Annotated in this window: 54 protein-coding genes and 1 tRNA gene (2 of these 55 cut by a window edge); 27 read left to right on the forward strand and 28 right to left on the reverse strand. The window is 64.8% G+C overall.

The genetic code is table 11. The features are described 5' to 3' along the window. Both ACFOOR_RS13495 and ACFOOR_RS13500 read right to left on the reverse strand, forming a co-directional pair. Positions 1–1,331 carry the 5' portion of a DUF885 domain-containing protein gene (locus tag ACFOOR_RS13495; RefSeq protein WP_343163114.1) on the reverse strand. Its footprint begins 565 nt before the window's first position, so only the first 1,331 of its 1,896 coding nucleotides appear in the window; the start codon lies at positions 1,329–1,331; its stop codon lies off the left edge, out of view. A gap of 20 nt (positions 1,332–1,351) precedes the next feature. Next, positions 1,352–3,253 (reverse strand): DUF885 domain-containing protein, encoded by a 1,902-nt coding sequence (locus ACFOOR_RS13500; protein ID WP_343163115.1) that lies wholly within the window; start codon positions 3,251–3,253, stop codon positions 1,352–1,354. 197 nt (positions 3,254–3,450) lie between these two features. On the opposite strand from ACFOOR_RS13500, the gene fliQ reads away from it, so the two are divergent. The 7 genes from fliQ (at position 3,451) to ACFOOR_RS13535 (ending at position 12,588) form a co-directional block, all read left to right on the forward strand. Beyond that, positions 3,451–3,714 (forward strand): flagellar biosynthesis protein FliQ, encoded by a 264-nt coding sequence (gene fliQ / locus ACFOOR_RS13505; RefSeq protein WP_236954350.1) that lies wholly within the window; start codon positions 3,451–3,453, stop codon positions 3,712–3,714. 2 nt (positions 3,715–3,716) lie between these two features. After that, on the forward strand, positions 3,717–4,463 hold the full coding sequence (gene fliR / locus ACFOOR_RS13510) for a flagellar biosynthetic protein FliR (RefSeq protein WP_343163370.1): 747 nt from the start codon (positions 3,717–3,719) through the stop codon (positions 4,461–4,463). A 9-nt stretch (positions 4,464–4,472) separates the two neighbouring features. Beyond that, entirely contained in the window at positions 4,473–5,543 is a 1,071-nt protein-coding gene (flhB, locus tag ACFOOR_RS13515) for a flagellar biosynthesis protein FlhB (RefSeq protein ID WP_343163116.1), read from the forward strand. Between the two features lie 62 nt (positions 5,544–5,605). After that, complete coding sequence (locus ACFOOR_RS13520) at positions 5,606–8,143, forward strand: ATP-binding protein (protein WP_343163117.1); 2,538 nt, start codon at positions 5,606–5,608, stop codon at positions 8,141–8,143. Between the two features lie 111 nt (positions 8,144–8,254). Continuing rightward, positions 8,255–9,343, forward strand: coding sequence for a recombinase RecA (recA, locus tag ACFOOR_RS13525; protein WP_343163118.1), 1,089 nt, complete (start codon positions 8,255–8,257; stop codon positions 9,341–9,343). 153 nt (positions 9,344–9,496) lie between these two features. Further along, positions 9,497–12,148 carry an alanine--tRNA ligase gene (gene alaS, locus ACFOOR_RS13530; RefSeq protein WP_343163371.1) on the forward strand — a complete coding sequence of 884 codons (2,652 nt, stop codon included), beginning with the start codon at positions 9,497–9,499 and terminating at the stop codon, positions 12,146–12,148. Then, positions 12,148–12,588: a nuclear transport factor 2 family protein gene (locus ACFOOR_RS13535; protein ID WP_343163119.1), complete on the forward strand. Its 441-nt coding sequence runs from the start codon at positions 12,148–12,150 to the stop codon at positions 12,586–12,588. The genes alaS and ACFOOR_RS13535 overlap by 1 nt, the downstream gene beginning before the upstream one ends. A 60-nt stretch (positions 12,589–12,648) precedes the next feature. Here the strand turns inward: ACFOOR_RS13535 and ACFOOR_RS13540 are convergent, their stop codons facing one another. Next, positions 12,649–13,866, reverse strand: coding sequence for an NADP-dependent isocitrate dehydrogenase (locus tag ACFOOR_RS13540; protein WP_343163120.1), 1,218 nt, complete (start codon positions 13,864–13,866; stop codon positions 12,649–12,651). A 109-nt stretch (positions 13,867–13,975) separates the two neighbouring features. Here ACFOOR_RS13540 and ACFOOR_RS13545 point away from each other — a divergent pair, with 109 nt between their 5' ends. Both ACFOOR_RS13545 and ACFOOR_RS13550 read left to right on the forward strand, forming a co-directional pair. Beyond that, positions 13,976–14,713 (forward strand): RNA methyltransferase, encoded by a 738-nt coding sequence (locus ACFOOR_RS13545; RefSeq protein WP_343163121.1) that lies wholly within the window; start codon positions 13,976–13,978, stop codon positions 14,711–14,713. Positions 14,714–14,745: 32 nt separating this feature from the next. Beyond that, entirely contained in the window at positions 14,746–15,183 is a 438-nt protein-coding gene (locus tag ACFOOR_RS13550) for a 6-pyruvoyl trahydropterin synthase family protein (protein WP_343163122.1), read from the forward strand. Here the strand turns inward: ACFOOR_RS13550 and ACFOOR_RS13555 are convergent. Both ACFOOR_RS13555 and ACFOOR_RS13560 read right to left on the reverse strand, forming a co-directional pair. Then, a complete protein-coding gene (locus ACFOOR_RS13555; RefSeq protein WP_343163123.1) occupies positions 15,180–15,650 on the reverse strand; it encodes a DUF2269 family protein in 471 nt (156 codons plus the stop codon). The genes ACFOOR_RS13550 and ACFOOR_RS13555 overlap by 4 nt on opposite strands. Further along, the gene (locus ACFOOR_RS13560; RefSeq protein ID WP_343163124.1) at positions 15,647–16,945 is read right to left on the reverse strand and encodes an SDR family oxidoreductase; all 1,299 of its coding nucleotides are present in this window, start codon (positions 16,943–16,945) and stop codon (positions 15,647–15,649) included. The genes ACFOOR_RS13555 and ACFOOR_RS13560 overlap by 4 nt, the downstream gene beginning before the upstream one ends. 228 nt (positions 16,946–17,173) lie before the next feature. Here ACFOOR_RS13560 and rpsD point away from each other — a divergent pair, with 228 nt between their 5' ends. Together rpsD and ACFOOR_RS13570 are read left to right on the forward strand one after the other, a co-directional pair. Next, positions 17,174–17,791, forward strand: coding sequence for a 30S ribosomal protein S4 (rpsD, locus tag ACFOOR_RS13565; RefSeq protein WP_343163125.1), 618 nt, complete (start codon positions 17,174–17,176; stop codon positions 17,789–17,791). Positions 17,792–18,068: 277 nt separating this feature from the next. Then, positions 18,069–18,440 (forward strand): hypothetical protein, encoded by a 372-nt coding sequence (locus ACFOOR_RS13570; RefSeq protein WP_380214793.1) that lies wholly within the window; start codon positions 18,069–18,071, stop codon positions 18,438–18,440. Positions 18,441–18,446: 6 nt separating this feature from the next. On the opposite strand, the gene grxD is transcribed toward ACFOOR_RS13570, so the two are convergent. From grxD to ACFOOR_RS13585, 3 genes are read right to left on the reverse strand one after another with little or no spacing between them, the layout of a single operon-like run. Continuing rightward, positions 18,447–18,779 (reverse strand): Grx4 family monothiol glutaredoxin, encoded by a 333-nt coding sequence (grxD, locus tag ACFOOR_RS13575; RefSeq protein WP_343163127.1) that lies wholly within the window; start codon positions 18,777–18,779, stop codon positions 18,447–18,449. A gap of 54 nt (positions 18,780–18,833) precedes the next feature. Continuing rightward, a complete protein-coding gene (locus ACFOOR_RS13580) occupies positions 18,834–19,661 on the reverse strand; it encodes an aldo/keto reductase (RefSeq protein ID WP_343163128.1) in 828 nt (275 codons plus the stop codon). Then, a complete protein-coding gene (locus ACFOOR_RS13585) occupies positions 19,658–19,888 on the reverse strand; it encodes a BolA family protein (protein WP_343163129.1) in 231 nt (76 codons plus the stop codon). The genes ACFOOR_RS13580 and ACFOOR_RS13585 overlap by 4 nt, the downstream gene beginning before the upstream one ends. Positions 19,889–19,975: 87 nt before the next feature. Between ACFOOR_RS13585 and ACFOOR_RS13590 the strand changes: the two genes are divergently transcribed. Beyond that, positions 19,976–20,950 (forward strand): M28 family peptidase, encoded by a 975-nt coding sequence (locus ACFOOR_RS13590; RefSeq protein ID WP_343163372.1) that lies wholly within the window; start codon positions 19,976–19,978, stop codon positions 20,948–20,950. Positions 20,951–21,107: 157 nt separating this feature from the next. Here ACFOOR_RS13590 and purL read toward each other — a convergent pair whose 3' ends face one another. The 7 genes from purL to purC all read right to left on the reverse strand — a co-directional run bounded on the left by purL (position 21,108) and on the right by purC (position 26,186). Continuing rightward, complete coding sequence (gene purL, locus ACFOOR_RS13595; protein WP_343163130.1) at positions 21,108–23,312, reverse strand: phosphoribosylformylglycinamidine synthase subunit PurL; 2,205 nt, start codon at positions 23,310–23,312, stop codon at positions 21,108–21,110. Between the two features lie 97 nt (positions 23,313–23,409). Then, a complete protein-coding gene (locus tag ACFOOR_RS13600) occupies positions 23,410–23,778 on the reverse strand; it encodes a hypothetical protein (protein ID WP_343163131.1) in 369 nt (122 codons plus the stop codon). Between the two features lie 86 nt (positions 23,779–23,864). Next, complete coding sequence (purQ, locus tag ACFOOR_RS13605; protein ID WP_343163132.1) at positions 23,865–24,527, reverse strand: phosphoribosylformylglycinamidine synthase subunit PurQ; 663 nt, start codon at positions 24,525–24,527, stop codon at positions 23,865–23,867. Between the two features lie 61 nt (positions 24,528–24,588). Next, positions 24,589–24,876: a type II toxin-antitoxin system RelE/ParE family toxin gene (locus ACFOOR_RS13610; protein ID WP_343163133.1), complete on the reverse strand. Its 288-nt coding sequence runs from the start codon at positions 24,874–24,876 to the stop codon at positions 24,589–24,591. Beyond that, positions 24,866–25,120, reverse strand: a complete 255-nt coding sequence (locus ACFOOR_RS13615; RefSeq protein WP_343163134.1) for a type II toxin-antitoxin system ParD family antitoxin — start codon at positions 25,118–25,120, stop codon at positions 24,866–24,868. The genes ACFOOR_RS13610 and ACFOOR_RS13615 overlap by 11 nt, the downstream gene beginning before the upstream one ends. A 71-nt stretch (positions 25,121–25,191) precedes the next feature. After that, complete coding sequence (gene purS / locus ACFOOR_RS13620) at positions 25,192–25,431, reverse strand: phosphoribosylformylglycinamidine synthase subunit PurS (RefSeq protein WP_343163135.1); 240 nt, start codon at positions 25,429–25,431, stop codon at positions 25,192–25,194. Beyond that, positions 25,428–26,186: a phosphoribosylaminoimidazolesuccinocarboxamide synthase gene (gene purC, locus ACFOOR_RS13625; protein ID WP_343163136.1), complete on the reverse strand. Its 759-nt coding sequence runs from the start codon at positions 26,184–26,186 to the stop codon at positions 25,428–25,430. The genes purS and purC overlap by 4 nt, the downstream gene beginning before the upstream one ends. Before the next feature lie 191 nt (positions 26,187–26,377). Here purC and ACFOOR_RS13630 point away from each other — a divergent pair, with 191 nt between their 5' ends. Next, positions 26,378–26,701 (forward strand): DUF1476 domain-containing protein, encoded by a 324-nt coding sequence (locus ACFOOR_RS13630; RefSeq protein WP_343163137.1) that lies wholly within the window; start codon positions 26,378–26,380, stop codon positions 26,699–26,701. 2 nt (positions 26,702–26,703) lie between these two features. Here the strand turns inward: ACFOOR_RS13630 and ACFOOR_RS13635 are convergent, their stop codons facing one another. From ACFOOR_RS13635 to ACFOOR_RS13675, 9 genes are all read right to left on the reverse strand, one after another. Further along, positions 26,704–27,765 carry a D-Ala-D-Ala carboxypeptidase family metallohydrolase gene (locus ACFOOR_RS13635; protein WP_343163138.1) on the reverse strand — a complete coding sequence of 354 codons (1,062 nt, stop codon included), beginning with the start codon at positions 27,763–27,765 and terminating at the stop codon, positions 26,704–26,706. Between the two features lie 3 nt (positions 27,766–27,768). Further along, positions 27,769–29,577, reverse strand: coding sequence for a L,D-transpeptidase family protein (locus ACFOOR_RS13640; RefSeq protein ID WP_343163139.1), 1,809 nt, complete (start codon positions 29,575–29,577; stop codon positions 27,769–27,771). Positions 29,578–29,806: 229 nt separating this feature from the next. Further along, a complete protein-coding gene (locus ACFOOR_RS13645; protein ID WP_343163140.1) occupies positions 29,807–30,265 on the reverse strand; it encodes a YybH family protein in 459 nt (152 codons plus the stop codon). Beyond that, positions 30,258–31,562: an adenylosuccinate lyase gene (purB, locus tag ACFOOR_RS13650; protein WP_343163141.1), complete on the reverse strand. Its 1,305-nt coding sequence runs from the start codon at positions 31,560–31,562 to the stop codon at positions 30,258–30,260. The genes ACFOOR_RS13645 and purB overlap by 8 nt, the downstream gene beginning before the upstream one ends. A 190-nt stretch (positions 31,563–31,752) precedes the next feature. Next, a complete protein-coding gene (locus ACFOOR_RS13655) occupies positions 31,753–32,964 on the reverse strand; it encodes a threonine synthase (RefSeq protein WP_343163142.1) in 1,212 nt (403 codons plus the stop codon). A gap of 85 nt (positions 32,965–33,049) precedes the next feature. Further along, on the reverse strand, positions 33,050–33,733 hold the full coding sequence (gene radC, locus ACFOOR_RS13660) for a RadC family protein (protein ID WP_343163143.1): 684 nt from the start codon (positions 33,731–33,733) through the stop codon (positions 33,050–33,052). Between the two features lie 14 nt (positions 33,734–33,747). Continuing rightward, positions 33,748–34,581 (reverse strand): type I methionyl aminopeptidase, encoded by an 834-nt coding sequence (gene map / locus ACFOOR_RS13665; protein WP_343163373.1) that lies wholly within the window; start codon positions 34,579–34,581, stop codon positions 33,748–33,750. A gap of 98 nt (positions 34,582–34,679) precedes the next feature. Continuing rightward, positions 34,680–36,383 (reverse strand): M28 family metallopeptidase, encoded by a 1,704-nt coding sequence (locus ACFOOR_RS13670; RefSeq protein WP_343163144.1) that lies wholly within the window; start codon positions 36,381–36,383, stop codon positions 34,680–34,682. Between the two features lie 72 nt (positions 36,384–36,455). After that, a complete protein-coding gene (locus tag ACFOOR_RS13675) occupies positions 36,456–36,929 on the reverse strand; it encodes an acyl-CoA thioesterase (RefSeq protein WP_343163145.1) in 474 nt (157 codons plus the stop codon). 70 nt (positions 36,930–36,999) lie between these two features. Between ACFOOR_RS13675 and ACFOOR_RS13680 the strand changes: the two genes are divergently transcribed. The 3 genes from ACFOOR_RS13680 to ACFOOR_RS13690 all read left to right on the forward strand — a co-directional run bounded on the left by ACFOOR_RS13680 (position 37,000) and on the right by ACFOOR_RS13690 (position 40,154). Beyond that, positions 37,000–37,773, forward strand: a complete 774-nt coding sequence (locus ACFOOR_RS13680) for a competence/damage-inducible protein A (RefSeq protein ID WP_343163146.1) — start codon at positions 37,000–37,002, stop codon at positions 37,771–37,773. Positions 37,774–37,974: 201 nt separating this feature from the next. Next, positions 37,975–39,858 (forward strand): vWA domain-containing protein, encoded by a 1,884-nt coding sequence (locus ACFOOR_RS13685; protein ID WP_343163147.1) that lies wholly within the window; start codon positions 37,975–37,977, stop codon positions 39,856–39,858. Positions 39,859–40,067: 209 nt separating this feature from the next. Further along, positions 40,068–40,154: transfer RNA gene (locus tag ACFOOR_RS13690), tRNA-Leu, on the forward strand. 165 nt (positions 40,155–40,319) lie between these two features. Here the strand turns inward: ACFOOR_RS13690 and ACFOOR_RS13695 are convergent. Then, on the reverse strand, positions 40,320–42,410 hold the full coding sequence (locus ACFOOR_RS13695) for a TonB-dependent receptor (protein WP_343163148.1): 2,091 nt from the start codon (positions 42,408–42,410) through the stop codon (positions 40,320–40,322). Between the two features lie 67 nt (positions 42,411–42,477). Beyond that, on the reverse strand, positions 42,478–42,879 hold the full coding sequence (locus ACFOOR_RS13700) for a hypothetical protein (protein ID WP_343163149.1): 402 nt from the start codon (positions 42,877–42,879) through the stop codon (positions 42,478–42,480). A 95-nt stretch (positions 42,880–42,974) separates the two neighbouring features. On the opposite strand from ACFOOR_RS13700, the gene ACFOOR_RS13705 reads away from it, so the two are divergent. Genes ACFOOR_RS13705 through ACFOOR_RS13720 form a run of 4 tightly spaced genes read left to right on the forward strand, consistent with a single transcriptional unit; the run spans position 42,975 to position 46,256 of the window. After that, positions 42,975–43,586 (forward strand): DNA-3-methyladenine glycosylase family protein, encoded by a 612-nt coding sequence (locus ACFOOR_RS13705; RefSeq protein WP_343163150.1) that lies wholly within the window; start codon positions 42,975–42,977, stop codon positions 43,584–43,586. 57 nt (positions 43,587–43,643) lie between these two features. Beyond that, on the forward strand, positions 43,644–44,420 hold the full coding sequence (locus ACFOOR_RS13710) for a hypothetical protein (RefSeq protein ID WP_343163151.1): 777 nt from the start codon (positions 43,644–43,646) through the stop codon (positions 44,418–44,420). Next, positions 44,407–45,243: a pentapeptide repeat-containing protein gene (locus ACFOOR_RS13715; RefSeq protein ID WP_343163152.1), complete on the forward strand. Its 837-nt coding sequence runs from the start codon at positions 44,407–44,409 to the stop codon at positions 45,241–45,243. The genes ACFOOR_RS13710 and ACFOOR_RS13715 overlap by 14 nt, the downstream gene beginning before the upstream one ends. A gap of 59 nt (positions 45,244–45,302) precedes the next feature. Beyond that, entirely contained in the window at positions 45,303–46,256 is a 954-nt protein-coding gene (locus ACFOOR_RS13720; RefSeq protein ID WP_343163153.1) for an NAD(P)H-dependent flavin oxidoreductase, read from the forward strand. A 56-nt stretch (positions 46,257–46,312) separates the two neighbouring features. On the opposite strand, the gene ald is transcribed toward ACFOOR_RS13720, so the two are convergent. Beyond that, on the reverse strand, positions 46,313–47,431 hold the full coding sequence (gene ald, locus ACFOOR_RS13725) for an alanine dehydrogenase (RefSeq protein ID WP_343163154.1): 1,119 nt from the start codon (positions 47,429–47,431) through the stop codon (positions 46,313–46,315). A gap of 178 nt (positions 47,432–47,609) precedes the next feature. On the opposite strand from ald, the gene ACFOOR_RS13730 reads away from it, so the two are divergent. Next, positions 47,610–48,113 (forward strand): Lrp/AsnC family transcriptional regulator, encoded by a 504-nt coding sequence (locus tag ACFOOR_RS13730; RefSeq protein ID WP_343163155.1) that lies wholly within the window; start codon positions 47,610–47,612, stop codon positions 48,111–48,113. A 37-nt stretch (positions 48,114–48,150) separates the two neighbouring features. Then, positions 48,151–48,612: a preQ(1) synthase gene (queF, locus tag ACFOOR_RS13735; protein ID WP_343163156.1), complete on the forward strand. Its 462-nt coding sequence runs from the start codon at positions 48,151–48,153 to the stop codon at positions 48,610–48,612. Between the two features lie 2 nt (positions 48,613–48,614). On the opposite strand, the gene ACFOOR_RS13740 is transcribed toward queF, so the two are convergent. Then, positions 48,615–49,250 carry a nitroreductase family protein gene (locus ACFOOR_RS13740; protein WP_343163157.1) on the reverse strand — a complete coding sequence of 212 codons (636 nt, stop codon included), beginning with the start codon at positions 49,248–49,250 and terminating at the stop codon, positions 48,615–48,617. Between the two features lie 100 nt (positions 49,251–49,350). Here ACFOOR_RS13740 and ACFOOR_RS13745 point away from each other — a divergent pair, with 100 nt between their 5' ends. The 5 genes from ACFOOR_RS13745 to cysE all read left to right on the forward strand — a co-directional run. Then, positions 49,351–50,001, forward strand: a complete 651-nt coding sequence (locus ACFOOR_RS13745; RefSeq protein ID WP_343163158.1) for a TetR/AcrR family transcriptional regulator — start codon at positions 49,351–49,353, stop codon at positions 49,999–50,001. A gap of 91 nt (positions 50,002–50,092) precedes the next feature. Further along, on the forward strand, positions 50,093–51,217 hold the full coding sequence (locus ACFOOR_RS13750; protein WP_343163159.1) for an efflux RND transporter periplasmic adaptor subunit: 1,125 nt from the start codon (positions 50,093–50,095) through the stop codon (positions 51,215–51,217). Next, the gene (locus ACFOOR_RS13755) at positions 51,214–54,348 is read left to right on the forward strand and encodes an efflux RND transporter permease subunit (protein WP_343163160.1); all 3,135 of its coding nucleotides are present in this window, start codon (positions 51,214–51,216) and stop codon (positions 54,346–54,348) included. The genes ACFOOR_RS13750 and ACFOOR_RS13755 overlap by 4 nt, the downstream gene beginning before the upstream one ends. 34 nt (positions 54,349–54,382) lie before the next feature. Further along, positions 54,383–54,976 (forward strand): NUDIX hydrolase, encoded by a 594-nt coding sequence (locus ACFOOR_RS13760; RefSeq protein ID WP_343163161.1) that lies wholly within the window; start codon positions 54,383–54,385, stop codon positions 54,974–54,976. A gap of 5 nt (positions 54,977–54,981) precedes the next feature. After that, positions 54,982–55,765 carry the 5' portion of a serine O-acetyltransferase gene (cysE, locus tag ACFOOR_RS13765; RefSeq protein WP_343163163.1) on the forward strand. Its footprint extends 26 nt past the window's final position, so the window shows 784 of its 810 coding nt (coding positions 1–784); its start codon is at positions 54,982–54,984; the stop codon falls past the right edge of the window.

Raw genomic sequence — 55,765 nt, forward strand, 5'->3', positions numbered from 1 at the left:
TCGGCCATGTCGCGCAGATTGGCGTAGTAGACGCCGGGGCGTGACCCGTTCGGCGCCGGGCGCTGGTAGAAGGCCTTGCCCGCCGAGGCTTCGCGGAATTCCTCCACCCGCCGCACGACCAGTTCGGCCTCCGGGAAGGTGTTGAACATCTGCGGCAGGGCATCGCGCATCGTGTCGATCAGCGCGGTGGCTTCCGACAGGTAGCGCTCGCGGCCCTCGTCCGTGTTCCCGTAGTAGAACTGGCTGTCGGTCCGCATGAATTCGAAGAAGTCCTGCAGCGTCCCTTCGAAGCCGACTTCCGCCATGATGGCTTCCATCTCACCATGGATGCGCTCCACCTCGGCGAGACCAAGATCGTGAATTTCCTCTGCGGTCATGTCGGTCGTCGTGTAGCCGCGCAGCATGTAGGCGTAGTATTCGCTGCCGCCGGGAACGTCCCACACGCCATCGGTTTCACGGGCGGCGGTCTCCTGCTCCCCGAACATCGCGATTAGCCGTTCATAGGCCGGGGCGAGGCTCTCGGTGAGGGCGGTTTCCGCCTCGGAGACGAGCCGGTCCTTTTCCGCCTGCGGGATGTCGAGCGCGTCCACCTTCGACCGGAAATCGGCGAGGATCGGGCTGTCCTCACCATCGTCGAACGGCGCCCCGGAAATCACATTGCGCGAGGTCTCGATCATCGGCTGGTAGGTCCAGCGCGGCGTCGTCACCCCCATCTCGTAGGAGCGCTGCGCATTGGCGGCATTCTGGTCGAGATAGGCTCCCGCATTGCGGATACGGGAAATATAGGCCTCGGCATCCTCGACCGTGTCGACCCGGTGATTGTTGATCAGGAAGGACGGCACGCCCATGTGCGGGCCGGACCGCGGTGTGAAGGTGTAGCCGTGGTCGCGCCACTGCCAGCCCTCGGCTTCGCGCTCGCCGTCATACGCGAACAACTCGTACGACAATTGCTCCGATTCCGGCAGCGATGCCGGATCGAAGGTCGCACGCATATAGGCGAGGTCGGCCTGTGACAGGCGATAGCTTTCCTCGGCGAATTCCGGCGAGGCGTCATTCCACGCGCCGTAATTGGTCTTCCGGCCGAGGAAGGTCTGTGTCATCGGCGAGCGGGCAACGCCGGCCTCGAACGTGTCCTCGAACCACGCATTGATCTGTTGCGCGGCGTCGGGATTGTCGTTCGCAGCGGGCGCGTCCGCTTCCGAGCTGACCGCCGCCGCATTGTTGTTCGCGGCGGTATCGACGGCGCCGTCCTCGGTCTCGCCGGAACAGGCGGCCAAGGCGATCGTGGTCGCGGCACTCATCAGGGCGAGGCGGAATCTCTTGATGCTCATTGTGTCGTCCTTTCGCGGCTTCAGCCGTTCTGGTTGTCCGCGATATACTCGTCGACGAGTTCGCTCAGCAGGGTCAGCGGCACCGAGCCATTGCCCAGCACGACGTCGTGGAATTCGCGGTAGTCGAAATCCTCGCCCAGCGCTTCCATCGCGCGCTGGCGCAGGTCGAGAATGGTTTCCATGCCGACCTTGTAGGACACGGCCTGACCCGGCCACACGATGTAGCGGCGGATTTCGTTCTGGATATCGCCGGCGGTCATCGGCGTGTTTTCAAGCATGTATGCGGCGGCCTGTTCCTCGGTCCAGCGGTGGTGGTGGATGCCGGTATCGACCACGAGGCGAGCCGCGCGGAACACCTCGTAGGAGAGGCGGCCGAAATCCTGGTAGGGGTCTGTGAACATGCCCATGTCCTTGCCGAGCCGTTCGGAATAAAGCGCCCAGCCTTCACCATAGGCGGAATACCAGGTCACCCGCTGGAACATCGGGACATTGTCGAGTTCCTGCGCGATGGCGGACTGCAGGTGGTGACCCGGAATGCCCTCGTGATAGGCGAGCGTCTCCATCTGGTAGACCGGCAATTCGTCCATGTGGGCGAGGTTGACGTAATAGGCGGCCGGGGCCGAACGATCGAGCGGGCCGGGCTCGTAGAAGGCCCCGGTCGCGGTCTCGATCCGGTAGGGCTCGACGGCGCGGACTTCCATCTCGGCCTGCGGCAGGCGGCCGAAATAGGCCGGGATTTCCTCGCGCATCGTGTCGATCATCGCGGTCGCTTCGGCGAGATAGCGCTCGCGGCCTGCGTCACTGTCCTCGTAGTAGAATTCCGGGCTCTCGCGAAGGTGCGCGAAGAAGTCCTGAAGCGAGCCTTCGAAGCCGACCTCTTGCATGATGCCGCGCATCTCTTCGTGAATGCGGTCGACTTCCGACAGGCCCAGCTGGTGGATGTCTTCGGCGCTCATGTCATCGCGCGTTGTGTAGTTGCGCAATTGCGCCGCGTAGTAGGCCTCGCCGCGCGGCAGGTGCCACACGCCGTCCTCGTCGCCGACCGTCCCGGCCTGACGTTCCATCTCGGCGATCAGCGCCTCGTAGGCGGGTTGCACCGAATCGATCAGCGCCGCCCGGCCGGCGTCCAGGATCGCGTCTCTTTCCTCCTGCGGGATGTCGAGCGCATTGGTCTTCTGCTGCAGATCGGCCCATAGCGGGCTGTCGGCCCCGGTTTCGTCGAACGGGGCTCCGGTGATCAGGCCGCGCGCAGTATTGATGATCACGGGATAGGCGAATTCCGGCGGTTGCACGCCGGCCTCTGCACGGGCGCGGGCCTGCGCGGCCAATTGTGCGATCGCCGGGCCGAGACCCTGCAGGCGGCTGACATAGGCGCGCGCCTGGTCGGCGCTGTTCACGCGGTGATAGCCGATCAGCAGGGACGGCATGTCCGAATGCGGACCGAAAAATTGTGTGAAGATGTAGGTCTGGTCGCGGAAATCGCCCTGGTCGAGCGTGTTCTCCTGAACAAATTCGAAGAATCGGTAGCTGACTTGCGCCTCTTCGGTCAGCAGGTCGTAGTCGAAATCATTGCGCAGGCGTTCCAGGTCGCCCCGCGCCCGGTCCATGCCGGCCTCGAAGGCCGCGTCGCTGACATCGTCCCATCGGCCATAGGCGTCATTGTCGTCAATCATGCCGAGATAGGTCTGGCCCTGCGGCGACAGCGCCAGTTCCCGCTCGAAGACCTCCTGGAAGAAAGCGTTCAACCGTTCGGTCTCCGCAGCCTGGGCTTCCGCGGAAACCTCGGTGCCGGCCCCTGCTTCGGGGGTCGCGGCCTCGCTCGATGCCGCGGGCTCCGCCGCGGTGTTCGCGTCTTCGGATTCGGGGTTGCCGCAGGCGGCCAGAAGCGCTGCCGCGCTCACGCTGATAAGAAAAGCACGCATAAGGGTCGGACCTCCCCGTCCAGACAAAGGGTTTCTCTGCCCCTTTCTTAACGCGAAGGGGCCGCGCGTAAACCTGACGCTTATGTAATATGTCCGCTCGCACCCTGCGCCGTGTTTACACTTATTGACCCTTTCTTAACGCGAACGGGCGGAGCGTCGGCGTCGCAACTTGGTTAACTCCGGGCAGGCGGCGTCCCATGAATGGCAGCGAAGTTCTCGATCTGGCGCGCGACGCGATCTGGTTGATGCTGGCGCTTTCGGCGCCGGTAATGCTGGTCGGTCTCGCCGTCGGCGTGGTCATCGCGCTCTTTCAGGCACTGACGCAAGTTCAGGAAATGACACTGGTTTTCGTTCCGAAAATCATTGCGATCTTCGTCGCTCTGCTGATCTTCCTGCCGGTCATGGGGGCGCTTATGTCCGCTTTCATGAACGGCATCGCCGACCGGATCGTCGCGTCGTGAATATGGAGCTGGCCGCCCTCGTCTACGCAGGAGCGCTTATTTTCGCGCGGCTCGGGGCGATTCTCATGCTGATGCCCGGCATTGGCGAGCCCGGCGTGCCGCCCCGTGCGCGACTGGCCTTTGCGCTGATGTTTTCGCTCGCGCTCGCGCCCTTCATCGCGCCCGAACTGCCCGCCGAACCGGTCCAGCCTCTGGCGATGGCGGCCATGCTGATGAGCGAGGCGGTGATCGGCCTGATGATCGGCGCCGTGATGCGCATGTTCATGTCGGTCGCGTCGGTCGCGGGGCAGATCGTCGGTCAGCAGACCGGCCTCGCCATGGCACAGGCCTTCGACCCCTCACAGGGACAGTCCGGCGCGTTGATGTCGACCTTCCTCAACCTGCTTTTCATCGTGCTGATCTTCGTGACCAATCTGCACCATCTTTTGCTGCTGGCCGCCCGCGGTTCGTATGAGGTCATGCCGGTTGGGGCGCTGCCGCCGCTGGCGGACATGGCGGAATGGGCGCTGACGGTCTTTTCCGACAGCTTTCGCATCGGGATTCAGATTTCCGCGCCGCTGATCGTCTTCGGCCTGGTCTTCTATTTCGGCCTCGGCGTGCTCTCCCGCCTGATGCCGCAGGCTCAGATCTTCTTCATCGCCATGCCGGTGAACATCCTGGCCGGTTTCTTCATCTTCGCGATCGCTGTCGGGGCCATGGCCATGGTCTGGCTCCAGCGGCTCGAGACGTTTGCCGTCGAATTCCAGTAGGAGCGCGCGATGGCCGACGATCAGGACGAAAGCGAGAAGACAGAGGAGCCGACACCCAAGCGCCTGCAACAGGCGCGTGAGAAAGGCGACGTTCCCAAATCGCAGGAAATCCCCGGCTGGTTCGTGCTCGCGTCCGGCCTTGTCGTCATCGCGCTGCTGGGTCCGTCGATTGCTCGCTATCTCGCGGGCAGCCTGTCGGTCTTCCTGGCGCGCCCGCATGAGATCAGCCTCGATCCGGCCGCCGCGCTCGACCTGACCGCGTCGACCGCGTGGTCGGTGTCAGTGGCGGTCGGATTTGCCTTTCTGATTCTCATGGCAGCAGGACTCGCCGGCCACCTGGTCCAGACCGGGCTGATGTTCTCCACCGAGAAGATGCAGCCCAAGCTGTCGAAGCTGAATCCGGTCGAGGGCGTGAAACGGATGTTCGGCCCCCAGGGCTGGGCCAATTTCCTGAAAGGCCTCGGCAAGATGGCGCTGGTCGCCGGAGCCATTTTCATCGTGATCTGGCCGAAGCGGACCGATCTGGCGGCGCTTCCCGCGATGGATGTGTCCGGCATCCTGCAAGTCGTGCTGGTCGACGTGATCCTGCTCTTCATTGCCGCGCTGATCGCCTATGCGGCCATCGCGGCGCTCGATTACGTCTACCAGCGCCAGAGCTTCATGAAGCGCAACCGCATGTCCCGCCGCGACCTGAAGGACGAGCTGAAGCAGACCGAGGGCGATCCGATGATCCGGGCGCGTCTTCGCCAGATCCGCCAGGAACGCGCACGCCGCCGCATGATGGCCGCCGTGCCGGACGCAACCGTGGTGATTACCAACCCGACCCACTATGCGGTGGCGCTGAAATACGAGCAGGGCGTGACCGCCGCCCCGATCTGCGTGGCCAAGGGGGCCGATGCCGTGGCGCTGCGCATCCGGGAGTTGGCGAGGGAGCACAACGTGCCGATCGTCGAGGATCCGCCGCTTGCCCGCGCGCTCCATGCCAGTGTTGAGATCGACGAAACCATTCCGGCCGAACACTACAAGGCGGTCGCCAAGGTGATCGGTTACGTCCTGACGCTCGCCCGCAAGCGGGCGTGACGGCGCATTGCGATGTAGAGTTTCGAACGGATTCGCGATTCGGATCGCGTACGGAGGAATCCATGGCCGAATTCACACAACCCGTGAAAGCGATGCGGGCACCGCTCTGGACCCAGCCAGTGGCGCGCGGCCTGTTCTGGACCGCCGCCCTGTGCGCCCTGGCGTCAGCCGGTGTCGCGCTGTTCGCTGCCTCCGAGGCCGGTTGGCATGGATTTATTCTGCTGGCCGGGTTCGCGGTCGCCGCCTTCCTCCTGCTTTACGCCCTCGCCGCAGGTGAGGCCGCCGGTCGTGCCCTGCGCGAGAAGGCCGAGCGCCATGCCCTGCCGGGACCTTCCGCTCTTGCACTCGAAGCCCTCGACCTGCTGGCCGACCCGGTCCTCGTCACCAACCGCAAGGGCGCGCCGCGCTGGGGCAATGCCGCCTATCGTGACATCGCGAAGACCGCAGGCGGGCTGGGACAGAGTCTCGCCCTGGCCGGCCCCGACCGGATATGGGCGGGCAGCGACGGGGCGGTCTACCGCCTGATCCTCGCCGCGGCGAGCGGTGCGACAGCGCGCGAACGCATGCCCGTGCTCGACGTGAACGGCGAACTGCGCCGCTACGACATCGAGGTTCGCCCGTCGGGCGACGATCACATCGTGTGGCGCGTCATGCCGTCGGTCGACGCGGCCGAGGGCGAAAAGGACACGCGCCTGCGCCCGGACTGGGCCGACAATGCCCCGGCCGGCCTGATGGCGATCGATCCGAAGGGCAAGCTGCTCGACGGCAATGCGACGCTGCGCGAATGGCTCGGCCTCCGGCGCGAGGATGCCCTGCCTGCCCTGCGCGACATGTTGACAGGGGACGGCGCGCGCGCCGTTCTGAAGACTTGTGGCCAACCCGACACGGTGCGTCTCGACGCCCGTCTGAAGGGGCGCGAAGGGGTGGAAACGCCGGTCGCCGTCGCGATCCGTTGGGAAGCTGGCAAACACCCTGTTGGCCGCGCCATCGTCTATGGCCTGTCGACCACCGGTGCTCCGCCGGGAATCGCACAGGCCATGCCGAGCGGGACCAAGGCCGGCCGGACCTTCGACGAGATGTTCTTCTCCGCGCCCTTCGGCGTCGCCCGTCTCGACGGGGCCGATCCGGAAGCCGCGATCATCGAGGACGCCAATCCGGCCCTTTTGCAGTATTGCGGCGGGGCGGCCATTCCGGGCGCCAAATTCATCGACCTGTTCGACTGGAGCGATGGCCGCACTCCGGGCGAGGCGGTCGCCCGCGCCTCCAGCGGTACCACGGAACCTGCCGAAGTCGTGCTCAAGGGCGAGACCAAGCGCGAAGCGCATCTGGTGTTCGCGCCGGCCCGCGGCGGCAAGCGCGTCGCCTATGTGATCGACGTCTCGGCGTGGAAGGACCTGGAACGGAAATTCGCGCAAGGCAACAAGATGCAGGCTGTCGGCCAGCTCGCCGGCGGGGTGGCGCATGAGTTCAACAACCTGCTCACCGCGCTGCGCCTGACGGTCGACGAATTGCTTGGCCGCCACCCGGTCGGCGACCCGTCCTATGCCGACCTGCAGCACATCAATTCGACGGTGTCGCGCGCCGCCGGCCTGGTGAAGAAGCTGCTCGCCTTCTCGCGCAAGCAGACCTTCCGGGTCGAGACGCTGGAAGTGGCGGACGTGCTCTCGGACTTCTCCATCCTGCTGCGCCAGATCCTCGAGGAGACGGTGAAGCTGGAAATCGTCCACGGCCGCGACCTGCCACCGATCCGGGCCGACAAGGGGCAGCTGGAAACCGCCATCATCAACCTGGTCGCCAATGGCCGCGACGCGATGCGCGAGAAGGGCGGCGGCACGATGACGATCCGCACCGCGTCTGCCACCGCTGAACAGGTGCGTGAAGCCGGCGCGCCCGATCCGGTGTCCGGCGACTGGGTCCTCATCGAGGTCCAGGACGAAGGCACGGGCATGGATCAGGCGACGCGGGAGAAGATTTTCGAGCCCTTCTTCACCACCAAGCCGCAGGGGCAGGGGACCGGCCTCGGCCTTGCCACGGTCTATGGCATCGTCAAGCAGTCCGGCGGCTTCCTCTTTGTCGATTCGGAACTTGGCCGGGGCACGACTTTCCGCCTCTTCCTGCCGGCCACCGAGGCCACGGAGGAAGTGCGCGAGGAGGTCGAGCGCAAGAAGGCCGAGCGGGCATTCGAACCCAAGCCCGCCGACCTCGCAGGGCGCGGCCGCATCCTCCTCGTCGAGGACGAGGACAAGGTGCGCATGATCGCCGCCCGCACGCTGGTCAAGCGCGGCTATGAGGTGACCGAGGCCGAGGACGGGGAAAAGGCCCTGGCCATCCTGCAGGATGGCGAGAGCACGTTCGATCTGCTGATCTCGGACGTCGTGATGCCGGGGCTCGACGGACCTGGCCTCGTGGAAAAGGCGCGCGATCTGCTGGCCTCGACCCGCATCGTCTTCATCTCCGGCTATGCCGAGGAGGAGTTCTCGCACACGCTCTCGCGTGAGCACGACATCTCCTTCCTGCCCAAGCCCTTCACGCTGTCGCAACTGGCCGAGAAAGTGAAGTCCGAGATCGGCGCACGGACGGAGAACGCCGACGCGGCCTGATCCGGATGAATGACGCCCCGTCCAATGTTCCTGTTGCGTTCCCGGAACAAACGCGGTACAAGTCCCTTCGATTGCCCCGCCTCCGGGGCCGTGAAATAAGGGACAGGACCCATGGCCAGCAATGCGATTCGTCTCGTGAGAAACACTGACAAGACCGACAAGTCCAAGGCGCTTGAAGCCGCGCTTTCCCAGATCGACCGTGCCTTCGGCAAGGGATCGGTGATGAAGCTGGGCGAGCGCCCGGACATGGATATCGAGGCGATCCCGACCGGCTCGCTCGGTCTCGACATCGCGCTCGGCATCGGCGGCCTGCCCAAGGGCCGCATCATCGAGATCTATGGTCCGGAATCCTCGGGCAAGACCACGCTGGCGCTGCACTGCGTCGCCGAGGCCCAGAAGGCGGGCGGCGTCGCCGCCTTCATCGACGCCGAGCATGCGCTCGATCCCGTCTATGCCGGCAAGCTGGGCGTCGACGTTGCCGAGCTTCTGGTGTCCCAGCCGGACGCCGGCGAGCAGGCGCTCGAGATTGCCGACACGCTGGTCCGGTCCGGCGCCGTCGACGTGCTCGTCATCGACTCCGTCGCGGCCCTGACGCCGCGCGCCGAGCTTGAAGGCGAGATGGGCGACAGCCTGCCGGGCCTGCAGGCCCGCCTGATGAGCCAGGCGCTGCGCAAGCTGACCGGCTCGATCTCGAAGTCCCACACCATGGTGATCTTCATCAACCAGATCCGCATGAAGATCGGCGTGATGTTCGGCAATCCGGAAACCACGACCGGCGGCAATGCGCTGAAATTCTATGCCTCCGTCCGCCTCGACATCCGCCGCATAGGTCAGATCAAGAATCGCGACGAGGTGATCGGCAACCAGACCCGCGTGAAAGTGGTGAAGAACAAGGTCGCACCGCCCTTCCGCGAGGTCGAGTTCGACATCCTCTACGGTGAGGGCATCTCCAAGACCGGCGAGATTCTCGATCTCGGCGTCAAGGGCGGCATCGTGGAGAAGTCCGGGTCCTGGTTCTCCTACAATTCCGAACGCATCGGTCAGGGGCGCGAGAATGTACGCCGCTTCCTGCTCGACAATCCGGATATCGCCAACGAGATCGAGGCCAAGGTCCGTGCCAATTCCGGCGTCATTGCCGACGAGATGCTGACCGGTCCCGACGTCGAGGATGACGGGGGTGACGAAGCCGCTGCGGGCTGATCCCGCCGGCACAGTTTTTCGCAACCGCAAAAATTTCAGCAGCGGGCGCTTGGCGAGGCCGGGCGCCCGTTCGTATATGGAGTGACATTCACCGCCCGTAACACCGGCACGAGACAGCACCTGGCCCGTTCACGCGCCGGGAAGGACAAGATGATGACCAGCCTGCGCGACATCCGCAGCGGATTTCTCGACTATTTTGCCAAGCACGATCACGAGGTCGTGGCGTCGAGCCCGCTTGTTCCCAAGGACGATCCGACGCTGCTCTTCACCAATGCCGGCATGGTGCAGTTCAAGAATGTCTTCACCGGGCAGGAAAAGCGCGCCAGACCGCGTGCCGTGACGACGCAGAAATGCGTGCGCGCCGGGGGCAAGCACAACGACCTCGACAATGTCGGCTACACCGCGCGCCACCACACCTTCTTTGAAATGCTGGGGAATTTCTCCTTCGGCGACTATTTCAAGGAGCGGGCGATCGAACACGCCTGGACGCTGCTCACGAAGGATTTCGGCCTCCCGAAGGACAAGCTTCTGGTCACCGTCTATTCGGAAGACGACGAGGCGCATGGTCTGTGGAAGAAAGTCGCCGGCCTGTCCGATGATCGGATCATCCGGATATCCACGATGGATAACTTCTGGATGATGGGCGACACCGGCCCGTGTGGCCCGTGCTCGGAAATCTTCTTCGATCACGGCCCATCCATCCCGGGCGGTCCGCCCGGATCTCCGGACGAGGACGGCGACCGCTTCATCGAGATCTGGAATCTCGTCTTCATGCAGTTCGAGCAGAAGGACGGCGGAGAGCGCATTTCCCTGCCCAAGCCGTCGATCGACACCGGCATGGGGCTGGAACGCATCGCGGCGGTGCTGCAGGGCGTGCACAACAACTACGAGGTCGACCTGTTCCGGGCGCTGATCGAGGCGTCGCAGGACGTTCTGTCCTCGACGGCCGAAGGCGAGGCGCTGGCGAGCCACCGGGTGATCGCCGATCACCTGCGCTCGGTCTCCTTCCTGATGGCGGATGGTGTGTCGCCGTCGAACGAGGGGCGCGGCTATGTCCTGCGCCGCATCATGCGCCGCGCGATGCGCCACGCGCATCTCCTCGGCGCGAGCGAACCGGTGATGCACAAGCTGGTGCCCGCGCTCGTGGAGCAGATGGGTGAAGCCTTCCCGGAACTGCCGCGCGCGCAGGAGATGATCCAGTCCACCCTTGAAGCCGAGGAGGAGCGCTTCCAGCGCACGCTCGGCCGCGGCCTGGCTCTGCTCGATGAGGCAACGCGCGGCATGAAGGCCGGCGACGCCCTGTCGGGAGACACCGCCTTCCGCCTCTACGACACCTACGGCTTCCCGCTCGACCTGACGCAGGACGCGCTGCGCGCCCGCGGCATGTCGGTCGACACCGACGCGTTTGAAGTGGCGATGGAAGGACAGCGCGACGCGGCCCGAGCCAACTGGAAGGGGTCCGGCGACGCGGCCCCGGATGCCGTCTGGTTCGCCGTTCGCGACCGGCTGGGAAAGACCGAATTCCTCGGCTATGACTGCCATGCCGAAAAGGGCGAGTTGACCGCCATCGTCGCGGGCGGGTCCGAACAGGACCGTCTCGAAGCCGGTCAGAGCGGTGAACTCGTCTTCGACCGCACGCCCTTCTACGGCGAAAGCGGCGGCCAGATCGGCGATGCCGGCGTGATCGAATTTGCCAATGGCGCGCGCTTCGTCGTCGACGACGTGCAGAAGCGCGGCGGCGACATGCATGGCCATGTCGGCCACCTCGAATCCGGGTCGATCGCCATCGGCGATACGGCCACCCTCACGGTCGATGAAGGCCGCCGGTCGCGCACCCGCGCGAACCACTCGGCCACCCACCTTCTGCACCGTGCCCTGCGCGACGTCCTCGGCACGCATGTCTCCCAGAAGGGTTCTTATGTTGGCCCGGACCGGCTGCGTTTCGACTTTTCGCATCCCAGATCGGTGAGTGCGGACGAGATTGCCCGCATCGAGGCGGAAGTGAATGCGGTCATCCGTCAGAATGATGTCGCCGAAACGAAGGAAATGGCGCCCGAAGACGCGATCAAGGCGGGCGCGCTGGCACTGTTCGGCGAAAAGTATGGCGACATGGTCCGCGTGCTGGCGATGGGCCGCGATGTTGAGCCCGGGCGGCGCTATTCGGTCGAACTGTGCGGCGGCACCCATGTCGCGCGCACCGGCGATATCGCCCTGTTCAAGATCGTCTCCGAAGGCGCGGTCGCGTCCGGCGTACGCCGGATCGAGGCGCTGACCGGCGAAGCGGCGCGGCAATGGCTGGAAAACCAGGCCGGTATCGCCCGCAAGTCCGCCGAGGCCCTGAAAATTCCGGTGGGCGATCTCCAGACCCGCATCGCCGCGCTGGTCGACGAGCGCCGATCGCTGGAGCGCCAGCTGGCCGAGGCCAAGAAGCAGCTCGCCATGGGCGGCGGCGGTGCCGCGGCCCCGGCCGGCCCGGAAGATGTCGACGGCACGAAATTCATCGGCCGCGTCGCCGAAGGCGTTGGCGGCAAGGACCTCCGCGCGCTGGTCGACGACGCCAAGGGTCAGCTGGGCTCCGGCGTGGTTGCCTTTGTCGGCGTCAATGACGGCAAGGCGGCTCTGGCGGTTGGTGTGACGGACGACCTCAGGGACCGGTTCTCGGCCGTCGAGCTTGTCCGCGTCGGCGCCGAAGCGGTCGGTGGCAAGGGCGGCGGCGGGCGCGAGGACTTTGCCCAGGCCGGTGGGCCGGACGGGTCGAAGGCGGAAGACGCCATCGCGGCGATCAAGTCGGCCATTGCCGGCTGATGGCGAGGACGCCGAAGCCCGATATCCAGCTTGCCGGTGACAAGGCCGCCGCGCGCGCCATCGCATCGGTGCGCTCCGCCTTCAACACGGCACTGGAAACCCGGTCACTGAAGGCGATTGCCGATTGCCTGCACGCAAACGCCATCCTCGTCCCGGGCGAGGATGCGCGCCTGATCAATGGCCGTGACGCCCAGATCGAGGCCTGGACCTCGATCTTCACCCAGGCACCGGATGTTCATTACGTCCGGATGCCCGCGCGGATCGAAATCAATGAGGACGGGCTTCTCGCTGCCGAAAGTGGCCGTTGGACCGGCGGCTGGACGGTCGAGGGCATGACGGTGCGCTATACCGGCCGCTATTTCGCGAAATGGCGGCTCGACGGTGACGACTGGCGGATCGAGGCCGAAACCTTCGTCACGATGCGTCGGCAGACGGTCTGACGCGCAAAGAAAAAGGCCGGGCGATGGCCCGGCCTTTTCCATTTCGTGAGTCGCAGGGCCTTAGCCCTTCATCGCCGCGGCGAAGCGGTCATTGACCTTTTCCAGGAAGCCCTCGGTCGACAGCCAGCCCTGCTGGTCGCCGACGAGAAGCGCGAGGTCCTTGGTCATATAGCCGGCTTCGACGGTCGAGATCACGGTGGCTTCGAGCTTCTCGGCGAAATCCATCACCGCTTCATTGCCGTCCATCCGGCCGCGGTGGTGGATGCCGCGCGTCCAGGCGAAGATCGAGGCGATCGAGTTCGTCGAGGTCTGCTCGCCGCGCTGGTGCTGGCGGTAGTGACGGGTGACGGTGCCGTGTGCGGCTTCCGCCTCGACCGTCTTGCCGTCCGGGCTCATCAGCACCGACGTCATCAGGCCGAGCGAACCGAAGCCCTGGGCCACGGTGTCTGACTGCACGTCGCCATCATAGTTCTTGCACGCCCAGACAAAGCCGCCGGACCACTTCATCGCGGCTGCGACCATGTCGTCGATCAGGCGGTGTTCGTAGGAGATGCCCTTCGACGCGAAGGCGTCCTTGAACTCGGCGTCATAGATCTCCTGGAACAGGTCCTTGAAGCGGCCGTCATAGGCCTTGAGGATCGTGTTCTTGGTCGACAGATAGACCGGCCAGCCGCGCTGCAGGCCGTAATTCAGGCTGGCGCGGGCGAAGTCGCGGATCGACTCGTCAAGATTGTACATGCCCATCGCGACGCCGGCAGACGGGAATTCGAACACTTCGAATTCCATCTTCTCGCCGCCGTCCTCGGGCGTGAAGGTCATGGTCAGCTTGCCCTTGCCCGGCACCTTGAAGTCTGTCGCGCGGTACTGGTCGCCGAAGGCATGGCGGCCGACGACGATCGGCTTGGTCCAGCCCGGCACCAGCCGCGGCACGTTCGAGATCACGATCGGTTCGCGGAACACGACGCCGCCGAGGATGTTGCGGATCGTGCCGTTCGGCGAGCGCCACATCTTCTTCAGGCCGAATTCCTCCACCCGGGCCTCGTCCGGCGTGATGGTCGCGCACTTGACGCCGACGCCGTAATGCTTGATCGCCTCGGCCGCCTCGACGGTGATCTGGTCGTTCGTCTCGTCGCGTTTCTCGATCGACAGGTCGTAGTATTTCAGGTCGACGTCGAGATAGGGGTGAATGAGATAATCCTTGATCAACTGCCAGATGATCCGGGTCATCTCGTCGCCATCGAGCTCGACGAGCGGGGTATCGACTTTGATTTTGGCCATGTCGGTCTGCTTCCGTTCTGACTGGAAAACGGCACGTGCACGTGCGTGAGGATTGAAAAATGTGGCGGGTTCCTAGCACCCGCCGCGCCGGATCGAAAGGGGCCTTGGTATGCGCGCGCCCGCCATCATTCTGGTGAACCCGCAAATGGGCGAGAATATCGGCGCCGCTGCGCGCGTCATGGGCAATTTCGGCCTCGCCGATCTGCGCCTCGTCGCGCCGCGTGATGGCTGGCCGAATCCCCAGGCCGAGGCCATGGCGGTGGGCTCGCCCGTGCTTGAGTCGGCCCGCGTCTTTGAAACCGTTGCCGAAGCAACGGCCGACCTGTCGCGCGTCTATGCCACCACGGCCCGGCCGCGCGGAATGGAAAAGCGCGTGCTGACCGGCCGCGCAGCGATCGCCGAAGCGCGGGGTGCGCTGGCTGCGGGCGAGGGGACGGGCATTTTGTTTGGCGCGGAGCGCCAGGGGCTGGAGAATGACGCGGTCGCCGGCGCGGACGCCATCCTCACCCTGCCGGTCGATCCCGCCTTCAAGTCGTTGAATCTGGCGCAGGCCGTGGCCGTCGTCGCCTATGAGTGGGCCTCGGGTGACCCGGTGCCGGACGCCTTCACGGAGATGGCCCCGCCCGCGCCGCGCATCGAGATCGACCGCCTGTTCGAACATTTCGAGTCCGAACTGGACCGTGCCGGCTTCTTCCATCCCCCCGACAAGACGCCGCTGATGATCAACAATCTGCGCTCCGCCCTGATCCGCGCCCGCTTCACCGAGCAAGAGGCGCGCACCTTCCGCGGCGCGATCAAGGCGCTGGCGATCGGCCGGGGCAAGGCGCGGATTGTCCGTGAGGATTGACGCGCGCGACGTAGGACGCCAAAGACCCGCCCATGCCGAAGATCACCTGCACCCGCCTCATCGCCTGGGACGCCCTGCACCGGATTCCGGGGCATGAGGGCATCTGCCGCGCCTTTCACGGTCACCGCTATTCGGCGGAAATCACCTGCGCCGCCGACGCGCTGGACGGGGTCGGCCGCGTCGTCGACTTCTCGGTGATCAAGAAGAAGGTTGGCGGCTGGATCGACACGAACTGGGACCACACCGCCATTCTTATGCGCGGCGACCCGGATCCGGCGGTGAAGGCGGTCTGCGACTCCAACGCCCGCTATGGCCGGCCCGTCTACATGATGGACGTACCCCCGACGGCCGAAAATATCGCCGCCGAACTGTTCCGTATCGCCACGGACCTCTTGCGCGAGGACGGCGTCTCGGTCCAGCGCGTGCGGGTCTGGGAAACCCCGAATTGCTATGCAGACGTCACCGGCTAGAGCACGGGCCGCGCGATCATCAGCCAGAGGATGGCGAGCACGCCGGCGAAGGCCGGAAAGCCGCAGGCGAACCAGATCCGGAACAGTCTGAAATAGGCCGTGGGCAGGGCCTCGCCAGCCGCCACGGCGGCTTTCGCCAGCGCGCGCATCCGGTGCTGCATCCAGACGACGGGCAGCCAGAACGCCCCCACCATCACGTAAAGCACCAGCGACCAGACGATCCAGCCCTCGCTCAGCGGCCATCCGACGGCGCGGGCGAGGAAATATCCGGTGACGGGCTGCAGCACGACGGCGCTGGCGGTGAAGACCCAGTCGGCCAGCACGACCGTCCCCGACACATGGGCGATCAGCCGGGCATCCTTCGTGCGGTGTGCCATGACCATGAAGAAGGCGATGCCCGCCCCCGTGCCGAGGAGGACGGCCGCGCCCCCGACATGCAGCCAGCGCAGGATCAGCTCGGCCGTCATCGCTCGCTTCCATTCATCGCCAGCGCCGCGAGCGCGGCCAGCACGATGGGGAGCATCTTCACCAGCGTTCCCATCGGGTCGGCCCAGAGATGCGGCGTGATCACGGTCGCGGACGCCGCATAGGCCAGCGTCAGCGCGATCGTGCCCATGAGCGCGAGCGACGAGGTGCGCCGGACGGCAATCCCTGCCCCGAGCGCAATGTCGAGCGCCGCCCCGCTCAGGGTCAGCGCGAGCGCGGCGTCCAGTCCCACGCCCTGCGCGGTCAGGATGGCAGCGGCCGCGTCGCGCTGGAACACGGCGATCAGGCCCGACACGATCCAGAAGACCGACAGGCCGGCGATCAGCACGGGATGCAGGAAATAGGTTCGCGCGAAGCGCCGCGCCTGGATGTCCGCCCCGAACCCGCCGAGCGTCTGCGCAAGGGTCGAGGGCGGCGATCCGCGCGCGGCGGTCCACGCCGACGCATCGCCCGTCACGCCCGCGCCCATCGTACGCATCGCGGTCGAGCGCAGCGGTGTCTTCCAGCCGAGATCGGCCGCGAGGTCCCCCGCCAGTCCTGCCGCGTCCGACACCCAGTCGGGCAGGGCGGCAATCGGCACCCGGCGAAAACCGAGCCAGTCCCGAAAAGCGGTCACAAGTTCCGCCAGCGTATGCGTCTTTTCCTCCACCAGGTCGGCTTCATAGCCGGGCGGACGCAGCCCGGCGGCGCAATCGGCCGCCTCCCGGGCCAGTTCGAAAACGCTGACGGTCTGGGCCGGCGCATCGGCATGGGTGAGAGGGATTGCGAAGGGCAGGGCGGCCAGTCCGCGCAACAAGGCGGACCCGCCCCAGGCGTGCGGCGAGAGCACCAGGCCCGGCTTCAGGATCGCCCAGTGAAGCGGGCTCTCGCGGACCCAGGCATCGCCTGCGGCCTTGGTGCGCATGAATTCAGTGGCGGCGTCCGGTTCGGCACCCGGCGCGGAAATCTGCACGAAGCGCGGCACGCTTGCCGCCGCGCAGGCCGCGACCAGCGCAGCGATCCCGGTATGGTGAACCGCCCAAAGATCGTCGCCGCCGCCATCCTGCAGCGCGCCGGCGCAGTTGATCACCGCATCATAGCCGTCCAGCCCGCCGGACCAGTCGTCCGGCCGCGTCAAACGGGCGAGGTCGGCCGCGACCCACTCCGCCCCCGGAATCGCGCACCGGCCCCGGTCCGGATTGCGCCCGGCACCGGTCACGGTCCAGCCGCGCGCGAGGCATTCGCGCACCACCGCCGAGCCGATCAGGCCATAGCCGCCGAGAACGAGTATCCGCATCCCTGCCTCCCGGCGCGAACGCTTTCCTGTTTCGCGAGCCATGGCAACCCGTCCGCACCTTGCGGCATTGACTTTCGCGCGCCTGCGGGTAGAAACCCCGCTTCCCTCGACAGGGCAGGGTCTGACCGCTGCCTTTGATGAACCCACGGGACGACGCGGATACCGCCGTTTTAATCGTGGATCCGGCCGAGGGACCGGAGCCACCGGCCCGCGCCAAAGAGAGAGACAATGACGAAGCGTCATTCGCAGAAATACAAGATCGACCGCCGGATGGGCGAAAACATCTGGGGCCGTCCGAAAAGCCCGATCAATGCCCGTCCCTATGGCCCCGGCCAGCACGGTCAGCGCCGCAAGGGCAAGCTGTCCGACTTCGGCATGCAGCTCATGGCGAAACAGAAGCTGAAGGGCTATTACGGCAACATCACCGAGAAGCAGTTCAGCCGCATCTATGCCGAAGCCCAGCGCCGCCGCGGTAACACCGCCGAGCTGCTGATCGGCCTGCTGGAATCGCGTCTCGACGCAGTGGTCTACCGCGCGAAATTCGTGCCGACCGTGTTCGCGGCGCGCCAGTTCGTGAACCACGGCCACGTCAAGGTGAATGGCCGCAAGGTCAACATTCCGTCCTATGTCTGCAAGCCGGGCGATGTCATCGAAGTGCGCGACCGTTCGCGCTCCATGGCGCTGGTCCTGGAAGCCCTGCAGAGCCCGGAACGCGACGTGCCGGACTATATCGACCTCGATCCGAAGGCGATGAAGGCCACCTACGCCCGTATCCCGGAATTCGCCGAAGTGCCGTACCCGGTGAAGATGGAACCGAACCTGGTGGTCGAATTCTACTCCTCGTAATTTCGGGGACCATCGACGACTTTGCGAAGGCCGCGCCGGATTGTTCCGCGCGGCCTTTTGCTTGCGCGGTTATCTGCCGGTCTTGAGTCCGGTTTTCCGCGCAAGTGGAGTCAATTTCTCCTGAAACGGGAATTTCACTCGAGGATTTCTCTTCACACGGAGAGTCCGGTATCGTGCGCAAGTGGAATCGGTGCGATCGCACCCCGAGCGGCGGCACGCGGTTTGCGAGCGGACCGGACAGGGTTATCACTCTGATTCAGGAAATCCGGGGAGTCGCATGATGTTGTTCAGAATCGCGCTCATTGCAGCGTCGGCCGCCGCGCTGGCAGCCTGTTCGACTGTCCAGCGGCTTCCGCTCGTTCCGGGCGGCAATGACGAACCGGAAACCCAGATCGAGACGGTTCTGGGGTCGCGCTTCATCGGCGACGATATCCTGGTCGTCCGCGTTGCCTCCAACGGCTGCACGCAGAAGGGTGATTTCCGGGTCGATGTCAGCCGCCGCGACAACGCCTATTCGATTCTGCTCGAACGCGTGCGCGAGGACTATTGCCGCGCGCTGATGCCGAACGGTGTCGAGATCGCCTTCGGTTTCGAGGAGCTTGGCGTGCCGCAAGGCGCTGCGGTCACGGTGGCCAATCCGGTACGCTAGGCCCGGTTACGCCGCCGGGGCGACGCCCTTGTCCTTGAGGTAGGACTGAAGCTCGCCCGCTTCGAACATCTCCTTGACGATGTCGCAGCCGCCGACAAATTCACCCTTCACATAGAGCTGGGGGATGGTCGGCCAGTCGGAATAGGCCTTGATGCCTTCACGAATGTCGTGGTCTTCCAGCACGTTGACCGAGTGGTAGTCGACCTCGAGATGGTCGAGCACGCGCGCCACGACCGAGGAAAACCCGCATTGCGGGAAGACCGGCGTGCCCTTCATGAACAGCACCACGTCATTCGACTGGATGATGTCGCGGATATCGTCCTGAACGGTCGCAGTCATGGCGGATGTCCTCTGTTCCGATAGGCAGAGAGCTATGCAGCCGCCCCCCGGCGGTCAAGTCCCGGCCAGCGCCGCATTCGCAGCGAGATTGTCCGCGCGCGTCGTCGTCGTCATCACCACGTCCACATCGGTGCGTTCCAACGCTGCCTTGAGCGCGGCTTCCGCGTCGACCGCTGCACTCGTGCGATCCGGGGAGAGGACCGAGCGAAGCTGCCGCGCTGCATACCAGACATCGCCGCCCGTCTTCGGTAGTCCGGTTCGCTTTAGCCCCTGCATCACCTCGATGGCGATCGTGCCCATGCCCGCCTTGTTGGCGCGTTCGAAGCGATGCAGCTGGGTCTCGTCCGCATTTGGCGGGCAGGGCGCCATCATCAGGTCGAACAGGCCGCTGTCGATACCCGCATCGAGTTCCTCGCCGCGCCCGCAAATCCCGAGGAAGCGGAATGCCCCGACACTGCGCAACAGATCGAGCCTCTGCATCAGCCTGTCGGTCAGCTCGTGCGGGGCCGGGCCGTGCAGGAAGAGCGCGTCGGCATGGCCGAGCGCGAAGCGGCGCAGGCTGTCCTGCAATGACAATTCGATGGCGTCAGGCGCGAAATCGCGCCGCTTGCGGCCCATGCCGGCGGACTGGACGCCCGCCTTCGTCATGATGAAGAGCGCATCGGCGTCCTGGTTCTTCAGCGCCAGTCCCAGCCGGCTTTCCGCCTCGCCATCGCCATAGGCGGGGGCCGTATCGAACACGGTATAGCCGGCCCGGATCGCTTTCCGGATCAGTGCAACGCTGTCATTCCGGCTCACAAGTTGCGAGCCATGCGGGCCGGACACGCCAAAGCCCAGCTTCGAAACCTCTTCGCCCGTCTTCCCCAGCCTGACTTTTCTCACGGTGCGCGCGTCTCCAGTGCCAGGGCATGCAGTTCGCCGCCCATCCGTCCTTGGAGGGCCGCATAGACCATCTGGTGCTGTTTCACGCGCGGCAGGCCGCGGAATGCTTCGGCCACGACCACGGCCTTGTAGTGATCGCCATCGCCCGCCAGATCGATGATTTCGACCTCGGCGCCGTCGATCCCGTCACGGATCATCCGGGCAATGTCATCGGCGTGCATGGGCATGAGAAATCCGTAACTGGTTCTGCTAGCGTCCCATCTCTAATGCAGGGTTTCGGCGCTTCGGCGCAAGTCAGGGGAAGAGAGATCGTGATGCGCAACTGGATTCTCGCGTTGGGAATAGCCGCCACCGCCTGTGCCACAGCGGGGGTCGGTGCCGATTCGCATCCCATCGACCGCGAAACCGCTTTGAGCGACCTGCGCATCCTGTCGGCCGACGACATGGACGGCCGCGGCACCGGCACCGAGGGAGCCGAGCGCGCGCGCGCCTATATCACCGGCCGCTTCGAGGAGATCGGCATCGTCCCGGCGTTCGAGGACTATCAGCACGCCTTCACCTATCAGCGCCAGGGTGCCAGCCATGACGGCATCAATCTCGTCGGCCTGATCGAGGGGACGGCGGACAGCGACACGGTGATGATCGTCACCGCGCATTACGACCATCTCGGCAATTGCGGCGGACAGATCTGCAATGGCGCGGATGACAACGCGTCCGGCGTGGCCGCCCTGTTGGCCGTCGCCGCCGACTTCGTCGCCAATCCGCCGGAACATGACATCTACTTCGCGGCACTCGATGCCGAGGAGGTCGGGCTGCAGGGCGCTGCCGCACTGGTCAACGATTTCCCGGTGGACCTCGACCGCCTGGCGCTCAACGTCAATCTCGACATGCTCGGCTACCAGACCGAAAACGAACTGCCCGCCGCCGGAGCCTTCCACTACCCCTTCCTGCGCGACCGTGTCGCCCGCGCCGAAGTGGTTGAGCCTGTCATCCTGATCCAGGGCTATGACTCGCCGGAATGGGGTCCGAACGGCGACTGGACCTTTGCGTCCGACCACGGCCCCTTCCACCGCGCCGGCATTCCATTCATCTACTACGGCGTTGATTTTCATGAGCATTATCACCAGCCGACCGACGAGTACGAGGTCATGACGCTGGACTTCTTCGTCGGCGCGACCGAGACGGTGCTGAATGCCGTGCGCCTGTTCGACAGCGAACTGGACGCCATACGGGATGAGCGCGACGCCGCGCGTACCGCGCGTCCGACCAAGCCGGGCATGGGGCAGTAGATCGTTTCATGGGGTTCCCGCGAAAGCGGGAATCCGAAACAGGGTGCTTGCTTCAGGTCCCCATTTTCATGGGGACCCCGGATCTTTCATCGAGAGACTTGTTCGCGCCGATGGCAGGCCCCGGAATAAATCCGGGGCAGATCGTCCTCTGTGATACCTACCCGCCCATCAGCGCCGGCAGGAAGGCCGTGTTGACGCGCTTGAGATCCTCGATCGAGACCGCCCACTCGCCATTGACGGTGAGGGCGTCGCCGCCCGCCAGACCGATCACGGCGAGCGGTACGCCGGACTCGTCCGCCGCGGCGCGGACGGTTTCCGCCTGTGCCTCGCTGGCGGCGATCAGATAGCGCCCCTGGTCTTCCCCGAAGAGGAAGCCGTGCAGCGGCAGCTCGCCCTCGTGGGCGAGGTTGAGGCCGGTGCCTGACGCCATGGCAATTTCCGCTGCCGCGGCGGCCAGACCGCCATCGGACAGGTCATGGACGATCGAGAGCCGGCCTTCGCGGATCTGGGTGCGGACAAAATCGCCATTGCGCTTCTCGACCTTCAGGTCGACCGGCGGCGGGGCGCCCTCTTCGCGGCCTTCGATTTCGCGCAGATAGAGCGAGGCGCCGAGCCAGCCATGGCTTTCGCCGACCAGCATCAGCACGTCACCCTCGGCGAGATTGCCGAACGTGCCGCGCTTTGAAATGTCCGGAATCAGGCCGACCGCACCGACCGCCGGGGTCGGCGGGATCGCCTTGCCATTGGTCTCGTTGTAGAGCGAGACATTGCCCGAGACGACCGGGAAATCGAGCGCGCGGCAGGCCTCGGCCATGCCTTCGACGCACTCGGCGAACTGGCCCATGATGTCCGGGCGTTCCGGATTGCCGAAATTGAGGCAGTCGGTGATCGCGATCGGGTCCGCGCCCGCGGCCGTCAGATTGCGCCAGGCTTCCGCGACGGCCTGCTTGCCGCCCTCCACAGGGCCGGCCTGGCAGTAGCGCGGCGTGCAGTCGGTCGTGATCGCGAGCGCCTTCCTTGTCTTGTGCACGCGCACCACGGCGGCATCCGACGGGTCTTCGGAACTGGCGGCGGTATCGGCCATCACGTGGCGGTCATACTGCTTCCAGATCCACGCCTTCGACGACAGGTCCGGCGACACCATCAGCGTCAGAATGGCTTCGGCATAATCCTCCGGCGCGGCAACATCGCCGGCGAGGATCGTCTCGCGCTGCGGCGCGCGCACCCAGGGGCGCTCATACAGCGGGGCTTCGTCGGCCAACGGCTTGATCGGAATGTCGCAGACGGTTTCGCCCTTGTGCTTCAGGATCATGCGGCCGGTATCGGTGGTCTCGCCGATCACCGCCACGTCAAGTTCCCACTTCCGGAAGATCGCCTCGGCCACGGATTCCTTGCTGGGCTTCAGGATCATCAGCATGCGTTCCTGGCTCTCCGACAGCATCATCTCATAGGCCGTCATGCCGGTTTCGCGCTGCGGCACGGCGTCGAGATTCATCGTGATGCCGACACCGCCTTTGTCGCCCATCTCCACGGAGGACGAGGTCAGGCCCGCCGCGCCCATGTCCTGGATGGCGGCGATGGCGTCGGTCGCCATCAGTTCGAGGCAGGCCTCGATCAGCTTTTTCTCGGTGAAGGGATCGCCGACCTGAACCGTCGGGCGGTTTTCCGCGCTGTCGTCGTCGAACTCGGCCGACGCCATGGTCGCGCCGTGAATGCCGTCCCGGCCGGTCTTCGAGCCGACATAGACGATCGGCTGACCGGGCTCCGCGCCGCGCGCATAGAAGATGTTGTCCGCGTCCGCGAGGCCGACGGCCATCGCGTTGACGAGGATGTTGCCGTCATAGCCGGAATGGAAATTCGTCTCGCCGCCGACCGTCGGCACGCCGACGCAATTGCCGTAGCCGCCAATGCCTGCGACCACGCCGGACACCAGGCTTCGCGTCTTGGGATGGTTCGGCGCGCCGAAGCGCAGCGCATTCATCAGCGCCACCGGGCGTGCGCCCATGGTGAAGACGTCGCGCAGAATGCCGCCGACGCCGGTCGCCGCGCCCTGATAGGGCTCGATATAGGACGGGTGGTTGTGGCTCTCCATCTTGAAGATGCAGGCCTGACCGTCGCCGATATCGATGACGCCGGCATTCTCGCCGGGACCCTGGATCACCTTCTCGCCGGTGACCGGGAATTTCTTCAGATGGACGCGGGACGACTTGTAGGAGCAGTGCTCCGACCACATCACCGAGAAGATGCCGAGCTCAACGAGATTGGGCGCCCGGCCGAGGATTTCGACCGTTCGGGCATACTCTTCCGGCGGCAGGTGATCGTCGATGATGTCCTGGGACAGGGCGGAGGCGTTTGCGGTCATGTCAGACGGGTCCGGATTGTGCTTCGGCGTTTCCGCCTTCTAGCCGTCCCGGACCCCGTGCGCAAAGCCTCCGTCACCTGCCGGTCAGACGTTCGGCCTATTTGCCGGCATTGGCGTCCCAGTAGACGACGATGCGCTCGGCGGTGGCCGCAATATCGGTGTCATTACGCGTGTCATGCACGATCAGCAGCGCCTGGCCGCCGGTATCGACCGCGGTGCACTGGATCGTCACGTCCCGCTCGATGCTGTCGGTCTGGTAGGCATAGACGCCGATCGAACCGCGTTGAAGTTCGCCCACCGAGTAGGAGCGCGAATAATTGGTCAGGATGCGGTAGGCGCGGCTAAGGCAGTCCGCCGTGCTGGTCGAATTCAGCAGGCCGCGAATCTCCCAGCCTGCGGCATAGGATGGCGCTGCGGTCATCACGGCCGCAGTGGCCGCCACCGCGATGGCAACAAACGTCTTCATGGTCACTTCCCCTGTCACTGTGAGATGGACAGGTTTCCACAAGCCGTCACGACCGGCAATCACCGGAACGGAGGATTCGCAAAAAATCAGGCGCTTCCGAGAAGACTTTCGAACACGCCGAGCCCGTCCGTGCCGCCGTGATCGGAATCCACGGCGCGTTCGGGGTGGGGCATCATGCCCATGATCGTACCGCGCGCATTGGTGATTCCCGCAATGTCGCGCGCCGAGCCGTTCGGATTGTTTGCGTAGCGGAACACGACCTGGCCTTCGCCTTCGAGCCGGTCGAGCGTGGTGGCGTCGGCGAAATAATTGCCGTCATGGTGTGCGATCGGAAACACCACGTCCCGTTTGCCGCCGTAGGCACTGGTGAATTGCGTGTTGCCGTTCTCGATCGTCAGCGGGGCCTTCTCGCAGATGAAGGTCAGACCCGCATTGCGCATCAGCGCTCCGGGCAGAAGGCCGGTCTCGGTCAGGACCTGGAAGCCGTTGCAAACGCCGAGGATCGGCGCGCCGCGTTCGCCATGCGCGCGCAGCGCCGGGATGATCGCCGAACGCGAGGCCATCGCGCCGCAGCGCAGATAGTCGCCATAGGAAAACCCGCCGGGCACCATCACGAATTCGGTGCCGCCGGGCAGTTCGGTTTCCTGGTGCCAGACCATGGAAGGGGCGTGGCCGGTCACGCGCTCGATCGCATCGTGCGCGTCGCGGTCGCAGTTCGAACCCGGGAAGACGATGACAGCGGATTTCATGGGCAGGCCTTTAGCAGGACGCTTCGGGATTGGCGAGCGGGGGTTTCAGACACCTGAAAGCCTAAAGATTGTCGTCAGGCAGCATCCGCCCATGGAGCACCCGAAGGATCAGAATCGATTCGCCACGAACCTCGTAGAATATGGCATGCGCGTTGTGGATCAGATGGCGGGTTGGTAGCCGAATGCCGTCCAATTGTCCTCCCGCGTGGGGGAAGCGGACAAGCCTGTCGAATGCCGCCGCGAAGCTCTGGCTGTACAGTTCGGCCTGAGCCGGCCCGAAGCGTTCAATTCCTTCCAGATACAGGCGCACAAGGTCGTCAGCGGCACACGAGGGGAACTCAATCCGCATGACCGCGCTGCGTCGCCGCGGCGCGGGCATCGTCCATGATGTCGACGAACGACTTGCCGCTGGGGCCGCTGGCAATGCCGTCGTCGATGGCGCGCTGAAGCGCCTGCAGCTTGCGGTGATTGCGCTCGCTGCGACGGATCAGGTCGCGCACGTAATCGCTCGAGTTGGCGTACTCGCCCGAACGGACGCGCTCTTCGACGAACTTCTTGAGCTCGCCCGGCAGGGAAACATTCATCGTAGCCATGCGGCGCTCCTTGTTTTCAAAGGCAAGAATAGCGCTAATGGCAAACTTTGCCAATGTTCGGGCGTCGGCCGCTAGTCGATCTCGACGGTGAAGTTCTCGATCACCGGATTGGCGAGCAGCTTGTCGCACATTTCCTTCACGCGCGCCGCGGCGGCAGCCTTGTCGTCGCCGGACAGTTCCAGCTCGATCAGCTTGCCCTGGCGCGCTTCGGTCACTTCGGAATAACCCATCGTCTTGAGTACGCCGGCAACGGCGGCGCCCTGCGGATCAAGAACACCGGGTTTCAGGAAAACGTGGATGCGGGCTTTCACTTCCAGGCCTCGTCATTGGCGGCGCGGGGCGCCTCTTTCATGATTCCCAGACGGCGGGCGACTTCCGCATAGGCCTCGGTGACATTGCCGAGATCGCGGCGGAAGCGGTCCTTGTCCATCTTCTCGTTGGTTTCGATGTCCCACAGGCGGCACGAATCGGGGCTGATCTCGTCGGCCAGCACGGTGCGGACCATGTCGCCTTCGTAGAGCCGGCCGAATTCCAGCTTGAAGTCGATCAGGCGGATGCCGACCGCGGCGAACATGCCCGACAGGAAATCGTTCACCCGCAGCGTCAGCGAGATGATGTCATCGATCTCCTGGGTCGAGGCCCAGTTGAACGCCGTGATGTGTTCCTCGGCGACCAGCGGGTCGTTCAGCGAGTCGTTCTTGTAGCAGAACTCGACGATCGAACGGGGCAGGGCATCGCCCTCCGGAATGCCGAGGCGCTGGCTGATCGAGCCCGCGGCCACATTCCGGCAGATCACTTCCAGCGGGATGATCTCGACTTCGCGGACGAGCTGTTCGCGCATGTTGAGCCGCCGGATGAAGTGGGTCGGCACACCGACCCGGCCCAGATTCAGCATGATGAATTCGCTGATCCGGTTGTTGAGCACGCCCTTGCCTTCGAGCGTGGCCTTCTTCTTGTTGTTGAAGGCGGTCGCGTCGTCCTTGAAATACTGGACGAGCGTGCCCGGTTCGGGCCCCTCGTAAAGGATCTTGGCCTTGCCTTCGTAGATTTTCTTGCGGCGGCTCATGGGTGCGCTCCCTGCCCGAAAAGCGCGAACGCGGCCCCGAATCGGATCGCGGGCCGCGTTTCGGATGGCGAAACTAGACCCGCGCCCGGCGGGCCGCAACGCGCACTGATACGGGCGCTTTGCGCGATTGATTTAGTGGGTTTGCCAAGCTAACGAAAGCCCTCAGGACAGCGTAATGCGGAGACGCCCGAATGACCTCGATGGACGATCGCGAAAAAGCCTTTGAGAACAAGTACGCCCACGATCAGGCGCTGGAGTTCAAGGCGGTCGCGCGCCGCAACAAGCTGCTCGGCCTGTGGGCCGCGGAGCTGATGGGCCTCGACGGCGAAGCCGCCGCGAACTACGCCAAGGCCGTCGTGAAGGCCGACTTCGAGGAAGCCGGCCATGAGGACGTCTACCGCAAGGTGAAGGGCGATCTCGACGCCAAGGGCGTGGACGTGTCCGAGCACATCGTGCGTAAGCAGATGGACGATCTGCTCGCCACGGCGCGCCAGCAGGTCCAGTCCGAGGGCTGATCCTAGCTTCCGTACCGGCCCCAGCGCGCGCGCGTGCCGCGGCCGTCGATGTGCACGAAGGGACCATGCACGGCATTGGCGTCATAGGCGCCGATGCCGCCTTCGGGCAGATCCTTTTCGGCGAACAGGTCTTCGGCGTAGTCATAGAGAAATTCCGCGTCGGCGCGGGTGATCCGGCCATCGCCATCGAGGTCGTCCATCACCGCGTCATTGCCGATGACGTCGGGATAGATGTCAGCCGCATCGCCATACATGTGCCGCGACAGGCGGGCCGAGCGGATCGCCGTGTTGTAGAACGGCGTCCGGTATCCGCTCATCACGAACAGGCTTTCCGCCTCGGTGAGGTCGTCCGTCTGCATCTCCGTCAGCACCGCTTCGAGCCGCCTCAGGAGATTTGGCGACACCAGCACGAATTTCGGCCAGTGGCCGGGTTGCTGCTTGCAGATGAACTGGCCGATCGTGAAGCTGGGTGACACCGGCACGTCCAGGTCTTCCTGCGTCAGTCGGATCAGACCGGCCGGCGCGTTTTGCGGATATTCTCCGATACGATAGCCCTCCATCACGGTCGCGCCGTCGAGCGGCGCCATGACAAAGAGCGCGATGTCCCGGGCATCGCCCATCTCGTCGACAAGCCGGACCTCGAACGTCCCGGGGGCGTCCGGCGCGGTCCACTCATGCTGCTCCGCGGCATCGCCGAGCTTTTCGCCGTCGACGAAGAGTTCGATGGGCGCGTCGGCCTCGAACGTCACCGTCTCGCCCGGCATTGCCAGATGGTGCCAGGTCGTGAACGGCAACTCCTTTCCATCGATGCTGAGTGTTTCGGCCGGTACACCGCGTTCGGACTCCGCATTTTCCGCTGTGTCAGCCTCGCTCGCTGCCTCTTCGGAGACATCGGCCTCCGCGATAGCGGGCCCCTGCGAAGACAGGCGGGTGGTCGTGAACTCGGGAGCGGCGTCGCCGCTGGCGATCGTCGTCTCGCGCTCGGGCGGCGCACCGCAGGCCGGCAGTCCGGCTCCGCAGACGGCCAGCACCGCGAGGGACAGTCCGTAACTGAGACGTTTCATCGATCACGCTCCACGGGTTCCGACGGGGCCGGTTTCGCTGGATGCGAGCGCATGGATCACGGCTTCGTCGCGATTGTAGACGTCATTGTGGAAGAGGATGTCGCCGTCTGCTTCGACCTCGACGGTGAAGTAGACGATGTAGACCGGGACCGGCTCCACAAGGTCGAACTGGGTGTGGTCGCGATTGTTCCAAGCCGCTTCGATGGCGCCGACCTCGCCGGGAATGCCGCCCGCGCGCATCGTCCAGCGCGCCATGTCATGCGGCCGTGCCAGACGGATGCAGCCCGAGGAAAAGGCGCGGATGTCGTTTTCGAACAGGTGCGTGCCCGGCGTATCGTGCATGTAGACCGAGTGGTCATTCGGGAACATCAGCTTGACCGTGCCGAGCGCATTGCCGGCCCCGGGGCGCTGCACCAGGCGGTAGTGGTTTTCCACGCCCGGCTGGGTCCAGTCGACGGTATGCGGGTCGACCTGCTCTCCGGTGTCGCGGCTCAATACATAGTAGTCGTGGCTGGTGATGTATCCGGGATCGCTTCGGATATCGTCTAGCTTGTCCGCGCTCAGAATGTTCTCCGGCACGTACCAGCGCGGATTGGCGATGATGTACTCGATCGATTCGGAAAAGACCGGCGTCTCCCGGGTCGGCATGCCGACGATCGCACGCATGTCGAGCACCGTTTCGCCCGCCTCGCGGGCCTCGGCGCGGAACGCCGGAATGTTCACCCGGATGTACCGCTCACCGAAGTCGGCCGGCGCCTGGCGCCAGCGCTCGATATTGGCGTCGATGCGGTCAAGTTTTTCCTGCGCCGTGACGTTCAGCGCCTCGACCGTGTTGGGGCCGAGCAGGCCGTCACGTTCAAGACCATTGCGACGCTGGAACTCAATCAGCGCGGTCTCGACCGCTTCGGTGAACGCCCGCCCAGGTGGCGCGGCCGGGGCGGCTTTCGATGCGTCGGCAGCGTTCGGCTCCGACTGCTGTTCCGGTTCGTCGATCACATAGCCCTCGTCCTCGAGCCGCCTGCGCAGCGTTGCGATGGCGGGGGCGTTGTCGCCGCGCTCCAGTACTTCACCCGGCGGGGGCACCGGGGTGAATCCGCCCTCGGCGACATATCCGGCATAGACGGCGCGCGCCTCGATCAGCTCGCGGTACTCCGGGTGCAGGGGTTGCAGTTGCGCATAATCGAACGCGCCTTCACCGGCATAGGCCAGTTGTACGTCCAGCGGTTCGGGATCGGGTGCCGCGGCGCCGCCCGGCATCAGATCCGCTTCGGGATCGAGGCCATTGTGTTCGCGGTCGGCGATGGCAAGGAAGACGCGCGACAGGAAAACATCGGCTGCAGCGCGGTCCCGGCCGCTTCCGTCGAGCGCGTCGGCTGAGGCCTCGACGCGTTCGATCAGGCCCGGCTGCAGCCTCATGCCTGCCGCTTCGGCGCGGCGAAGGCGCGAGAGCAAGTCGTGGGCGCCGGACTCGGACCAGATCGGATCGTATATGCGCTTGGCATAAGCCTCGCGCAGCGCGATTTCGAGCGGCGCTTCGGTGCGCTCGTTGTGGACAAGCCGCGCCGCGTCGTTCGGGAATTGCGCCCGGATGTGCTGCGACGTGCTGTCCTCCGGTATGTGTCCGGACGGGCCGTTTTGTTCGCCGACAATGCCGGCGGCGTCCTCGCGGACCACGACCTCGTGATCGTCGGTCATAGCGATGGCCGGTTCGGTACCGGTCTCTGGAACGGGCGGCTTTCCGAATGCGACGACGCCCGCCGCGATCACGGCGATCACGCTCGATCCGGCGAGAAGGGGTTGAAGATAGGCCATGTGCCGCGCCTCCCTGAGAAGCGTTTGCTTACAAGGCCAATTCGGCGCGGCGAGGCGAAGTTCCGGCTTTCGGCTGCAGAAATAAAAACGCAGTTTCGCCCGGAACCCGGGCAAGGGGCATGCGTTGGCGCGCGCGCTCAAGCGCGTCGCCGCTCTCTTTTGAAATCTGCTTTGAGAAGGCCTGGGAAGATGTGGATCATTTCCCGGAGCGGGCGGCCGGTCTGGCCGGTCAGAAACGCTGCACCGAGCCGGGCAGGTTCAAGCCGATGCGCTCATTGTCCCAGATCATGTGAATGATCTGCCAACGGCCGTCCGGCCCTTTCAGGAACTGGATCGAGTTGATGCCGCGGCGTTCGGGCACGACATCGCCGAGGCTGGTCCGCGCTTCGTACTGGCTCCACGCATGCGCGATGTTTCCGAACACGCGGATCTCGCTCGCCAGTTCCACTTCGTAGAAGTCGTTCGCAGCGAAGAAGGGCTCGGTATCAGCGCGGTATGCCTCGCGCCCCATCACCCGCATCCACATCGATCCGTCCGGATTCACCCCGGTACGGATCTGGCGGCTGTCTTCGTGGAAGACGGCGTCCTGCCGGCTCCAGTCGCGCGGCCCGGCGGGACCCGACACCATGCGGTAGGCCTCGAGGATCAGTTCGTGGATCTGCTCTTCGTCGCTCGGCTGGTCAGTCATGGGCGAACACCCGGTCGAAAATCGTATCGACATGCTTCAAATGATAGGCGTCATCGAAGCAGGCTTCGATCTGGTCCGCCGACAGCCGCGCGGTCACGTCCGCATCGGCCTTGAGGTAATCGACCAGCATGCCGCCCTCGTCCCACGTTTTCATCCCGTTGCGCTGGACGAGCCGGTAGCTCTCCTCACGGGAGGCCCCGGCCTGGGTCAGGGCGAGCAGAACCCGCTGGGAATTGTGGATGCCGCCGAAGGCATTGAGATTTTCCCGGCAGCGTTCCGGGTGGACGATCAGCTTCTCGATCATCCCCGACGTGCGGTGCAGCGCGAAATCGAGATGGATGTTGGCGTCCGGCCCGATGCCGCGCTCCACGGACGAGTGGGAAATATCCCGCTCGTGCCACAGCGCGACATTCTCCATCGCCGGGATCACCGCAGAGCGAACGAGGCGGGCGAGACCGGTCAGGTTTTCTGTCAGGATCGGATTGCGCTTGTGGGGCATGGCGGACGAGCCCTTCTGCCCCGGCGAGAAATACTCCTGCGCCTCGCGCACTTCGCTGCGCTGCAGATGGCGCACCTCGATCGCGATATTCTCGATCGCCGAGGCGATAATCCCGAGCGCGGCGAAATAGTTCGCATGCCGGTCGCGCGGGATGACCTGGGTCGAGATCGGTTCGACCGTCAGACCCATCTTCTCGGCGACATGTTCCTCCACCGCCGGGTCGACATTCGCAAACGTGCCGATGGCGCCGGAAATCGCGCAGGTCGCGATCTCGTCGCGCGCCCGCACGAGGCGTTCGCGGCCGCGGGCGAACTCGGCGTAAAAGCGCGCGAATTTCAGGCCCATCGTCGTCGGCTCGGCGTGGATGCCGTGGCTGCGCCCGATGCAGATCGTGTGCTTGTGCTCCATCGCGCGGGCCTTCAGCGCCGCCAGCACCCGGTCCATGCCCTCAAGCAGCAGGTCCGCGCTGCGCTTCATCTGAACCGCGAGGCAGGTGTCGAGCACGTCGCTGCTCGTCAGCCCCTGGTGCACGAAGCGCGCGTCCTCGCCGACGATCTCACCCAGATGCGTCAGGAAGGCGATGACGTCATGCTTCACTTCCGCCTCGATGGCGTCGATGCGGGCGATGTCGAAATTGGCGTCCTTGGCCTTCCACACGGCTTTCGCCGCGCTTTCGGGCACCACGCCCAGCTCGGCCAGCTTGTCGGTGGCGTGCGCCTCGATCTCGAACCAGATCCGGTATTTCGTCTCCGGCGACCAGATCTCGGCCATTTCCGGGCGGGTATAGCGGGGGATCATCGGCGCCTCATCTCACACGTGTCGGGATGGGCGCGGTTTGGGACGGGCAGGGGAATTGGTCAAGAGGCGGACACCCTCGTGCTTCGAGGCTGGCCCGGAACAAGTCCGGGCTCGCACCTCAGCATGAGGGTGAAATATTCCTCCTCGTCCTGAGAGGCTCGCGCAGCGAGCCTCTCAGGACGAGGAGGAATCAGAGAGACGACCAGTCGATCGCTGCATCCTTGTCCAGCGTCTTCGCCGCGTCGGGCATGGCGTATTTCAGGCCCGAGCCGCAATTGTAGAGCACGGCCTCGGCGTCGCGATCGATCAGGCCGTCGGTGAGAGCTTTCTGATAGGCCGCCAGCGTCGCCGCGCCTTCGGGACAGAGGAGGAGGCCGTCCTCCCGCCCGCAGGTGACGCGCGCCGCCTCGATGGCGCTTTCTGAGACGGCCAGCGCCGCGCCGCCGCTTTCGCGCACGGCCCGCAGGATCAAGAAGTCGCCGATGGCTTTCGGCACGCGGATGCCCATCGCGGCGGTCTGCGCATTCTTCCACTCTTCGGCGTGTTCCTCGCCCGCCTCATAGGCTTTCACGATGGGCGCGCAGCCCTCGGCCTGGACGGCGAACATCTTCGGGCGTTCCGGGCCGATCCAGCCCAGGCGCTCCATCTCGTCGAATGCCTTCCACATGCCGATCAGGCCGGTGCCACCGCCCGTGGGGTAGAAAATCGCGTCCGGCAGCCGCCAGCCGAGCTGGGCGGCAAGCTCCAGCCCCATCGTCTTCTTGCCCTCGATCCGGTAGGGCTCCTTCAGGGTCGAGACATCGAACCAGCCCATTGCCGCCTTGCCGGCCGCGACCAGCGCGCCGCATTCGTGGATATAGCCGTTGACCCGGTAGACATGCCCGCCATGCAGCGCGATCTCGCGCAGATTGACCTCCGGCGTGTCGGCGGGCGCGAAACACCAGCTTTCCATGCCGGCACGGCTGGCATAGGCCGACAGCGCCGCCCCGGCATTGCCATTGGTCGGCATCGCCATGCGCGTGATCCCGAAGGATTTTGCCATCGCCACGGCCAGCGCCAGGCCCCGCGCCTTGAAACTGCCGGTCGGCAGTCGGCCCTCATCCTTGACGATCAATCGCCCGGTTCCGCCGGACCTCGCCATTGTGGCCGGCACGTCGATCAGCGGCGTGTCGACCTCGCCGAGCGCGACGACATCCTCGTCCCGGTCGACGGGCAGGAGTTCCCGCCACTTCCAGAAGCCGCCGCCGCGGGCCCAGATCGCGTCGCGGTCGAGCGCCGGCTTCGCCGCGTCGAGGTCGTAGCGCGCCAGCAGCGGCTTACCCGCTTCGGACAGGTTGTGCGGCTGGGAGCGGTCATACCGCTGCCCGGTCGCGGAACATTCGAGATGGGTGAAGAAGCTCATGCGCGCATCTTCGCGATTCCGGTTCGGGAGACAACGCCATCCATCTTTTCCTCCCCCGCTCGCGGGGGAGGGGGACCGGAACGGGCTACAACAGCCCCAGTGTCCGGAAGCTCGCCGTCGTCTCCCGCCCGATCACGAGATGATCGTGCAGGACGATGTCGAACGGTTTCGCTGCCTCGGCGAGTGCCTTGGTCATGGTCACGTCGGCGCCAGACGGCGTCGGGTCGCCGGACGGGTGATTGTGCACGAGGATCAGCGCGCTGGCCTCGTGGGCGAGGGCACGTTTGAGCACTTCGCGCGGATAGACCGGCGTGTGATCGACCGTGCCCTTCGACAGCACTTCGTCGGCGATCAGCTTGTTCTTCTTGTCGAGGAAGAGAACGCGGAACTCCTCTGTCCGGGAATGCTGCATCGCGGTGCGGCAGTAATTCACCAGCGCCGACCAGGACGACACGACCGGCTTGCCGATCACGCCCTCGCGCGCCATGCGGCTCGAAATCGCGAGCAGGAGTTTGAGGTCGAGCGCGACCTTGCGCGACACGCCCCTGATTGCTTCGAGTTGATCAACCGGCGCGGCCGCCACCCCGCCGAGATCGCCGAACTCCGCGATCAGCTGTTTCGCCAGCGGCTTCACGTCGCGGCGCGGAATGGCGTTGAACAGGAAAAGTTCGAGGAGCTCGTAGTCGTGCAGACCGGCACCGAGCCCGTCCGCGAATCTTTCCCGAAGCCGTTCGCGGTGACCGAGATGGTGCGGCGCGTCCTCCCCCATGGGCGCGCCCGCCGTCAGACCTTGTAGGGCGGGCAGTCGAGCCCGGCGGGGGATTTGGTGAAGATCTCGACGCCGGTTTCGGTCACGCCGACCGAGTGTTCGAACTGCGCCGACAGCGACTTGTCGCGGGTCACCGCGGTCCAGCCATCGGAGAGGATTTTCACGTCCGGCCGGCCGAGATTGAGCATCGGCTCGACGGTGAAGAACATGCCCGCTTCCAGCACCGGACCTTCGCCCGGTTCGCCGTAATGGAGGACGTTCGGCTCGTCATGGAACAGCCGGCCCAGACCGTGGCCGCAGAAATCGCGGACCACGCCATAGCGGTTCGCCTCGGCATGCGTCTGGATGATCGAACCGATTTCGCCGAGCGTCACGCCCGGGCGGATCGCCTCGATCCCCATCATCATCGCCTCATAGGTCACTTCCACAAGCCGTTCGGCCTTGCGCCGCGACTCGCCGACCATGAACATCCGGCTGGTGTCGCCGTGCCAGCCATCGAGGATGATCGTCACGTCGATATTGACGATGTCGCCGTCCTTCAGCGGTTTCGGACCCGGAATGCCGTGACACACGACATGGTTGATCGAGGTGCAGCTCGACTTGGTATAGCCGCGATAGCCGAGCGTGGCGGGCACGCCGCCCTTGGAGATCATGAATTTCCGGATGCGCTCGTCCAGCTCTTCCGTCGTCACGCCCGGTTCGACGTAAGGCGTGATGTAGTCGAGCGTTTCCGCCGCCGCGCGACCCGCCTTGCGCATGCCCTCGAACCCGGCGGCGTCATGGATCTTGATCCGGCCGTCGCGCAGCGGGTGAGAGATGTCTTCGTCGAGGTCGTAAGCGAGATTCATCGGGTTTCCGTCGGCGGTCATGGTCCCGATATAATCGGGGCGCGCGGTTAAGGAAACACCGCGCGCCCCGAAAGGCTCAGCCTTGAGGTGTGAGCGGCCTAGCGGTCGGCTCCGAAATACGCGCCGAAGAAGTCGCCTTCATTCCATCGCGGGCGTTCCTCGGCATTCGCGATCTCGCGGGCGATCACGAAGTTGATGTCGGCGAATTTCGCGGCCTGGTCATAGAGCAGCTCAAGGTCCACGGAGTCCGACACGCGGTGATAATGCGTGTTGAGGAAGCCCATGAAGCCTTCGCCCTGGTCCCAGCGCGGATCCGGAGACGAGAAGCCGGTCATGAGGAAAAGCGACGGGATGCCCTGGCGCACGAAATTGTAGTGGTCCGAGCGAATGAACAGATTCTGCTCCGGGATCGGGTCTTCGCTGATCGTGACGTCGAGCTGCGAGGCCGCGCGCGCCGCGATCGGTCCCAGCTCGGAACGTTCCGCGCCGAAGGCGATCACGTCGGAGAATTCATAGACGATCACCGGCATGTCGAGATTGACGTTGGCGACGATGTCGGCCTGCGGCACGGTCGGATTTTCCGCGAAGTATTCCGAGCCCAGAAGACCCTTCTCTTCCGCGGCCAGTGCCACGAAGACGAGCGAGCGGCGCGGCGCGCCGTGTTCCACGAAAGTTCGCGCGGTTTCCAGCATGATCGACACGCCCGAGGCATTGTCGACGGCGCCGTTGCAGACCTGATCTTCCGGCGTCGCGCTGCGGCAGCCGGAATTGACCAGCGTGCCTTCCTCGAACGTGCCGATATGGTCGAGGTGCGCGGTCAGCACCACGTATTCGTCGGCCAGTTCCGGGTCGCTGCCCGGCAGCATGCCGACGACATTCGGCTCTTCGTAGAGTTCGCGGTCGGTCTGCACCGCGATGGTCGCGGACTGGTTCAGAGCAAAGCTTTGCGGGCCGTCGGCGAGCGCCGCGGTCGCTTCCTCGAGCGTCATCGGTGCGCCGGCGAACAGGGCCGCGGCGACATCCGACGACACGGTGGCATTGACCTGCAGCTGTTCGTAATTGCGTTCCGCGCCTTCCGGGCCGATCGCGACATTGGCGTGGCCGACGCCGCGGCTGGCGAACCCGGCGAATTGCTCGGAATTGGCCGAGGAGATGGTGATCATGCCGACCGCACCGTGCGCGGCGGCATAGTCACGCTTGGTCGAACCGCGCAGCTGGTGCGAACGTTCGTCCGTCGGCATCACGTCCTCTGGCGCACCGCCGAGAACCACGACGATGCGGCCGTTCACATCGACGCCTTCATAATCGTCATAACCGTGATGGGGCAGGGACAGGCCATAACCCACGAAGACCAGTTCGGCGGTGACGTCAGCCGCGTCGATGATCGGGTTCGGGCTGATGAAGACCTCTTGTCCGTGCGTGTATTCGGTGCCGCCGATGGCAAAGCGGGCGCTCTCCGGGTTCGAGCTCATCCGCTGGAACGGCACCATCGCGAAATAGCCGTCCGCGTCACCCGCCGGTTCCAGGCCGATCAGGCGCATCTGGGTCGCCACATAGTGCGACGCGATCATGTATTCCCGCGAACCGGCATCGCGCCCACCCATCAGGTCGGTCGACAGGAAGCGGATATGCGCCTCGATCGCGTCGGACGAGATGTTCGGCAGGTCGACACTGGCCGCATCCGCCACGATACCGGCATCAGCCGCATCTTCGGGACCGGTCGTGCTGACATCAAGGGACGCATCGCCGCAGGCGGCCACACCAAGAACCGCAGCCAGCGCTGCGTAACGGAAATCGAACATGCCACTCCCCGGGATGAATTCAGACACGCCGGACTATAGGCACCATGCGGGTATGGGCAATCTTGCGGTGCTTTAACTTTCCGTCATCAGCGCCGCGGCGACCGAAGGTTTCACGCAATAGTGTTCGGCGAGTTTTGGTGACATCCGCGCCGGTCGTCCGCTCGTCAGTCGGAAACAGACGAGATCCATCCGCGCCCGGAACACGGTGGCACCGTCACCGGCACGCCGGAACTGGTAACGCCGTTCCGCGCGCAGCCTGCCGTCCGACTTCGAGATCCACACCGCGCAATCGATCGCGTCGCCGGTGCGCAGATGCCCCAGATAGTCGCACTCCGACCGGATGATCGCCATGCCGTAATCCCATTCGGCGAACTGCGTGCGCGGATGTTGCGGGAAGTGATCCTCCCATTGCGCCCAGGCCGTCTCGTGCGCCCAGACCAGGTAGCGCGCATTGTTGACGTGGCCGAACTCGTCGAGATCGGCCTCGCCCGCAGTGATCCGCAGGATGAAGGGGTCGGGCAGGTCCCAGCCGTCGAAATCGCTCATGGCATCCTTCCGTCTTGGCCACCGCTCACGGCCCGGTCTATATGCCCGCTTGAGCGAGGGAGGCAAACCGATGAGCGAGCGGGTGACGGCGGGCGTGGTGCTGATCGGCGACGAGCTTCTGTCCGGCCGCACGCGCGACATCAATCTGCAGCAGATCGCGCAATTCCTGGCGCCGCTGGGCATCCCGGTGATCGAGTGCCGCACCGTCTCCGACGAGGAGGATCATATCGTCGAGGCGGTGAACGCGCTCAGGCGCCGCTGCACCTATGTCTTCACGACCGGCGGCATCGGCCCGACCCATGATGACATCACCGCCGACAGCGTCGCGAAAGCCTTCGGTGTGCATATCGGCGAACGCGCCGACGCCATGGCCATCCTCGACGAGTGGTATTCCAGGACCGATACGCCGCTCACCGAATCCCGCCGCCGCATGGCGCGCATCCCCGACGGGGCGGCGCTGGTTGCCAACCCGGTCACCGGTGCGCCGGGCTTCCAGCTGGAGAACGTCTTCGTCATGGCCGGCGTGCCGAAGATTGCGCGCGGCATGCTGGAAGACATTGCCCCGCGCCTGACCCGCGGCGCGGTCACCCACGCCGTGACCGTCTCGGCCGGGGGCCTCAGGGAAGGGGATATCGCCGATGCGCTGCGCGCACTGCAGGATGCGCATCCCGGCGTCTCGCTCGGCTCCTACCCCTTCTTCGTCGAACAGCCCGGAGGTGCCATCAAGCGCGGCACGAATCTGGTCGCCCGTTCGACCGATGAGGGGGAGTTGGAGACAGTGGCGAAAGCGCTCGAAGCCCTGATCCTTGAGGCGGGCGGCATTCCGGCGCGGATTGCGGAGTAAACGAATTCATGGGGTTCCCGCGTACGCGGGAATCCGAAACCGGGTGCAAGCGTCAGGTCCCCATTTTCATGGGGGCCCCAGGATGAGAGAAAATGCCGCATCCCGCCGCATTTCTCTTCAAATCGCCCTGTTTCGGCCCGCCTGTGGCGCGAATCCGGCTTAACGTGCCATCCGCGGGGACAGACAGGGAAGGGACCCAACATGCATCGCCGATTACTGACGGGCGTGGCTGCGTGCGCGATCGCGCTGACGACGCTGCCGATCACGCCGATGGCCGCCGCGCAGGAGCGCCGCCCGGACGCCGACTCGGACGACATTTTCGCCCGCTGCCCGACCCTGGTCGCGCATCGCGGCGGATATGGTGACAACGACTATGCCCGCCGCGGCGGCTACGCCCCGCAGCCGATGTATGGCGCGACACCGCCCCCGCCGCCGCCACCCCCGCCACCGCCTCCTCCGCCGCCACCGCCACCGCCACCGATGGCAGCCGAGCAGGAAGATGTCACCGTCACCGCTTCGCGCATCGCGCGGGACCAATTCACGACGACCTCGCCCTTGCAGGTCATCAATCCGGAAACCGCAACTGCAGCCGGATTGATTGGACCCCAGCCCATGCCCGGCGATATCGACCGCGAGCGCTATGAGGATGTCGAGATCAATCCCATCGCGGTGACGGCCGAAGACCCGGTTTCCACCTTCTCCATCGATGTCGATACGGCGAGCTATTCCAATGTCCGCCGCTTCCTGCGGGACGGCGAATTGCCGCCGACGGATGCGGTGCGGATCGAGGAGATGGTGAACTACTTCAACTATGATTACCCGCTGCCCGAGACCATGGACACGCCCTTTGGCGCCAATGTCACCGTCCTGCCAAACCCGTGGAATGCCGATACCGAGCTGATGCATGTCGGCATCCAGGGCTATGACATTCCCGAGGGCGAGCGCCCCGGCGCCAACCTCGTCTTCCTGATCGATGTGTCGGGTTCGATGAGTTCGCCGGACAAGCTGCCGCTCGCCGTCAGCGCCATGCACATGCTCACCGACACGCTGGCCCCGGAAGACCGGGTCTCCATCGTCGTCTATGCCGGGGCCGCCGGCGCGATCCTCGAACCGACCCGCGCCGCTGACCGCGAATGCATCCACGCTGCGCTCGACATGCTCGAGGCCGGCGGATCGACTGCGGGCGGGGAAGGCATCCAGCTGGCCTATGACTTCGCCCGGGCCAATTTCGACGACAGCGCGATCAACCGGATCATGCTGCTCACCGATGGCGACTTCAATGTCGGCGTGACCAGCGACGAACGCCTCGAAGACCTCGTTACCCGCGAACGCGAAAGCGGCGTCTACCTGTCGGTGATGGGTTTCGGCGAGGGCAATTACAACGACGATCTGATGCAGACGATCGCCCAGAACGGCAACGGCATCGCGGCCTATATCGACAGCGAGCGCGAGGCCCGCCGCTTCCTGGTGGAGGAGAGCTTCTCCGCCCTCTTCCCGATCGCCAATGACGTGAAGATCCAGGTCGAGTTCAACCCGGCCCGCGTCGCGGAATACCGCCTTGTCGGCTATGAGACGCGCCTGCTTCGCCGCGAGGACTTCAACAATGACGCGGTCGATGCCGGCGAGATCGGATCGGGCCATTCCGTGACGGCGATCTACGAGATTGCCGCCCCGGATTCAGACGGTCTGCGCAACGATCCGCTGCGCTATGGAGATGCCCAGCCGGAAGCTTCGACCGATGGCGAATACGCCTTCGTCCGCATCCGCTACAAGCGTCCGGGCGAGGATGAGAGCATCCTGATCGAACAGCCCGTGACGGACGACAACGCCGTCGGCAGCTTCCGGTCGGCGTCGGACGATGTGCGTTTCTCGGTCCTGGTTGCGGGCTTCGCCCAGATGCTGCGCGAGGATCCGTGGATCGCAAACGAGGACTTCACCTACGACTACATCGCCGAGGAAGCCGCTCTGGCGCTCGGTGCGGATGAATACGGCCACCGCGCCGAATTCGTCGAGTTGGTGAACGCCGCCGCTGGCCGCATTGCGCTCGGCACGACCAAGCCGGGCATGGACTCCCCCGCCCGGTAAGCAACAGCCCCGGGTCAGGGGCGGACGGCTTTCGGGCCTTCGTCCGGGGACAGGGCCCAGGCTCCACCACGAGCCCCCGGGGTGGTGAAGGCTGCGGCACACGCCGCAGCCTTTGCCTGTTCGTGTTCGCTCCCCCTGCAATCGGGCGTGGAAAGCCGCGCGCCTTCGGCTAGGCGCGGCGGCGTTTTGCGGTAAGACTCCGAACGTGTGCGGGCGTGGCGGAATTGGTAGACGCAAGGGACTTAAAATCCCTCGGCCGCAAGGTCATGCCGGTTCGATCCCGGCCGCCCGCACCAGCCTACGCTCGCTTTCGCGAGCTTCGGCTGGGCGAGCCAGAAGTTCGAAGGCTGTCCTGCGAAGCCTCGGCGAAGCAGGGCAACTTTTCGGTGGATCGAATTTGAACGCAGAATGCCCCGGCAATCCCCGGACGGCGGTGCCGCCGCCCGGGGGTGCCAGGAGCGCTAGCCCCGCCAGCTGAGGCGCAGGCCGAACCCGCGCCCGGCGCCGGGCAGGCGCTGGCCCAGACCGACATCGCCGGAGGCGTTGCGGTTGTATCCGGACAGATGCTCCTCGTACGCGGCGTCGAGGAGATTGGTCACGCTGGCCGACAGGCGTACCTGATCGGTCACATCCCATCCCGCATGCAGGTTGAGAAGGCCGTAGCCGTCCGTCGGGGCTTCGGAATTGGTCAGCGAGACATCGTCCTGCTGGGCCACGCCGACGCCTTCGGCGGTCACGAACCAGTCCCCGGCCTCGCGCGTCACGGCGAGGGTGAGGGAGGGCGGCGCCACGCGGTAGAGATGGTCGCCGATGTCGCGGCGTTCGCCGCGCACGACGCTGGCCACTCCGTCGATCCGCCAGACCGGAGACAGCCGGTATCCGAAGTCGAGATCGACGCCGTAGAGCCGCGCATCGACATTGGCGAAACGCAGCGGCGTCGGGTCGCCATTCATCGAGGCGACCATCTCCACCGGCGTGTCGATCACGCCGACCGTGGCGTCGAACGGCACACCCTGAATGTAGTCGTCGACCTGCCGGAAGAAGATGGTCGGGCGCAGGTTGAAACTATCGCCCGCAATGTCGAACCCGGTCTCGACGATCCATGCCGTTTCGGGACGCAACGCCCGGTCGCCGACATAGACATTGCCGTCGGCCAGACCGCTGCTGGCCTCGGTCGGCAGCCAGGCGAAGCGCTCGATATAGCCGGGCGCCCGCGTCTTGCGCGCCAGCGTGACTCGCCAGGTGACGGCCTCGTTCAGCGGCCGCCAGGCGCGGAGTGCCGCGTCGACCGTGGTGTCGTCGAGATCGCGCGGCCCGGCATTGAACGCCGCCGCCAGCATACCCGGCATGGCAGGCACGGCAGGGCCGACGCTGGACAGTCCGGCGACCGCCTCGTGCCAGTCGGCGCGAAGCCCGGCCTCAACCGTCCAGCCCAGCGCCAGACCTTCCCATTCGGCGAAGACGCCGGTGCGGTTCATCTCCGTGCCGTTCACCGTTTCGATGAAGAAATTCACATTGTTCGGATTGGTGATCCGCACATCATGCGTGTCTTCGGTCCGGTCCACTCCGGCGCTGATCGTGCCGCCTGCCAGCGGATGCGACAGCCGCAGATCGAGTGTACGGGATTCGCTGGAGGCGAAGGTCTCGCGCCACATCATCATGTTCGCCGGGGCCGGCCGCAGCGTGAAATTGTTCATCGCGTGATCGACGTCCGCGCCCGACAGCGTCAGCGACACATCCGTCTCGCCGAACCGGCCGCGCCAGCCGGCCCGGGCGATGTCGGTGTTGAAATAGCGGATGTCCATCGCGAAGGGCGGATTGCCGGTCAGGCCGGTTTCCTGCCGCCTTGCATCGAGGAAGAATTCGTTCGACCCGATCCGGGCGCCCGCGCCGACGCCCCAGACGCTGCGCTCATGTTCGGTCCCGCCGACAATGCCGCCGGGGAAGGACAGGTCGCCGCCTTCCTCGCGCGAGGCGAGCAGGTGAAAGCGCAGCGTGTCGTTCGAGACTGCGGCGAGCCCGCCCGCCAGCCAGGAATCATCGGCGGTGTTTCCGCCCGCCATGACATCCCAATGCGGGGTGAAGCCGGGGCCGGAGGTGAAATCGCTCGACTTCAGAACGGCATCGAGACCGCCAGCGAGGCCGGGGCCTTCGGACACCGGCGAGACGCCGCGGTCGAGCACGATCGCCGCAACGAGCGGCATCGGCGCGTAGTGGAGCGGCGGGTCCATCAGGTTCGGGCCGCCGGACGCGAAACGCTGACCGTCGACGCGGATATTGAGGCGCGGGCCGAACAGGCCGCGATACTGTACCTGGCCCGAGAGGCCGCCATTGTCGATCAGGGCCGCACCGGGCAGGCGCGCGGCGAGGGCGGCGGCATCGGGCCCGGCGGCTGGTTCCTCGCCAGGGTCGAGCCGATCGGTGTCGGTGGAAAGCCGCTGACCGGTGACGACGATCACGTCGGTCAGGGGATTGGTTTCCTGCGCATAGGCAGGGGCGGAGAGCGCGGTCAGCGCAAGGGCGCTGGCCGACAGGCAATAAAGGCGGGGCATGGATATGTCCTCCATCCCGGCGCGACTTGGCGCGTCCGGACATGTGATCTGAAACGGTGAATGGGGTTCAGATCAGGCGCGGAGGATCGCGGTTGCCTGCGGGGCGCAGGCGGATCGTGTCCGGTGCGGCGGGCTGCAGGGGGGCAAGGTCGGCCGTGTCCGAAATTGACGGTAGAGGCAGATACTGCGCGTCGACCGCGAGGACCGGTGCTGTCCCGGCGGAGAAAGCGCAGGGCGCGCCGTCCCGGTCATGGTCCGGCGCTTTCGGCGTGCGGGTCTCGCCGGTTTCCAGATTGATCTCGAGGAAGGCCGGCTCGATCCCCGAGCAGATCCGCACCGACAGCCAGCCACCATCCGTGGACGGCATATAGCCGTCGGGCGTCAGCGCACGCGTTCCCGCACCCAGAAGAGCGAGCACCAGGAAGAGCGGTGCCAGCGCGGCGCGCAGATTGGCGAACGGGCGGTTCATCCAGCCCGGTTAGCACCGGTTTCCCGACGAGCAAATGCGGCAATGGAGCGCGCAATCCTGTGGCGCTGACCCGGGCGCAGCGCTAGCCTCCCGACATGCCGCACCGCGCCATCCATGCCCGCTTCGTCGAGACCGCCGCGCCGCTGAGTGCGGATCTGGCGCGGGCGATCGAGCGCGCCGGGCCGCTGGAGCTGCCGAACCGGGCCGATCTGCCGCTGGCGGAATATCTCTGCCGCGCCATCGCCGGGCAGCAGCTGTCGGTGAAGGCGGCACGCACGATCTGGGGCCGGGTCGAGGCGAGCGCTGAAGGCCGTCCGCTGGTCGGCCACTTCCACGAAGGCAATACCGAACTTCTACGCACCTGCGGCCTGTCCGGCGCCAAGACGAAATCGATGATCGCGATTGCCGCCGCGGCCCGGGACGGCGCGCTGGACGCCGAGAAGATGCGCGGCCTGACCACGCCGGAACGCGCCGCGCGCCTGACCGCCATCTGGGGCGTCGGGCAGTGGACGGCGGACATGCTGAACATCTTCTGGTTCGGTGATCCGGATGTCTGGCCCGACGGCGATGTCGCCGCCCGCAAGACGCTGCAGCGGCTCACCTCACCGCGCCGGAAATCGGTCCGCACCGCCGAGCGCTTCGCGCCGCACCGCTCCTACCTCGCCCTCTATATGTGGACGCATTGCGACGCCCCGCCGGATCAGTAGGTACGAATTGCGTTGAACGCGGTTAGCGTCATCAGTAGAAAGAAATTAAAACCTTTAATGTTAACCTATAGAGAGCGCACTTTGAAAATTTCTGAACAAACACAAAATGAGTTGAAAAGTTTGGTTGAGATCGAGTGCGCTGCGGTGCAGGGCTCCGATGAATCTCGGCTGGCATTAAATTTAGTTGTTCGCTGCGGTGAACACGAAATATTCAGCGACCGCTACCAAGCCGTGTGCGGAGTTTCGGAATGCCGAGTGAAAATTACATACGAGAACCTCGAGATTGCGAAAAACACACGCCTACAGGATGGGCAAGCGCCTCATCAGATTGATTATCTAAGTGAAATTTCTAAAACCGAATTTGCCGGTACGCAAACACATGTCGAGGCAAGAGCTTTAGCGAGCGCGAGCAAGGGAATCGGCGCTGAGGGACGCGCTAAGTGGGAATCAAAGAGTTTCAGGAAAAATAGAACTAACGAAAGTGTTAGTGGTATAAAGTACAGAGTGCGGGCGCTCAGCGCAGACTTGTGGAGCCTTGCAGAAGTAACCGGAGGCGTTTTAGAGGGACGAATTATAGGTGATGACAATATATGCGACCTTGCTAAAACTGATGATAAATTGGGTGAGATTTATGTCGATCTTTTTGTCAGGCCGGATTGGATTGTCTTAAAGGAATTATATAAGATTGACGATGGTTCCTCAGTCAGGATTACAAACGGAAACAAGGCAAAAATAATCGAGATACTTATTAAGAAAGCAATCGGAAGGATTGGTGCCAATATAACGCTGTCGCAATCGAGGCTGATTGAGGTTGTAGAAAATGACGAAATTTGATAATGTTCATCTTGATGACGACGCAATCGACCGAGTTATTTCAGAAGAAAGCACTAGATTCGATATATTGGTTAATTGTGCAAAATTAAATCCAAAGGAAGACTTTCGAGGAATGGATTTGAAGGGCGTTAATTTTTCGGGTAGCGATTTGAAAGGATTTAATTTTTCTGGTAGCGACTTAAGCGGTGCGAATTTTCGAGGTGCATTATTTGTTGAGGCGGATTTTCGAGAGGCAAATTTGGAAGGCGCGGAGTGGGATAATACCCAGGAAGACGTGCTCATTGAATATTATGCTCGGGCATTCAAGTATTACGATAATAGTCTTCATGAATACCTATTAGAGAGAATTCAGTTAAGCTTGGTTGAGGACACATTAACGTTTTTAAGTAAAAGTGTTATAAATTCCGAATACAGTGTTGGAGAAAAAATACGAAAGGAAATTTCTTCAACTGTATTGATACCAGTTGGCGCAGACGGTTCCATAGACTCAAAAATATACCCAAGAAATTTAAATTTAACAAAACGAGTGCGTGCAATACGAAATGCGCTGCAAGGCCAATCTTTAGAATCGCCGATTAGAAATAATAATTTGATTCTACCGAATATTTTAAAAAAAATAATTTCGGAAAGTTACCGAGGAAAAGACGGATTGATGACAATTTTTGATTTAGAGCAATATTTCCCAGAACGTATTGTTCGCAATCGATCTTGGTTCATTCAGCGACTAAAAGCTAAGCGATCTCTGATTATGTCCGCGAGCGATCAAGATGAGGTGAACGATCAGGTTCAGTCACAGCTCGACTTCCCGCCTGCCGCCCCCTAGCTTCCCCGTAAACGCTGTTCACCGCCCTGTGGGGCGGACGAGGGAAGGGGACCAAACGCATGGCCGAAGCCGAAGCCCTGAAGGGAAAACTGCGCCTGCCCGTCATCGGGGCGCCGCTCTTCATCATCTCCAATCCGGACCTGGTGCTGGCCCAGTGCAAGGCCGGTATCGTCGGCAGCTTCCCGGCCCTCAACGCCCGCCCGCAAAGCCAGCTCGACGAATGGCTGGATCAAATCACGTCCGAGCTCGACAGCTACAACAAGGCGCACCCCGATGCGCCCGCCGCGCCCTTCGCCGTCAACCAGATCGTCCACCGTTCGAATGACCGGCTCGAGGCCGATCTCGAGACCTGCGCGAAATACAAGGTGCCGATCGTCATCACCTCGCTCGGCGCGCGGGTGGAACTGAACGATGCCGTCCATTCGTGGGGCGGGATCACGCTGCACGACATCATCAACGTCACCTTCGCCCGCAAGGCGCTGGAAAAGGGCGCCGACGGCCTGATCGCCGTGTGCGCGGGTGCGGGCGGCCATGCCGGCATCAAGTCGCCCTTCGCGCTGGTGCAGGAAATCCGTGAATTCTTCGACGGTCCGCTGGCGCTGTCCGGCTCGATCTCGACCGGCGGCGCCGTGCTGGCAGCGCAGGCGATGGGCGCGGACTATGGCTATATCGGCTCGGCCTTCATCGCGACGGCGGAAGCGCGTGCTGCCGAGGCCTATAAGCAGGCCATCGTCGACGGCACGTCAGACGATATCGTCTATTCCAGCCTCTTCACCGGCGTGCACGGCAACTATCTCGCCCCGTCGATCGCGGCGGCCGGGCTCGACCCGCACAATCTGCCCGAAAGCGATCCTTCGGCGATGAATTTCGGCGGCGACGCCAGGAAGGCCTGGAAGGATATCTGGGGCTCGGGCCAGGGGATCGGCGCGGTGAAATCCGTCGTCCCCGCCGCGGAGATGATCGCCCGCCTGTCGCGCGAATACGCGGCGGCGAAGGCCCGGATCTGCGGCTAGAATCGAAACGGCCCGCCTCATCGGACGGGCCGTTCGCATCGGGTTGAGCGGCAAACCTAGATGCTCGTCAGCCAGGACGGCTTCACATACGGGACCTTCAGGTCGTGGGCGACCGGTTCGTAGGTGATCTCGCCTTCCGCGACGTTGAGGCCGCGCGCCAGGTGCGGATCGTCATTCAGCGCCTTCTGCGTGCCCTTGTTCGCCAGCGCGGCGGTGAAGGGCAGGGTGGCGTTGGTCAGCGCGAAGGTCGAGGTCCGCGCCACCGCGCCCGGCATGTTCGCCACGCAGTAGTGAACGATGCCGTCGATGACGAAGGTCGGGTTGTCGTGCGTCGTGGCCTTGGAGGTCTCGAAGCAGCCGCCCTGGTCGATCGCGATGTCGACGAGAACCGCGCCGTCCTTCATGCCCTTGAGCATCGCCCGGGTGACCAGCTTCGGCGCGGCCGCACCGGGGATCAGCACCGCGCCGATGATGAGGTCAGCTTCCATGACGGCCTTTTCGACCGCCGCGGGGGTGGAGAACGCCGTCTTGATCGCGCCGGCGAATTGCGTGTCGAGTTCGGCGAGGCGCTTCACCGAGCGGTCGAACACGGTGACGTCGGCGCGCGCGCCAACGGCCATTTCCGCTGCATGCGTGCCCGCAACACCGCCGCCGAGGACCACGACCTTCGCGGGCAGAACGCCCGGTACGCCGCCCAGCAGCATGCCGCGTCCGCCCTGCGTCTTTTCAAGGCAGTGCGCGCCGACCTGGATCGACATGCGCCCGGCGACTTCCGACATCGGCTTCAGCAGCGGAAGGCGATTGTCCGCGTCGGTCACCGTCTCGTAGGCGATCGCCGTGCAGCCCGACTTCCTGAGGCCTTCTGCCTGAACCGGATCCGGAGCCAGATGCAGATAGGTGAACAGTGTCTGGTCGGGGCGCAGCATCGCCGTTTCCGACGGCTGGGGTTCCTTCACCTTCACGATCAGGTCGGCGTCGCCGTAAACGCTGGCGGCGTCGGGCGCGATCTTCGCGCCGGCAGCGGTGTAGGCCGTGTCGGAGAAGCCGACGCCTTCACCGGCACCCGACTGCACCAGCACGTCGTGGCCGGCGCGCACGAGTTCCGAAGCGCCGTCTGGGGTCAGGCCGACCCGGTACTCGCGAACCTTGATTTCGGTGGGGACACCAATCCGCATCATTCGTCTCCAAAGGGCAGGTCTTGATCTCGGCACGACCGCTCCGGGTCCGCGCCACGAATTCCGCGCCCTCTTACACCGGGAATACCGGTTTCGCCATCATGCGCTGTCATTGCCATGAAACCGAACGGCGTCCCAGGCGTTTGCGCGACGGGTAGTCACTTACTGGAGCCACGCCGTGGATGGATCGCCTGCGCCTTCCGAACCGATCAGTCTCGATGAGCGTGACCTATCGATTCTCGAAGCCTTGCAGAAGAATGGCCAGCTGACCGTCGCCGATCTGTCGGCGCGGGTCGGCTTGTCGCCTTCGGCCTGCCATCGCCGGGTGAAGGCGCTGGAACGCGCCGGAATCATCGATCGCTATGTTGCCGTGCTGAATCCGCGCGCCATGGGCCGCAAGACCTTCCCGGTCTGGCTCGACGTCAACCTGTCCAGCCAGAATGCCAAGGCGCAAGGCGAGTTCGAGGCCGCGATCGAGGACGTGAGCGAGATTCGCCTGTGCCATTTCGTGGGCGGTACCACGGACTATCTCCTGAAGATCGAGGTCGAGGATTCCGACGCTTTCGACATTCTGCACCGCAAGACGCTGAGCGTGCTGCCGCATGTCGAGCGCATCGTGTCGAAAGTGCAGATTCGCGAGGTCTTTTCCCGTCCCGGCGTGCCGCTGCGGGACGAGGCCTGATTGCCTTCACCGGGGATCGGCGCTAGCTAGCCGCCCCATGACCGATACGCGCTACGAAACCCTCAATCAGCTGGGCGGAGACACCGCGCTTCCTGCATCGCCGGAGGCTGCGATTCTCGAACGCGTCGCCAATCCGTGCGACGCGCCCTACCTGATCCGCTTCGCCTGCCCGGAATTCACCTCGCTCTGCCCGGTGACCGGCCAGCCGGACTTCGCGCATCTCGTCATTGATTATGCGCCGAAGGACTGGATCGTCGAATCCAAGTCTCTGAAACTGTTTCTCGGCAGCTTCCGCAATCACGGCGCCTTCCACGAAGCCTGCACGACGATGATCGCGCAGCGCATGGTGAAGGAGCTGGACCCGGCCTGGCTCAGGATCGGCGGCTACTGGTATCCGCGCGGCGGCATTCCGATCGACGTCTTCTTCCAGACCGGCCAGCCGCCGGAAGGGCTGTGGGTCCCGGACCAGGGCGTCGCGCCCTATCGTGGACGCGGCTAGCTTCACTCTCCCCAGAAACCGACCATCGCGTCGGGCCGGATGCGTTCGACCGGGTCCTCGCCCGGCGATCCGATATGGATGAATCCGGCGATGCGTTCGCCGGACCTGAGGCCGAGCGCGTCCTTCACATGCGGGTCATAGGCATACCACTCGGTCAGCCACTGGCCGGCGAAGCCCATCGCATTCGCGGCCAGGAGAAGGTTCTGGCACACCGCACCGGCCGACAGGATCTGCTCCCATTCCGGGATCTTGTGATTTTCCAGCACGGTGGAGACGACGGCGATCACCAGCGGCGCTCGGGTGAAGCGTCCCGCCTCCTCGGCAATCTTCGCGTCATCGGTCCCGCCCTCCTTGCCGGCGAAGATTTTCGACACGATCGCGCCGGCGCGTTCGCGGCCTTCGCCGCGGAACACGATGAAGCGCCATGGCGCCAGCTTGCCGTGATCGGGCACGCGCTGGGCGATCTTGAGCAAGGTCTTCAGCTGCGAATCGTCAGGCCCCGGTTCCGTCATCGCCCGCGCCGCCGTCGAGCGCCGGCGCGCCATCAGCGCCAGTGTCTCCGGGCTGGGCCGCGCGCCTTCAAGGCGCTCGCCGGGCTCGGGGAAACGGTTCGCGGCGGTGTTGGTTTCATCAGACATCTGAGAGCCTTGTGCGGGTGAATTTTGACGCGTCGATAACGGCGTTCTTATATGAGCGGGGCTGCGGACGGAATAACGTCCGACTTTCAGGGAAGATTACATGGCCACCGAGACCACGCTCGAGGACGTCACGCCGGCGGAGCGCCGGCGCCGACGGGTTCGCGACGCGATCATCGACGCAGCGGAAACCATCTTCGCGGCGGACGGCGAGGCGGGCATCTCGATGCGGCGTCTGGCCGAAGCCATCGATTACTCCCCGGCGGCGATCTACAAGTATTTCGATTCCAAGGAAGCGCTGTTCGCGGAAATGCGCGAACTCTTCTTTGAACGCCTGATCCGTCGCATGGACGAGGCTGCCATCGAGGCCGGTGAGGTCCAGATGCTCTGCGAACGCTGCGGCCGGGCCTATATCGAAACCGCGCTGGAGGAGCCGAAACACTACCTGATGGCGTTCTCGAACTGGGACAAGGACGACGCCCCGGACGAGACCAGCTACGCCTTCGTCGCGGAAAAAAAACTTAAGGACATGGTCGAGGCCGGAATCACCAATGGCAGCTTCCGCCAGATGGACCCCGCCGTAGCGTCGAAATGCGTCTGGGCGAGCGTCCACGGCCTCGCCATCCTGTTGGCATCCATGGACGAATTCCCGCACGGCATGCCGGGGTCCGAGCATGTCACGCGCGACCAGGTGATCGACTTCCAGACCAACATGCTCATCCGCGGCCTGGCCGCCGACCGGGTCTGCGCATAGCGGACATACAAAAAAGTGAACGCTGTTCACTTTTCAAACGCCACACGAAGCCCTAGATGTGTCCCGGCCTGCAGATGTGGGAGCGGGGGATATGTCGGTTCATCTCGGTTTCAGAAGGTTTGGTGCGGGCGCAGCAGTTGCGGCCGCCGCGCTCGGTGTCGCCTTCCTGGTCGTGCTGGTCAGCGCCTCGCGCGGCGCCGATGCCCGCCTTGAACTCGGACAGGCGGCCACGCCCTCGGTTCCCACGCTCACGGTTGAATACCGGTCCGACGCCAGCATGGGAGAGTATTTCCCCGGCCTGGTGACGGCCCGGCGCGAGAGCGAGCTGGGCTTCGAACGCGGCGGACGTATCGACGACATCGCTGTGGATGTCGGCGACCGGGTTGTGTCTGGTCAGGTCCTGGCCCGGCTCGATACCCGCGCGCTCGAAGCCCAGATTGCCGCCGCCGACGCCCAGACCGCGGAGGCACAGGCACAGGTGGCTCTGGCGCAGTCCACCCAGGATCGCCAGCAGACCTTGCTCGAACGCGGACACATCTCCCGGCAGCGCCTCGACGAGGTCGCTACGTCCACTGACGCGGCCGAGGCCCGCCGCCGCGCTGCCGCGGCGTCAGCGAACGCGCTTCGGGCGCAGCTGGCCCTGTCGGTGATCGAGGCTCCGTTCGACGGCGTCATCACCGCCCGCCTGTCCGATGAGGGCGGCATTGCGGCTCCCGGGCAGGGATTGCTGCGAATCGTCGAGGATACGGCGCTGGAAATCCGAGTCGGGCTGCCGGCGGAAGACGCCGCCGCGCTCGAACCGGGCACGCTCTACGCCTTCGAAACCGCCGCGGGAGAGATCGCCGCGCGTTTCCGCGCCTCCACCGGCGTCGTGGACACACGCACACGATCCGTGACCGCCGTGTTTGACGTCGAAGGCCGCGCCCAGGCCGGTCAGGTCGCACGCCTGCGCCTGTTGCAGACCATCGGCACGTCGGGCTTCTGGGTACCGACATCGGCACTGGCCGAGGGCCGCCGCGGCCTGTGGTCTGTCTATGTCCTCGAGGCCGACGCATACGGCACCTACACGATCGCGCCCCATGCCGTGGAAACCGTGCGGATCGACTCCGGACGCGCCTTCGTCCGCGGAGCGGTTGAGGACGGGGCCATCATCCTGCGCGCCGGGCTCGACCGGGTGACACCCGGCCAGCGCGTGCGCATCGGGGACGAGGCATGAGCACGCTCTTCTACCGCTACGCCCGCGTCACCATTCTCGCGATCATCCTGCTGGTCGCAGCGGGACTGGCCGCCTTCTTCACGCTGGGCCGCCAGGAAGACCCCAGCCTGACCGAACGCTACGGATCGATCGTCACGGTATTTCCCGGGGCGTCTGCCGAGCGCGTCGAAGCCCTGATTACGGACCCGCTGGAACAGGCCATCCTGGAACTGGCGGAAATCGACGAGCTGGAATCGGAATCACACAACAGCGTCTCGATCATCGAGATCGCGATGCGCGAAGACCTGTCGCCGGGCGAAGTTGACGAGGGTTGGACCCTGGTCCGCGAACAGGTCGACAGCGTCCGCCCGACCCTGCCTGCCGGTGCGGGCGAACCCGATGTCACCCGCTTCTACATGGGCGCGGCAACACTGGTCGTGGGCCTGACCTGGCCGGAGGGGCAGGAGCCGAACCTGGCGATCCTGTCGCGTCTCGCACAGGATCTTCAGGACCGGCTGGGCAATCTCTCCGGTACGGACGAGACCCGCGTCTTCGGCGCGGCCGAAGAGGAGATCCGGGTTCTCGTCGATCCCGACGCCGCCGCCGCGCTGGGTCTCACGGTCGGCGAAGTCGCCCAGCTGGTTGCCAGCGCCGATTCCAAGACCCCGGCCGGGGAGCTGCGCAATGGTGAAGTGAATCTCTCGGTCGAGGTCGCCGGCGAGTTCGACTCGCTTGATCGCATTCGGTCCGTTTCGATCGCCGAAACCCCCGAAGGCGACTTCGTGCGCCTGGCCGACATCGCCGAGGTCGAGAAGGGCGTGCGCACGCCAGCCGCCACCGCCTCCTTCCACAACAATCGCCAGACCGTGATCGTCGCGGCCTATCTGCAGCCGGAATTGCGGGTCGACACCTGGTCGGCGCGCGCGATGGAAGTGGTCGAGGCCTTCGCTTCGGAGACGCACGGCGTCGATGTCGAAATCCTGTTTCGGCAGTCCGACTATGTCGAAAGCCGCCTGAACGGGCTCGCGACCAATCTCGGCTATTCCGCCCTGATCGTCTTCGTCGTGCTCTTCCTGATGATGGGGTGGCGCTCGGCGCTGATCGTCGGCTCGGCCCTGCCGCTGACCGTCCTGTTCGTGCTCTTCCTGATCAACATCTATGACGAGCCGTTGCATCAGATGTCGGTGACCGGCCTCGTCGTGGCGCTCGGACTGCTGATCGACAACGCCATTGTCGTGGTCGACGAATACCGGCTGATGCGCGGCAAGGGATTGCCGCCGCTCGACGCCATCAACCGTTCGCTGAAACACTTGTTCGCGCCGCTGCTGGCCTCGACCCTGACTACGGTCTTTGCCTTTGCCCCGATCGCCCTGATGCCGGGCAGTGCGGGCGAATTCATCTCGATGATCGGCATCTCGGTCATCTTCGCCGTGGTCTCCTCCTTCCTGCTCGCCATGACGGTGATCCCGGCACTGGCCGGATGGTTCGACGGCGGTGTGCCGCAGCACAATTCGCCCTTCTGGCAGGAGGGAATCTCCAGCCGCCGGCTGACCGCGATGTATCGCGGTGTGCTCGACACGATCGTGGCGCGCCCCTGGGTCGGCCTGGTCGCGGGGATCATCCTGCCGGTTGCGGGCTTCTTCGCCGCCTCGACCCTGCCGATGCAATTCTTCCCGCCCACCGACCGCGACATGTTCCAGGTCGAGATGGTGCTGCCGTCCAATACCTCGATCGAGGAAACCGAACGTCAGGCCCGCCGCGCAACCGATCTGATCCTGTCGCATGACGGTGTGATCGACGTCGTGTGGACGCTCGGCGAGAGCGGACCGCGCACCTATTACAATGTCGCGGGCAGCCAGTCGGACTCGCCGTATTTCGCCACCGGATTCGTGCGCACCGAATCCGCCGCGGTCACGCGCAACCTGTTGCCCGGGCTGCAGCGCGAAGTGATGGACGCCTTTCCGCAAAGCCGCTTCCTGACCCTGCCCTTCGAGCAGGGACCGCCCATACCCGCACCGATCGAGATCCAGCTCGTCGGTCCGGATCTCGCCGTGCTCGATGCGCTCGGGGACGAGGTGCGCGGCGTCCTGGCCAGGACTCCCGGTGTCACCGCGACGACGGCCAGCCTGCGCATGGGCACGCCGGTGGCCCGGCTCGATATCGACGAAGCCTCGGCGCGCATGGCCGGTATCCGGCTCGAGGAACTTGCCAACCGGCTGCGCGCCGACTTCGACGGTGCGCCCGGCGGCAGTGTGCTTGAAGGCGTCGAGGAATTGCCGGTCCGTGTGATCGCCAGAGATGATCGCCGCGCCAGCGTGTCCGACCTTTCAGCCGCAACGATCGCCGACCGCACGGATCCGTCCTCCCTCGGTTCGCCGCTGGGAGCGTTGGGTTCGGTCTCGCTCCAGCCGGAAGTGTCCAACATTTCCCGGCTCGACGGGCGGCGTGTGAACACGGTCTACGGTTTCATCGAACCCTTTACCCTGCCGGCACCGGTTCTCGATGTCTTCCTGGTCAGACTCGACGAAGCCGGGATCGAACTGCCCCCCGGCTATGAACTGCGGATCGGCGGCGAGGCGGAATCGCGCGGCGACGCGGTCGGTGATCTGTTCGGGACCGCCATACCATTGCTGATCCTGATGGTCGGTTCGGTCGTGCTCGCCTTCAACTCCTTCCGCTATGCCGGGATCGTGCTGGTCACGGGCGTGCTGTCGGTCGGTCTGGCCCTGTTCGGCGTCTGGCTGTTCGGCACACCGCTGGGCTTCAATGCCATCGTCGGCTCGATGGGTCTCGTCGGTCTGTCGATCAACGGCACGATCGTCGTCCTGTCGGCTCTGAGAACCAGTGACGCCGTGAAGGCGGGCGGGCACGACGCGATCCAGGACACGGTGATCGACGCGACCCGCCACATCCTGTCGACCACGCTGACCACGATTGGCGGCTTTGCGCCGCTCCTGATCGATGGCGATGCGTTCTGGATGCCCTTCGCATCCGCCGTGGCGGGCGGCGTTGCGGGCTCGGCCCTTCTGGCGCTGTTCTTCGCTCCGGCGGCCTTCGTCCTGTTGCAGCGCATCGAGGCGAAGAAGGCGGGCTTCAAGGCCCGGCTGAAGTCGCGTGCCCGCAGCGGCTCCTTGATCGGCGCTGCCGAATAGCGCCAGTGTCGCCGCGTTGGCGACGGAGCAGGACATGGACGAGACCCGCGGCCCCTGGCGCGTGCACGGCACGCGCATCGCCTACGACAATCCGTGGATGCAGGTCGTCGAACATGACGCCACACGCCCGGACGGAAAGCCGGCCGTCTACGCGGTGATGTGCCCGAAGCATGTCGCGATCGCGGTTCTGCCGATTCACGCAGACGGCAGCATCGAAATGGTTGGCCAGCACCGTTTCGCAACCGACCGCTATGAGTGGGAAATCCCCGAGGGCGGTGGCCGCGTCGGCGGCGATCCGCTGGAGGACGCCAGGCGCGAGCTGAAGGAAGAGACCGGCCTGACCGCGATGCGCTGGCTTCAGATGCTGGAGGTCGACCTTTCGAACTCCATCACCAACGAGCCTGCGATCGGCTTCATTGCCTGGGACCTGACTGACGGCGAGGCCGAACCCGAGGGGACCGAAGTCATCGAACCGCGCCGCCTGCCTTTTGCCGAAGCGGTTCAAAGGGCGGTGAACGGCGAATTCCGGGACATGCTGACGGTGGCGATGCTGTTGAAGGCGCACTATATGGCGGCGAACGGGCTGCTCGATGCCGGGCTCGCCCGGGCGATGCTGAGCGGAGAATAAAAGCGATGACTGCCGAACCGATCAAGGCCCGCACGGGCCTCTCTGCCGTCTGGTCCCGCCTGCGCGTCGAAGCGGCCTCTGCGGCGGCTGAAGAGCCGATCCTCGCCAGCTTTCTCAATGCCGCCGTCCTGCGGCACAATTCCTTTCAGGACGCGCTGATCCACCGTCTCGCGGCAACCCTGGCTGACGCCCAGCTCGACAATCTCGTCGCCCGCGACGTGGTCGCCGAGGCGATCCATGCCGATCCGGCGATTGCCGAAAGCGCCGCTGCCGACATGACGGCCACCGACGAGCGCGACCCGGCGTGCAAGTCGCTGCTGCAACCTTTTCTCTATTTCAAGGGCTGGGCCGCGCTGCAGGGGCATCGCATCGCCCACTGGCTGTGGAATGAGCGCCGCGAGACGCTGGCCTTTCACATCCAGTCGCGGATATCAGAACGCTTCGCTGTGGACATCCATCCCGCCGCGCGCATGGGCCGCGGCATCATGATCGACCATGCGACCAGCGTCGTGATCGGCGAAACGGCAAGCGTCGGAAACGGCGTGTCACTGCTGCATGGCGTGACTCTTGGCGGCACCGGCGCCAAGGGCGTGGATCGCCACCCGAAGATCGGCAATGGCGTGCTGATCGGGGCCGGGGCCAGCGTGCTCGGCAATATCCGGGTCGGCGACGAGGCGCGTGTTGCAGCCGGCTCTGTCGTGCTCAAGGACGTGCCGGAGAACTGCACCGTGGCAGGCGTGCCGGCCCAACCGGTCGGCGGACGCTGTGCCGAACCGGCCCGGCGCATGG

The sequence above is a fragment of the Hyphobacterium vulgare genome (assembly GCF_042643335.1).
GTDB classification, from domain to species: Bacteria; Pseudomonadota; Alphaproteobacteria; order Caulobacterales; family Maricaulaceae; genus Hyphobacterium; species Hyphobacterium vulgare.

Coding starts and splice junctions, on each gene's coding strand:
- ACFOOR_RS13560 (WP_343163124.1), bottom strand. CDS start 16,945: ATGCGGATACTCGTTCTCGGCGGCTATGGCCTGATCGGCTCGGCGGTG.
- purQ (WP_343163132.1), bottom strand. CDS start 24,527: ATGAAATCCGCTGTCATCGTCTTCCCGGGTTCGAACTGCGACCGCGAC.
- ACFOOR_RS13550 (WP_343163122.1), top strand. CDS start 14,746: ATGCCGAAGATCACCTGCACCCGCCTCATCGCCTGGGACGCCCTGCAC.
- rpsD (WP_343163125.1), top strand. CDS start 17,174: ATGACGAAGCGTCATTCGCAGAAATACAAGATCGACCGCCGGATGGGC.
- ACFOOR_RS13635 (WP_343163138.1), bottom strand. CDS start 27,765: ATGAAACGTCTCAGTTACGGACTGTCCCTCGCGGTGCTGGCCGTCTGC.
- ACFOOR_RS13535 (WP_343163119.1), top strand. CDS start 12,148: ATGGCGAGGACGCCGAAGCCCGATATCCAGCTTGCCGGTGACAAGGCC.
- fliQ (WP_236954350.1), top strand. CDS start 3,451: ATGAATGGCAGCGAAGTTCTCGATCTGGCGCGCGACGCGATCTGGTTG.
- ACFOOR_RS13555 (WP_343163123.1), bottom strand. CDS start 15,650: ATGACGGCCGAGCTGATCCTGCGCTGGCTGCATGTCGGGGGCGCGGCC.
- purL (WP_343163130.1), bottom strand. CDS start 23,312: ATGACCGCAAACGCCTCCGCCCTGTCCCAGGACATCATCGACGATCAC.
- ACFOOR_RS13630 (WP_343163137.1), top strand. CDS start 26,378: ATGACCTCGATGGACGATCGCGAAAAAGCCTTTGAGAACAAGTACGCC.
- ACFOOR_RS13675 (WP_343163145.1), bottom strand. CDS start 36,929: ATGAGCGATTTCGACGGCTGGGACCTGCCCGACCCCTTCATCCTGCGG.
- ACFOOR_RS13640 (WP_343163139.1), bottom strand. CDS start 29,577: ATGGCCTATCTTCAACCCCTTCTCGCCGGATCGAGCGTGATCGCCGTG.
- ACFOOR_RS13610 (WP_343163133.1), bottom strand. CDS start 24,876: ATGCGGATTGAGTTCCCCTCGTGTGCCGCTGACGACCTTGTGCGCCTG.
- radC (WP_343163143.1), bottom strand. CDS start 33,733: ATGGGGGAGGACGCGCCGCACCATCTCGGTCACCGCGAACGGCTTCGG.
- map (WP_343163373.1), bottom strand. CDS start 34,581: ATGAATCTCGCTTACGACCTCGACGAAGACATCTCTCACCCGCTGCGC.
- ACFOOR_RS13700 (WP_343163149.1), bottom strand. CDS start 42,879: ATGAACCGCCCGTTCGCCAATCTGCGCGCCGCGCTGGCACCGCTCTTC.
- ACFOOR_RS13750 (WP_343163159.1), top strand. CDS start 50,093: ATGTCGGTTCATCTCGGTTTCAGAAGGTTTGGTGCGGGCGCAGCAGTT.
- flhB (WP_343163116.1), top strand. CDS start 4,473: ATGGCCGACGATCAGGACGAAAGCGAGAAGACAGAGGAGCCGACACCC.
- ACFOOR_RS13710 (WP_343163151.1), top strand. CDS start 43,644: ATGTTAACCTATAGAGAGCGCACTTTGAAAATTTCTGAACAAACACAA.
- purC (WP_343163136.1), bottom strand. CDS start 26,186: ATGAGCCGCCGCAAGAAAATCTACGAAGGCAAGGCCAAGATCCTTTAC.
- ACFOOR_RS13720 (WP_343163153.1), top strand. CDS start 45,303: ATGGCCGAAGCCGAAGCCCTGAAGGGAAAACTGCGCCTGCCCGTCATC.
- ACFOOR_RS13615 (WP_343163134.1), bottom strand. CDS start 25,120: ATGGCTACGATGAATGTTTCCCTGCCGGGCGAGCTCAAGAAGTTCGTC.
- grxD (WP_343163127.1), bottom strand. CDS start 18,779: ATGACTGCGACCGTTCAGGACGATATCCGCGACATCATCCAGTCGAAT.
- ACFOOR_RS13715 (WP_343163152.1), top strand. CDS start 44,407: ATGACGAAATTTGATAATGTTCATCTTGATGACGACGCAATCGACCGA.
- ACFOOR_RS13600 (WP_343163131.1), bottom strand. CDS start 23,778: ATGAAGACGTTTGTTGCCATCGCGGTGGCGGCCACTGCGGCCGTGATG.
- queF (WP_343163156.1), top strand. CDS start 48,151: ATGACCGATACGCGCTACGAAACCCTCAATCAGCTGGGCGGAGACACC.
- purB (WP_343163141.1), bottom strand. CDS start 31,562: ATGATCCCCCGCTATACCCGCCCGGAAATGGCCGAGATCTGGTCGCCG.
- ACFOOR_RS13755 (WP_343163160.1), top strand. CDS start 51,214: ATGAGCACGCTCTTCTACCGCTACGCCCGCGTCACCATTCTCGCGATC.
- ACFOOR_RS13590 (WP_343163372.1), top strand. CDS start 19,976: ATGCGCAACTGGATTCTCGCGTTGGGAATAGCCGCCACCGCCTGTGCC.
- ACFOOR_RS13570 (WP_380214793.1), top strand. CDS start 18,069: ATGATGTTGTTCAGAATCGCGCTCATTGCAGCGTCGGCCGCCGCGCTG.
- ACFOOR_RS13520 (WP_343163117.1), top strand. CDS start 5,606: ATGGCCGAATTCACACAACCCGTGAAAGCGATGCGGGCACCGCTCTGG.
- ACFOOR_RS13745 (WP_343163158.1), top strand. CDS start 49,351: ATGGCCACCGAGACCACGCTCGAGGACGTCACGCCGGCGGAGCGCCGG.
- ACFOOR_RS13540 (WP_343163120.1), bottom strand. CDS start 13,866: ATGGCCAAAATCAAAGTCGATACCCCGCTCGTCGAGCTCGATGGCGAC.
- ACFOOR_RS13670 (WP_343163144.1), bottom strand. CDS start 36,383: ATGTTCGATTTCCGTTACGCAGCGCTGGCTGCGGTTCTTGGTGTGGCC.
- fliR (WP_343163370.1), top strand. CDS start 3,717: ATGGAGCTGGCCGCCCTCGTCTACGCAGGAGCGCTTATTTTCGCGCGG.
- ACFOOR_RS13500 (WP_343163115.1), bottom strand. CDS start 3,253: ATGCGTGCTTTTCTTATCAGCGTGAGCGCGGCAGCGCTTCTGGCCGCC.
- ACFOOR_RS13680 (WP_343163146.1), top strand. CDS start 37,000: ATGAGCGAGCGGGTGACGGCGGGCGTGGTGCTGATCGGCGACGAGCTT.
- ACFOOR_RS13585 (WP_343163129.1), bottom strand. CDS start 19,888: ATGCCCATGCACGCCGATGACATTGCCCGGATGATCCGTGACGGGATC.
- ACFOOR_RS13760 (WP_343163161.1), top strand. CDS start 54,383: ATGGACGAGACCCGCGGCCCCTGGCGCGTGCACGGCACGCGCATCGCC.
- ald (WP_343163154.1), bottom strand. CDS start 47,431: ATGCGGATTGGTGTCCCCACCGAAATCAAGGTTCGCGAGTACCGGGTC.
- alaS (WP_343163371.1), top strand. CDS start 9,497: ATGACCAGCCTGCGCGACATCCGCAGCGGATTTCTCGACTATTTTGCC.
- ACFOOR_RS13655 (WP_343163142.1), bottom strand. CDS start 32,964: ATGAGCTTCTTCACCCATCTCGAATGTTCCGCGACCGGGCAGCGGTAT.
- ACFOOR_RS13705 (WP_343163150.1), top strand. CDS start 42,975: ATGCCGCACCGCGCCATCCATGCCCGCTTCGTCGAGACCGCCGCGCCG.
- ACFOOR_RS13685 (WP_343163147.1), top strand. CDS start 37,975: ATGCATCGCCGATTACTGACGGGCGTGGCTGCGTGCGCGATCGCGCTG.
- ACFOOR_RS13695 (WP_343163148.1), bottom strand. CDS start 42,410: ATGCCCCGCCTTTATTGCCTGTCGGCCAGCGCCCTTGCGCTGACCGCG.
- recA (WP_343163118.1), top strand. CDS start 8,255: ATGGCCAGCAATGCGATTCGTCTCGTGAGAAACACTGACAAGACCGAC.
- ACFOOR_RS13740 (WP_343163157.1), bottom strand. CDS start 49,250: ATGTCTGATGAAACCAACACCGCCGCGAACCGTTTCCCCGAGCCCGGC.
- ACFOOR_RS13545 (WP_343163121.1), top strand. CDS start 13,976: ATGCGCGCGCCCGCCATCATTCTGGTGAACCCGCAAATGGGCGAGAAT.
- ACFOOR_RS13645 (WP_343163140.1), bottom strand. CDS start 30,265: ATGACTGACCAGCCGAGCGACGAAGAGCAGATCCACGAACTGATCCTC.